This window comes from Tenacibaculum agarivorans, assembly GCF_001936575.1.
GTDB classification, from domain to species: domain Bacteria; phylum Bacteroidota; class Bacteroidia; order Flavobacteriales; family Flavobacteriaceae; genus Polaribacter; species Polaribacter agarivorans.
Genome location: NZ_MSMP01000031.1, coordinates 1 through 57671, shown reverse-complemented (window position 1 = coordinate 57671; position 57671 = coordinate 1). Strand labels below are relative to the sequence as shown.

The 57671-nt window shown below is 31.4% G+C and carries 32 protein-coding genes (1 of these 32 running past the window's edge); 16 read left to right on the top strand and 16 right to left on the bottom strand.

All coding sequences use genetic code 11. The annotated features are described in order from the left end of the window. On the top strand, positions 1 to 375 hold part of the coding region annotated (locus BVC87_RS18480) for a T9SS type A sorting domain-containing protein (protein WP_143569835.1) (this coding region is incomplete at its 5' end). The annotated region extends 775 nt beyond the left edge of the window; 375 of 1150 annotated nt are visible. A gap of 386 nt (positions 376 to 761) precedes the next feature. Here the strand turns inward: BVC87_RS18480 and BVC87_RS18475 are convergent. Continuing rightward, positions 762 to 1994 (bottom strand): nuclear transport factor 2 family protein, encoded by a 1233-nt coding sequence (locus BVC87_RS18475; RefSeq protein ID WP_159439387.1) that lies wholly within the window; start codon positions 1992 to 1994, stop codon positions 762 to 764. A gap of 880 nt (positions 1995 to 2874) precedes the next feature. After that, positions 2875 to 4536, bottom strand: coding sequence for a tetratricopeptide repeat protein (locus BVC87_RS18470; RefSeq protein ID WP_075343891.1), 1662 nt, complete (start codon positions 4534 to 4536; stop codon positions 2875 to 2877). 208 nt (positions 4537 to 4744) lie between these two features. Between BVC87_RS18470 and BVC87_RS18465 the strand changes: the two genes are divergently transcribed. The 4 genes from BVC87_RS18465 to BVC87_RS18450 all read left to right on the top strand — a co-directional run bounded on the left by BVC87_RS18465 (position 4745) and on the right by BVC87_RS18450 (position 17170). Further along, the gene (locus BVC87_RS18465) at positions 4745 to 11293 is read left to right on the top strand and encodes a LamG-like jellyroll fold domain-containing protein (RefSeq protein ID WP_075343890.1); all 6549 of its coding nucleotides are present in this window, start codon (positions 4745 to 4747) and stop codon (positions 11291 to 11293) included. Positions 11294 to 11300: 7 nt separating this feature from the next. Continuing rightward, a complete protein-coding gene (locus BVC87_RS18460; protein ID WP_075343889.1) occupies positions 11301 to 11480 on the top strand; it encodes a hypothetical protein in 180 nt (59 codons plus the stop codon). Between the two features lie 392 nt (positions 11481 to 11872). Continuing rightward, positions 11873 to 13504 (top strand): tetratricopeptide repeat protein, encoded by a 1632-nt coding sequence (locus BVC87_RS18455; protein WP_075343888.1) that lies wholly within the window; start codon positions 11873 to 11875, stop codon positions 13502 to 13504. 84 nt (positions 13505 to 13588) lie between these two features. Continuing rightward, complete coding sequence (locus BVC87_RS18450; protein WP_075343887.1) at positions 13589 to 17170, top strand: T9SS type A sorting domain-containing protein; 3582 nt, start codon at positions 13589 to 13591, stop codon at positions 17168 to 17170. A 14-nt stretch (positions 17171 to 17184) separates the two neighbouring features. Here BVC87_RS18450 and BVC87_RS18445 read toward each other — a convergent pair whose 3' ends face one another. The 11 genes from BVC87_RS18445 to BVC87_RS18395 all read right to left on the bottom strand — a co-directional run bounded on the left by BVC87_RS18445 (position 17185) and on the right by BVC87_RS18395 (position 26804). Continuing rightward, on the bottom strand, positions 17185 to 17553 hold the full coding sequence (locus tag BVC87_RS18445; RefSeq protein ID WP_075343886.1) for a DUF2200 domain-containing protein: 369 nt from the start codon (positions 17551 to 17553) through the stop codon (positions 17185 to 17187). A 34-nt stretch (positions 17554 to 17587) separates the two neighbouring features. After that, positions 17588 to 17977: a VOC family protein gene (locus tag BVC87_RS18440; protein WP_075343885.1), complete on the bottom strand. Its 390-nt coding sequence runs from the start codon at positions 17975 to 17977 to the stop codon at positions 17588 to 17590. 449 nt (positions 17978 to 18426) lie between these two features. Next, positions 18427 to 19188 (bottom strand): DUF4272 domain-containing protein, encoded by a 762-nt coding sequence (locus BVC87_RS18435; protein WP_075343884.1) that lies wholly within the window; start codon positions 19186 to 19188, stop codon positions 18427 to 18429. Positions 19189 to 19214: 26 nt separating this feature from the next. Then, positions 19215 to 22358, bottom strand: coding sequence for a VPS10 domain-containing protein (locus BVC87_RS18430; RefSeq protein ID WP_075343883.1), 3144 nt, complete (start codon positions 22356 to 22358; stop codon positions 19215 to 19217). 376 nt (positions 22359 to 22734) lie between these two features. Then, positions 22735 to 23229 (bottom strand): hypothetical protein, encoded by a 495-nt coding sequence (locus tag BVC87_RS18425; RefSeq protein ID WP_075343882.1) that lies wholly within the window; start codon positions 23227 to 23229, stop codon positions 22735 to 22737. A 42-nt stretch (positions 23230 to 23271) separates the two neighbouring features. After that, entirely contained in the window at positions 23272 to 23985 is a 714-nt protein-coding gene (locus BVC87_RS18420) for a hypothetical protein (RefSeq protein ID WP_075343881.1), read from the bottom strand. 193 nt (positions 23986 to 24178) lie between these two features. Continuing rightward, positions 24179 to 24784 carry a GNAT family N-acetyltransferase gene (locus tag BVC87_RS18415; protein ID WP_075343880.1) on the bottom strand — a complete coding sequence of 202 codons (606 nt, stop codon included), beginning with the start codon at positions 24782 to 24784 and terminating at the stop codon, positions 24179 to 24181. A 6-nt stretch (positions 24785 to 24790) separates the two neighbouring features. Further along, complete coding sequence (locus tag BVC87_RS18410) at positions 24791 to 25078, bottom strand: YciI family protein (protein ID WP_075343879.1); 288 nt, start codon at positions 25076 to 25078, stop codon at positions 24791 to 24793. 159 nt (positions 25079 to 25237) lie between these two features. Next, positions 25238 to 25624 (bottom strand): hypothetical protein, encoded by a 387-nt coding sequence (locus tag BVC87_RS18405; RefSeq protein ID WP_075343878.1) that lies wholly within the window; start codon positions 25622 to 25624, stop codon positions 25238 to 25240. Positions 25625 to 25716: 92 nt separating this feature from the next. After that, positions 25717 to 26127 (bottom strand): hypothetical protein, encoded by a 411-nt coding sequence (locus BVC87_RS18400; RefSeq protein ID WP_075343877.1) that lies wholly within the window; start codon positions 26125 to 26127, stop codon positions 25717 to 25719. Positions 26128 to 26198: 71 nt separating this feature from the next. Next, positions 26199 to 26804, bottom strand: coding sequence for a hypothetical protein (locus BVC87_RS18395; RefSeq protein ID WP_075343876.1), 606 nt, complete (start codon positions 26802 to 26804; stop codon positions 26199 to 26201). Positions 26805 to 27111: 307 nt separating this feature from the next. Here BVC87_RS18395 and BVC87_RS18390 point away from each other — a divergent pair, with 307 nt between their 5' ends. The 6 genes from BVC87_RS18390 to BVC87_RS18365 all read left to right on the top strand — a co-directional run bounded on the left by BVC87_RS18390 (position 27112) and on the right by BVC87_RS18365 (position 34713). Next, on the top strand, positions 27112 to 27462 hold the full coding sequence (locus tag BVC87_RS18390; RefSeq protein WP_075343875.1) for a hypothetical protein: 351 nt from the start codon (positions 27112 to 27114) through the stop codon (positions 27460 to 27462). A gap of 167 nt (positions 27463 to 27629) precedes the next feature. Further along, positions 27630 to 28322 carry an ABC transporter ATP-binding protein gene (locus tag BVC87_RS18385; protein ID WP_075343874.1) on the top strand — a complete coding sequence of 231 codons (693 nt, stop codon included), beginning with the start codon at positions 27630 to 27632 and terminating at the stop codon, positions 28320 to 28322. Between the two features lie 26 nt (positions 28323 to 28348). Continuing rightward, the gene (locus BVC87_RS18380) at positions 28349 to 30844 is read left to right on the top strand and encodes a TonB-dependent receptor (protein WP_075343873.1); all 2496 of its coding nucleotides are present in this window, start codon (positions 28349 to 28351) and stop codon (positions 30842 to 30844) included. A gap of 6 nt (positions 30845 to 30850) precedes the next feature. Further along, positions 30851 to 32296 (top strand): DUF3526 domain-containing protein, encoded by a 1446-nt coding sequence (locus BVC87_RS18375; RefSeq protein WP_075343872.1) that lies wholly within the window; start codon positions 30851 to 30853, stop codon positions 32294 to 32296. 1 nt (position 32297) lies between these two features. Continuing rightward, positions 32298 to 33644 carry a DUF3526 domain-containing protein gene (locus tag BVC87_RS18370; RefSeq protein ID WP_075343871.1) on the top strand — a complete coding sequence of 449 codons (1347 nt, stop codon included), beginning with the start codon at positions 32298 to 32300 and terminating at the stop codon, positions 33642 to 33644. 1 nt (position 33645) lies between these two features. Beyond that, the gene (locus tag BVC87_RS18365) at positions 33646 to 34713 is read left to right on the top strand and encodes a M14 family metallopeptidase (RefSeq protein ID WP_075343870.1); all 1068 of its coding nucleotides are present in this window, start codon (positions 33646 to 33648) and stop codon (positions 34711 to 34713) included. 434 nt (positions 34714 to 35147) lie between these two features. Here BVC87_RS18365 and BVC87_RS18360 read toward each other — a convergent pair whose 3' ends face one another. The 3 genes from BVC87_RS18360 to BVC87_RS18350 all read right to left on the bottom strand — a co-directional run bounded on the left by BVC87_RS18360 (position 35148) and on the right by BVC87_RS18350 (position 39385). Further along, a complete protein-coding gene (locus BVC87_RS18360) occupies positions 35148 to 37826 on the bottom strand; it encodes a TonB-dependent receptor (RefSeq protein ID WP_075343869.1) in 2679 nt (892 codons plus the stop codon). A gap of 33 nt (positions 37827 to 37859) precedes the next feature. Further along, the gene (locus BVC87_RS18355; RefSeq protein ID WP_075343868.1) at positions 37860 to 38780 is read right to left on the bottom strand and encodes a FecR family protein; all 921 of its coding nucleotides are present in this window, start codon (positions 38778 to 38780) and stop codon (positions 37860 to 37862) included. 80 nt (positions 38781 to 38860) lie between these two features. Then, the gene (locus tag BVC87_RS18350) at positions 38861 to 39385 is read right to left on the bottom strand and encodes an RNA polymerase sigma factor (RefSeq protein WP_075343867.1); all 525 of its coding nucleotides are present in this window, start codon (positions 39383 to 39385) and stop codon (positions 38861 to 38863) included. A 172-nt stretch (positions 39386 to 39557) separates the two neighbouring features. Between BVC87_RS18350 and BVC87_RS23515 the strand changes: the two genes are divergently transcribed. The 5 genes from BVC87_RS23515 to BVC87_RS18330 all read left to right on the top strand — a co-directional run. Next, a complete protein-coding gene (locus BVC87_RS23515) occupies positions 39558 to 39728 on the top strand; it encodes a hypothetical protein (RefSeq protein WP_159439386.1) in 171 nt (56 codons plus the stop codon). A 38-nt stretch (positions 39729 to 39766) separates the two neighbouring features. Beyond that, the gene (locus tag BVC87_RS18345) at positions 39767 to 41623 is read left to right on the top strand and encodes a tetratricopeptide repeat protein (RefSeq protein ID WP_075343866.1); all 1857 of its coding nucleotides are present in this window, start codon (positions 39767 to 39769) and stop codon (positions 41621 to 41623) included. Between the two features lie 100 nt (positions 41624 to 41723). After that, on the top strand, positions 41724 to 42335 hold the full coding sequence (locus BVC87_RS18340) for a helix-turn-helix transcriptional regulator (protein ID WP_075343865.1): 612 nt from the start codon (positions 41724 to 41726) through the stop codon (positions 42333 to 42335). Between the two features lie 176 nt (positions 42336 to 42511). After that, on the top strand, positions 42512 to 50677 hold the full coding sequence (locus BVC87_RS18335) for an MBG domain-containing protein (protein WP_083629605.1): 8166 nt from the start codon (positions 42512 to 42514) through the stop codon (positions 50675 to 50677). A 478-nt stretch (positions 50678 to 51155) separates the two neighbouring features. Further along, the coding region (locus tag BVC87_RS18330) for an MBG domain-containing protein (RefSeq protein ID WP_234974695.1) at positions 51156 to 57671 on the top strand (6516 nt) is incomplete at its 3' end.

Sequence of the window (57671 nt, the reverse complement as noted above, 5' to 3'; positions counted from 1 at the left end):
CCGATTTTGTCTGCTCAACAAACTCAAATAAATAATCTATTATCTAGAGTAGCACAAATAGAAGAATGTGCTTGTAGTGGGACATTAAGTACAGGAGAAGTATTTTCAAAAAACAAGCAACCTATTTTATATCAGAATATACCAAACCCATTTAATAATACAACATCAATCAAATATTTTGTGCCTTATAATAATGATAAAGCTGCAATAGTATTTAGTAATACTTCTGGTCAGGTTATAGATACTGTTTTTTTACAAGAGAGAGGAGAGCAAGAAATATTCTTTAATAGCTCATCTTTACCTAGCGGAGTTTACTATTATACATTATATGTAGATAGCCATAAAATAGATACTAAGAAAATGATTATAGAGTGAAAGTATACAGCATTAACAGCATTAACAGCGTTAGGTACCTATAATATTAAGTCCCAAGAAAGTTCAGGCAGCTTCGCCAGAGCCACCAGGTGGAGGATTTGATGGGTTCTAATAATCGTGAGGGGATTGTTTTAACCTAAAGAGGCTAGCTGAAAAGTTGTCATTCCGAATACAATGAAGGAATCTTTTAAAATTTAAGTTACTAATAATAAGATTACTTCAAAATTAAAATTTTTCGTAATGACCTTTAAAAAATACTTTTTAGACAGCCTCTTTTTTATGTCAAAAATTACTCATTTACAATTTATAACTACCATTGGACATATGCTCAAGATGAAAAACTTATCCACGATTCAGGTTAATTTGTTTTATTCAATTAAAAATATTTAGTCTCCATATCTTTTTACATCTCTATATTGCCAAATTAAATTCATAATTTCCCATTTTCCATCAAGTTTTATAAGTTGAAGATACTCTACCCAATTGTCAGAAATTAACTTTACAGAAGCAATACGATTATAAATATCAAGAATCTTGATTTGATTTTTAGGATTAAAAGGAAATCTAGAACCCGACTTATTCCAATTTTTAGCAAAGGAAATCATTTGTTTTTTTGTGGTAGCTCTTCCATATTGTTTTCGTTCAAAACGATCGTATCCAATAGTAATTTTGTTTAGACTATCATTCAAAACTTCGTTCATCAATTCAGGTTTTAACTTTTGTAAAGCTTCTAAATAGCCTAAAGCTTTTTGTGTGATCTCAAGAGAATCTTTTTTAGAAGCTATGTTATTTACTTTTACCGTAGCATTTGAATAGATTCTACGTGAACTTATAATGTTATTATCGGCATCATATAAATCAAGCTTAATGGTATTACCAATGCTATCATATATTTTGTTACCAATAGCATAATTCCATTGATTCAATACGAGGTTGTCATCTTTATCATGATATGTATATTTGATATGATTTCCCATTGTATCATATGAATCTTGATATGAGGCAACTCCATCATCATTATTAATAGGTTGAAGATTTTCATCCAAGTTATAGTGTCCTTTAGGAAATCCTTGTTTATTAATTTGAATTCCAGTAATACCAAATTCAAAATAAGGAGATAAATCAGTTAACTCACTATTTAAATTATATCTTTTTTCAACGATATATTCTTTTGTTTTTAGCCATTGATATTCTGTAATATTCCAATTAGATTCCATAGGAATATCATCTAAGTCATAAAAATTTAGTCTTTTTTTTGTATTGTCTTGATCAAGAGAAAACACTTCTTTATAAACACCTCTATCATTGGAAACTCTTTTGTTATTAGGATCATAAAAGGTTCTAATTTCTTTTCCTTCTTTATATTCGAAAATTACTTTATAAACCCCTAAAGAAGCTAAAGGATGTACTTTTTCAGTATGATAGTGATTGTTGATTATTTCAGAGATTTTGTTTGATGAATTATACTTGAAAACATAATGTGAAGTCTTACTAGCAGTGATTTGGTCTATGGGATGAATTCCTTTGATTTCAATAAAAGGAGAAACATGGTTATACATTAATTGCCTAAAGTATTTCTTGTTTTGCGCAATGCAAGAAATACTAATTAAACTAAACATAAAACAGTTTATCTTTTTGCTTTTTATTATTGAAAGAGACATTTTATTAGTTTTTTGTTGAACATTTTGTGTTAGTAAGGAGCTAAAAGTTTATAAATATAACTAATTTTTTAGTTTAAACTAAAAAATTAGTTTAAATAAAAAGATATATATGCATAGTAAGATAGTGGAGTAATAAACGAATTAACTTGAGTTCGATTTTTATTATTTAAAGCAAATAAGAAATATTTAAAACACTAATTGTCAGTTCGAGACTCTCGACGAAAATTTTGTGAAACGACTATAATGACATATTACTAAAAAAACGGTCTATTGACACGAATTTTAAATAACAGAATATATTATAAAGCGATTAAAAGCAGCGCTTTTGAATCTTCTTCGCAGAATAAAATTTCATTTCGTTAAGAAATCTCGAAGCCTTGGAGAGATTTTAGAAGTGAAATTTGGTTTTTAGCATCGGCTAAAAAATTCATTGAAGAAGTGTCCTTTTTTTGGTTCGTTTTTTGGGACAAGCAAAAAAATGAACAATAAGCTTATAAAAAGTACGAATCTTTATAACTTAGTCATATGATAGGCAGAGGAGAGGAAATAAAGGTTATTTGCATACTAATATAAACATTTATTTTTCAGTTCTTAACAAAAAGATGTCAATGATAGTGCAGACTGTAAGAAGGTATATCGAGAACAGTTTGTATTACTAAAACTCGATAGCCCCACTAAGCAATAGACGAAATACAAAATTATTCTTCATCAAAATGCAGTTAATTTCACTCGAAGAGATATTTTAAAATTCTAAAAATCTGATTTTTAAAGCGCTATTAATTTAACTTAGGCTGTTAGATGTATTTTAAGTTCTTAGGTGAACTTGGATAGGACATACCTATACCAATTCTAGTATTGCCTGTTCTAATTCTTGACCACGATCTAATCCCATTTTTTTACGAATACGGTGACGAGAAGCCTTAATAGATCCCATAGTAACATTACGAATTACCATAATTTCTTTAAGACTTAAATTCATTCGCATTAAAGCACAAATTTCTCTTTCTGATTTGGTAAGGTCAGGATATAGGGCTCTCAGTTTTTTTGTAAATTCTTCATCCAATTGCTCAATATTATCACCAATAGAATCGAATTTACTCTCTGTCTGTATTTGTGAAGAAAGATCAGTAATTAAAGACTGAAAATCGGAAGCATCAACCACATCAGCATATTGCTTTACCTTTTTTAATTTAGTTAAAAACTCTTGCTTAAATTTCAAACGCATTTTATTATCTGCTACCAATTGTTTAGCCTGATATGTGGTGTGCTTTAATTGCTCATCTAGTAGTTGTTTTTCAAATTGCTCTTTTTTCAAACGTTCTTGATGTAACTTTCTTCTATTATTTACAATAACTAATAATGTTAATACGGTAACAGAAATTAGCAGTAATAGAATAATATAAAATCGATTACTGGCTTCTTTTACTTTAGTTTTTAGTTGAAGTTCTCTTTTTTCATTCGCAAACCTAAGACTGTCCGCCTGTTTTTCTTTTTGAAACTTATAATTGAGTTCTAGTTCAGTTATTTTTTTGGCATTTCTAACATTAAAAATAGAATCATAGTAATATTTATGAGATTTAAAATATCCCAAAGCATATTTATAATTTCCCATTTTTTCGAAAATATGACTTCTTAACTGATATAGTAGAGGTAATTTCGAAGTATTTCCATATTTTTTCGCAGTAGCAAAGGTTTTATCTATATAATGAATTGCTTGTTGATGTTTGCCCAAATCAGAATAAATTTTGGCCAAATGCATTTGACTGTTAACAATAAATTTAGTGTAGTTTTCAGACTTGTAAAGCGCTATGTTTTTCTTATATACTTCAATAGCATTGTCATAGTTCCCTGTAGTGTAATGGATTGTCGCAATATTTTCACTAGCTCTTGCTTTTCCAAAAGGAGTAGGATAATAATTTCTCGATAATTCATAATAATACATTGCAGAATCATTCTGCTTATTATAATAATAACTAACTCCTAACATATTGTATGTACGAGCTAAATGTGTACTATCTAAATATTTTTGTCGTATTGGTATTGCTTTAAAAAAATAGGATTTAGATTTTTCATACTCTTTTTGATACCTGAATAGCATGGCTATATTATGATAACTCTGAGATATTCCTACAGAATCTTTTAAGGTTTCTCTAATTTTTAAAGCTTCTAATTGTAAGTTAAGAGATTTTTCATAATTTCTTTGAATGGATTCATATTTACCCATAGCATCTATTATTAAAGCTTTCTTCTTTAAAAAATAATTTGAGTTATATGAATTATCTTTTATTATTTGCAAAGCGTCCTTCATTAAACTTCTTCCTTCACCTACATTTTGCTTTTCAACTTTTCTAGTAAGCTCTATGAGATAATGAATTTTTAAAGAATCATTTGGAGCGTTTGCTACTTTTTCCCTTAAATCTATTGCTAAAGAATCTTGTTTTGACTGAGAAAAAACAGGAAAAAAACAAGAGAAAAAAATAATAATAGCTAAGATTCTCATATTAAAATTAAGTTAGATCTAAAAGTGCAAATATAATTACATAAAGATAAAACATTCAATATTCACTTCCAAGTAAGAATTACTGTAACCCTTGAAAACAAAGGGATGAAACTTTTTGTAACCACTAAATTATCAAACGGGCATTAACTATTTTGTACCATTGTTGAGCGAATAGTTAATAAGGTTAAATTCTACAAATTTCCCTCACATGAAAAAAATAGTACTTCTATTTTGGGCATTACTGTATAGTGTAATTGTACTATCAGGAAATGTACATGCAACAAAAAGTAAATTAGCAAAAAATAGTTTTGCTGGTCAAATTCAAGTAAGAGGTATGGATCCAATGGGAGCTCCTTTTACTAATGGTCAAACCAATGTATCAGAACCGGATGGTACACTTTTTTTTGATACAGCAACAGGAGCTGAATCCTTCACATCTTTTACAATTGAAAATATAAGTTTTACTGATGATTTAAATATCTCCAGCGTTACTATTACAGGTGCTGATGCTAGTGATTTTCAAGTAGACGCGATGTTACCTGTTACCGTGAATCTCGGTATGATGGAACAAATCATGATAAAATTTAATCCTCAATCGGCAGGTACGAAAAATGCAACGGTCACAATTGTAAGCGATGATGCTACTAATGGTACGTTTACATTTGCCATACAAGGAACTGCTTTCGAAAGTGGTACAGGATTAGATTTTGATGGAGTAGATGACAATATTACATTTGATAATGGAAACTATAGTTTAAATGGAAATTTCTCTCTTGAACTTTGGATAAAACCTGATATTTCAGGAACTGGAGAGCATACTATATTAGATAATCAAAGTTCAAATTCAGGTTATAGTTTACGTATCGACACTTCAATGCAACTTAATTTTAGCTTTTTTACGGCTAGTGGAATTAATACGTTAACGAGCGCTCCAATTATAAATGATCAATGGCAGCATTTGGTAATTGTTTGTAATGGTACTCGTTACATCATGTATATTGATGGAGTGTTAGATACTTCTTTAGAGCTTTCGGATACGATTGTGGATACTAGTAGTAATAACTTAGCTATTGGAGTTACAAGTGGAGGAGGAGCATATTATAAAGGAATTATAGATGAGTTAAGAGTATGGGAAACAGAGATTTCTAGTTGTAGAATTACAAATCAATTTAGTTGTGAATTAGTTGGAGATGAAGATAATTTACTTGCCTATTATAATTTTAATAATGGAGAAGTGAATGGGAATAATTTCCCAATGTTTGATGTTTTAAGATACAATCATACGATTTCTTCAGGCATACCACCTGAAGGAAGACTAAACAATTTTGGTTTAACAGGTACAGCATCAAATTGGATAGATGCTACAGCAAATGGCGTTACAGGAACTTGTGCTACGTACACAGAACCTCTTATTGGAATTACTTCTAATAGCAATACAATTACGAATGGAAGTACTGATACAGTCACACCAAATAATACTTCTTTTGGAAACGTAGTATTAGGACAGGCTGAACCTGAAGATTATACAATTAGTAATACGGGAAACGGGGTTTTAAATATCTCTAATATTGTTATTGATGGTTCTACAGATTTTACAATTATTGAATCACCAGCAACGGTAGCAGCTGGAGGATCGGGAAACTTACGAATATTGTTTACGCCAAGTTCAAATGCAACAAAAAATGCTACAGTTGGAATTACTAATGATGATTGTGATGACGCTACTTTCGAATTTGATATAGAAGGAACTGGATTTACACCAGCTACAGGACTTGATTTCGATGGAGTGGATGATCATATTAGTGTTAATCATAATAGTTCATTCAATACAAATACATTTACAATAGAAACATACTTTAAAACATCATCTACTACAGCAGGACAATCAATTCTGGCTAAGTATGATGCTACAGGAATTAATGGGTTCTCTATGTATTTAAGTAGTTCTGGAGTGTTACGATTCGAGTACGCGGTACCAAATAGTGAAACAACTAGTTTATCTAATGCTTCTGGATTGAATGATGGGAACTGGCACCATGTTGCTTTAGCATTTGGAAATGGTAAGTTAACATTTTATATAGATGGTGTATTAGATAATGAAATTACGTTTAGTAATGTTCCAGAAACTCCAACAAATACAGAATCACTTTCCATAGGGTACTCTGAATTTAATACCGTTTATTTTAATGGAGAAATAGATGAAGTGCGTTATTGGTCTAGAGTACTATGTTTAGATGAAATTAATGCACAGCGTGGTTGTGAATTAGCAGGAAATGAATCAGGATTAGTAGCGTATTACAATTTAAATCAAGGTAAAATTAATACTAGTAATTCAACTGAAACTACTGCTAATGATGAGACATCAAATAATTTAGATGGTACATTAACCAATTTTGATTTAACAGGTAGTACTTCTAACTGGATAGATACTTCTGCAAATAGTATTTCGGGAACATGTTCTGTTGCAATTCCAGAAATAAGCGTTCAAGGAGAATTAATAGATATACCTTCAGGAGACGATACTCCTAATACAAGTGATAATACAGATGCTGGGACTGTAGTTGTTGGAAACTCAAAAGATATGACCTTTTTTGTGGTGAATACCGATGGTACAGGAAATTTACTAGTAGATAGTGTGACTTTATCTGGAGATACAAGTGATTTTACATTAACACAAAACCCTAGTAATAATCCTATTTTACCTGGGCAAGGAGCAACTTTAAGGTTCTCTTTTAATCCTACATCTGGTGGAACAAAAACAGCAATTGTTACGGTGAATAGTAATGATTGTGATGAACCAGTTTATACCTTTACCATTCAAGGTTATGGAGCTGGACAAGGTACTGGACTTGATTTTGACGGAACAGATGATTTCATTACCGTTCCACATAACGTATCACAGAACAACTTAAACTTTTCTGTAGATTTTTGGATTAAAACCACAGATGGTAATGGTGCTATAATTAATAAGTTTACACCAGATGGCAACAACGGTTGGCGAATTAATCTGGATGGTGGAAGAATTGAATTTTACTATTATGCCAGTGCATCAAATTATACAACAAGACTGTTAAATGGAGCAACGTATGTTGCTGATGGAAATTGGCACCATGTGGCTATAACTTTAGATTCAGGACGAGCAAGATGTTATATAGATGGAGCAAGTGCCCATTCAACAGGGTGGAATGGTACGGCAACGGTTGCATCAAGTTCAGAAGACATACAAATAGGATATGCTGCTTCAGATACACCTACTGGAGATGCAGCTGGATATTTTCAAGGACAACTTGATGAACTTCGTGTTTGGACAAAAACATTGACAGCATTTGAAGTAGGAGCCCGCAACAGCTGTAGTGCAGATATGGCACAGGCTGATTTACTGTTAAGCTATAATTTTAATCAAGGAATTACGGAACAAAATAATAGCTCTGAAACAACTTTAAATGATAGCTCTGGAAATAATACTAATGGTACACTATCAAACTTTGAACTTGATGGAAGTACAAGTAACTGGATTGATACTACGGCTAATGGAATATCTGGTTCTTGTGACTGTGTAGTTGTTGGAGACGTTACGTTAACAAGTCAAACAGAAGTAGATAATTATGTAACCAATACTTTGGGTTCTTGTGGAATTATAGAAGGAGATCTTACTATTAACGGTACGATAACTGATTTATCAGGCTTTTCAAATGTGCATATTATTTCTGGAGATTTTTATATGGAAGGAAATATTGTGGATGACCTTTCAGGATTTAGTGCATTGACAACTGTTGGAGGAAACTTCACGTTAAAAAACATGGCGAATACTAGTTCTATAGCTTCTTTTTCGAATGTTACAAGTATAGGGGGGAGTTTTGAAGTTAATAATTTAGATCAAATAACAGATATATCTATTCTAAGTCAGATTTCTTCAATTTCAAGCATAACGATTACGGGGAATTCGATGTTATCAACAATTGCTTTTGACGAATTGCAAACAATGGGTTCAAAAATTTCTATAACATTTAATAGCTCATTAAGTTCTTTCTCAGTTCCAAAATTGACTCAAGTAAATGGTGAATTTGCAATAAATAATAATGGAGGAGGAATAACTAGTCTTAGTTTAGCGCTTTTAGAAAGTACTGGGAATTTTCTAATAGCTGATATGAATGGTTTACAATCTATCTCTGTTCCGGAGCTACACACGCTTACAGGTCGTCTTTCTGTTGCTGGTTGCAATGCTTTAACTACATTAAGTATTCCAAAACTAACAAGTGTTAGTAATAACTTTTCAATTGATAGTTGTACTCAACTTGCTACAATAGATATAATGGCTTTATCAACAGTTAGCGGTAATTTTAGTATTGATGATTTAGCGATAAGTAGTTTGAGTTTTCTACAAAATGTAACAAGTATTGGAGGTCAACTTTTAATAAGAGATATGGTTAATTTGACTAACCTACAAGGAGTAGATGAATTAACGAGTTTAGGAAGTTTCAGTTTAAATGATTGTGATTTAGTTACTAACCTAGAAGGATTCCCTAAACTAGCCATTACTTCTATAAATTCATTAACCATTTCTGAAAATGAATTAATCACATCATTCAATAATTCTTTCCTTGAATCCTTAACTTCTATAGGAAGATTAAGTATTAGTTTTAATGGAAGTCTTGCAGATATAAGTGCATTACAAAATGTTACACAATTAACAAGCTCAGATTCTACCATTAGAAATAATAATGAGTTGTTAACTATTGATTTGTTTGGTTTGCAAAATGTAGCAAATAATTTAGTTATCCAAAATCAAGCGAATACTACAGGATTATGTGGCTTATTTAATTATGTACATAATGGTAATGGGAGTTCAACACTGACTTTCACAGGTACAAACCCTACAGATTGGGATAGCGTTCAAGATATCATTGATGGTTGTGGTACCCCTGTGATTACCTTAATTGGAGATAATCCACAAGAAATTGAATTAGGAAGTGGTTATTCGGAATTAGGAGCAACAGTAAATGATGGTTCTACAGTTATTATAAATACAAGTGCATTTGTAGATGCTATTGGAAGTTATGATATTACCTATAATGCAACTGGTGTTTCTGGAAATAATGCGGTAGAAGTAATTAGAACAGTTAATGTAGTACATCCAGCAGAAATAACTTGGAACGGAAATACTGATACTAACTGGACTGTAAATGGAAACTGGTCTACAAGTTTTACTCCTTTAGTAACACAAAATGTTATTGTTCCAGATGTAACAAACCAGCCAATTATAGGTTCTGGAGTTGTTGCAGAAATGAATAATTTAACTGTTGAAAGTTTAGCAAGTTTTGATATTTCAGATGGAGGAGTTGTACTAGTAAATGGAAATTTAACAGCAAATGAAACCATAAATATAGGCTCTTCTGTAAATACCAGCGGGACCTTTATCGTTAAAGGTACAGCTACAGGAAATGTTTCTTATGAACGATCAGGATTAACCGCTAATGCATGGAGTTTAATCACAGCACCAGTTTCTGGACAAAGCATTAAAGAATTTATTGAAAATTCAGCAAATGATATTCGAGTGAATACCACAGTTACACCAAATCGTTATGCCGTTGCTTATTATAATGATAGTAATGCAGCTGGGTCAAAATGGGTATATTATACAGCCGATGATATTGTAACCAATACACTTACTTTCGAAAAAGGTAAAAGTTATATCGTTTCCAGAGCAACCAATGGTTCGGTAACATTTACAGGAACATTAGAAACAAATGACGTTTCAGTTTCAGTAAATGAAGACCAATGGAACGCGGTTGGAAGTCCGTATACAGCGTATTTACCAGTGAATAATAATGCTAATGCGAATTTTATTCAAGAGAACTTAAGTAAATTCGATCCTGTAAATGTGGGTGTATATGTTTGGGATAATTCACAAAACAAATATGTAGCAAAAACATTATTGGATTCTGATATTTCATTAACAGTAGGACAAGGATTTTTTATAAAAACAGCATCTGGAGTTACTTCAATTGATTTTAAAGAGAATCAGCGTTTGCACAATGCTACTGGAGTACAAGTATTCTCTAGAGGTACAACTACAGCTATACCAAGTATTCAGGTACTAGCAGAGCAAGATGGAGTAGTGGTAGATACTAATATTAAGTATCTAGCAAATGCAACTAAAGAATTAGATTCAGGTTATGATGTAGGGAATTTTAAAGGAGCTTCTTTCGATATATTTACACGTTTAGTCGGTAATTCAGAAGAGAGTAACTTTACAATACAAGCATTACCAAATACTGGTTATGAAGAAATGGTTATTCCTCTAGGTATTCAATCAGAAGCAAATAAAACGATACAATTATCAGTAGCTTCTGAAGCTTTACCATCAGGAACTAAAATTTATTTAGAAGATACAACAACAGGTAATTTTATTGAGTTAAGAAAAAATAAAGCATATACTTTCCAAACATCTGAAGTATTGTCCGGTATAGGAAGATTTTATATACATACTAAATTTAATCCTATTGAAAAAGAAGATTTTTACAATGTAGATATTTTCAAATCAAACAAACAAGAAATTACAATTACAGGAATTCAGAGTCAAGGAGAAGTAGAAATTCAGCTATACTCAGTATTAGGAAGTAAAGTATATAGCCAATCTGTAAAAGGAAGTAATACGATTATAATTCAACCAGTATCTTCCTTTGGGGCAGGTATATATATCGTTCGATTAGAACTAGAAGGAAAAACAATTCATAAGAAAGTAATATTTGAATAAGAGCATCATGAAGACAAATACAACAGAACATAAAAAAGACATTACAAGAAAGGAAGCATTACAAAAGATAGGAAATTATGGAAAGTATACAGCGCTAACAGCATTAGGAACCTATTTAATTTTAAATCCCCAAAAAGCGCAAGCTACTAGTCCTGAACCACCAGGAGGAGGTTTTGATAGTTTTTAATGTATTCATGTAAAGGTTGCTTTTTATAAAAGCATAAGATTTAACTTATAAAGGAAAAGACCTCACAGATTTCAAAAATCTGTGAGGTCTAAATATTTAAGGAAAATTAATAAATAGAAAATAAAAAGTTTAAAAATACATTTTTGTTGTCAGATCTAGCGTAGTTGAAAATCTTGTTATTGTTAGTAATTTATATAATTATTTTTTTCTTACGCCCTGTGAAAACTGTCTTTGTGAAAGAAACATAGGGTAGTAAATCAATCTGTTTATTGTGCATTGAAAATAAAAGTATAACATCAAAATAGACGGATTATTTAATATATCAAAAAGAGGCTTTTTTCACGAAGTTGTATCAATAAAAAGGTATTGATCAGTATTTATATCTTTACCCTATGATTAAAAAAGTATTTTTTTCTTTCTTTTTAATAATAACTTTAAATACAAAATCACAAGAAAATGACACACTTCTTGTTAAATACAAAACTGCATACGACGATGCGAAAAGGGATACTATCCGTTTGCAAAAGATTTTAGATTTAGGAGAATATCTAATCAATAGAGATTTTAAAAAAGCGAAAAAATATTTTAATGAAGGTTTAGACATCATTTCAAAAGATGAGAAAAGATTAGAAAAATATAAAATCGCTATCTATGTACAATTGGGTGTGATAAATAGACGTGAAGCAAATTATGATAAAGCTATCGATTATTACCTTAAATCACTTTCATATTATGAAAAGAAAGAAGATGAATCAAAAATAGCGGATGTTTATCATAACATGGCTTTGGTATATAGATATCAAAGAAATCATAAAAAAGCTATTGAAAATTATAAAACAGCAATTACATTAAAAGAAAAAGTAAAAGATACTTTTGGTTTAGGAGCAGGTTATAATATGTTAGGAGTTTCTTATAGACAAAATAAACAGTTAGATTCTGCTTTATTCTGTTATGAAAAAGCAATGTATTTTTTCAATGCTATAAAAAGTAAAGAAGATATACATGGAGTCTATGGTAACTTAGCAGCATTATATGCCTATCAAAAAAAGTTCGATTTATCCCTACCTTTAAAGTATAAAAATTTAAAATATTATAAGTCGATAGGTAAAAAGTTATCGGTTTGCGTAGAGTATTTTAATTTATCTAATGACTTCAAAAGAATGAAGAAATGGAAAGAATCATTACTGTATGCAGATTCTTCATTACAGGTTGCTTTAGAACAAGGATTCAAAGAAAGAATTTCCAAAGCCTATTTAAGAAAGAGTTTTGCAAGTAAAAAGTTGGGCGAATTTGAGAATGCATATGAAAATTATAGAATGTTTAATCGATATTCAGATTCTATTTTTAATATTCAAAGTGCTAAGAAAATTCAAGCGCTAGAACTCAATTACAAATTTGAGAAAGAAAAAGCGGAATTGGAATTAAAGAATAAATCAGAAGCATCAAAGAAGAAATTATATTTATTATTATTCATTTTGTCATTAATTAGTGCGGCATTAATAGGTGTGCTATTAAGAAGAAACTACCTGCAAAAATTGAAGTTAGATAACTTAAAATTTGAAAATGAAAAGAAAGAATTAAGTACAGAAATAGCATCAAGAGAAAAAGAAATGAAACAGTTGATTGCAGATAATACAATGCGTGTAGCTTTTAAAGAAGAATTAATTCATAAAATTAAAGAAGAAGTGGTGAGTAAGAAACCAGAACAAATGAAAACTACATTGAACTCTTTAATAATGCAATTACAATTACAAGTTACTACAGAGAAAAAATTAGATGGTTTACAAGAAAAAATAACAGAAGTTAATAAAGAATTTGATTCAGTTTTAAGAGAAAAATTCCCAGAATTGACCAAAGGAGAAAGAGAAGTTTGTGCTTTGTTACGTTTAAACTTATCTATTAAAGAGATTATGACAATAAGAGATGTTTCTGTAGATTCTGTAAAATCAATGCGAAAAAGAATACGAAAAAAGATGAACGTTTCTTCTGAAATTGATTTAGTAGAATTTATACAAAACCTATAGTGACACCATTTGACACCGTGTAAATGAGGTTTTAAAAAGTAGTCACTCATACATTTGCCGCATTAGTATTTAAGAGCAAATTTTATGAGAAAACGACTATTGTTATCATTATATATTTTTCTTTTTTTATTTCTAAAAGGATATGCACAAACTAATAATCAAATTAGTGGAGCAACAGTAACACCCAATCAAAGTGCAGATACAGGAACATCATTCCCTTATGATGGGAGCTTAACATTTAATCCAGGTTCATTAATAAGTACAGGAGATTGGAATTTAATTCTAGGTCCCGGAGCAGGAAGTGCTTTAACTAACGGATCAAGGAATATTTTTTTAGGAGGAATGGCAGGCGCTAAATTTACTAGTCGTGATAATATTATAATTGGAGTATTTACTGCGGATCAAACCGCTGGAAATATGGAAAATGTATACATAGGAAACTATGTAGCACGTTATGCCACTGGAAATGATAATGTAGTTATTGGGCACAGAGCAGGTCAACAATTGACTACGGGATTTGATAATACGCTAATTGGAGAAGAAGCAGGTAGATCTTTAACTGAAGGAAAAGATAATGTTTTTATAGGTGAAGATGCTGGACGAGATGCTACAACAGCTACACACAATGTATTCTTAGGTAGCGCTACCGGTACAGCTAATACTACAGGAAGTGGTAATACATTTATTGGAGCAAGTAGTACTGGAACTGTAGAGAATGCTATTGAAGGTTTTAGTAATGTATATGCTTTAATTAGTACCAATAATGCTGCTGGTAGAGATAATAGAACAGGACAAGGAAATACTTTTGTAGGAGGTGGTGCAGGTCAAGATAATACAGATGGTTACGCCAATACGTTTCTAGGGTTTGATGCAGGTGCAAATAGTAATCATGCCGATGGAAATACATTTATAGGCTATGGTGCAGGTTGGGATAATAATCGATTAAATAATTTTAATGATGCGAATAGAAACACCTATGTAGGTGCAATGGCAGGGGGAACAAATAGAACAGGTTCTGATAATGTTGGTATGGGTTGGAATGCTGATTTTACAGATTTAGGAGTAACTGGTCCTGGTGCTGGAAAAAATAACCGTAATACGTTTTTAGGAAATAGAACTGATGTATTTGGAGATGATCAAGTGATTCTTGGTTTTGATGCCAAAGCATTAGGGAATAAAGGATCAATTACTATTGGTTCACATAGTAGTACCACACAATCATACGCCGCAGCTATAGGATATAATGTTGATGTAACTAAAGCAAATACAATGGCGTTAGGTGGAAATACAGTAACTAATAGATTTAGTGTGGGTATTGGTACAGTAGCCGCAAACCAAAACGCTTCCTTAGAATTGGCAGATGTAGATAAAGGTTTTTTAATAAATAGGCTAACAACAGCACAACGTACAGCTATGGAAACATCTGCAGCTAGTGGCAATGCATTAACTACTACTGATGCTGGTTTAATGGTGTATGATATTGATTTATCAACCCTTTTTGTGTGGAATGGTACTTCATGGATCAGTACGACATCAGTGAATACAGACAATCAAAAGATTGATACTTTTCAATTGGTAGATAATAAAATTCAGCTTTCTATTGAGGCTGATGGAGAAGCTATAAAGGAGTTAGATTTATCAAGTTATTTAGACAATACCGATGCACAAACCATTTCTTTATCAGGAACAGATTTGAGTATTTTGAATGGTAATACTATTGATTTATCGCCTTTGCAAGATGGAATAGGAACGGACAATCAAGATTTAACCTTAACAGGTAATACGTTGAGTTTAACCAATGATGCTACTATAGTTGATCTTTCAGGATATTTAGACAATACTGATACCCAGACCATTTCTTTATCAGGAACAGATTTGAGTATTTTGAATGGTAATACTATTGATTTATCATCATTGCAAGATGGAGTAGGAACGGATAATCAGGATTTAACATTATCAGGAAATGTTTTAAGTTTAACTAACGATATTACTACAGTTGATCTTTCAGGGTATTTAGACAATACTGATGGACAAACCATTTCTTTATCAGGAACAGATTTGAGTATTTTGAATGGTAATACTATTGATTTATCGCCTTTGCAAGATGGTGTAGGAACGGATAATCAAGATTTAACCTTATCAGGTAACACGTTGAGTTTAACCAATGATGGTACTACAGTTGATCTTTCAGGATATTTAGACAATACTGATGCCCAAACGATTTCTTTATCCGGAACAGATTTGAGTATTTCCAATGGTAATTCTGTTGATTTATCGTCTTTACAAGATGGGGTAGGAACGGATAATCAAGACTTAACCTTAACAGGTAATACATTGAGTTTAACCAATGATGCTACTTTCGTTGATTTAGGAAAGTATTTAGATAATACAGATAGTCAAGAATTAGGTTTTTCGTCTAATGAATTGAGTATTTCAGGAAGTACAAATACTATTGATTTATCAGGATATTTGGATAATACAGACAATCAAGATTTAACCTTATCAGGTAATACGTTGAGTTTAACCAATGATGCTACTTCGGTTGATTTAGGAAAATATTTAGATAATACAGATAGTCAAGAATTAGGTTTTTCGTCTAATGAATTGAGTATTTCAGGAACTACAAATACTATTGATTTATCAGGATATTTGGATAATACAGACAATCAAGATTTAACCTTATCAGGTAATACATTGAGTTTAACTAATGATGGTACTACAATTGATCTTTCAGGATATTTAGACAATACCGATGCCCAAACGATTTCTTTATCTGGAACAGACTTGAGTATTTCTAATGGTAATTCTGTTGATTTATCGCCTTTGCAAGATGGTGTAGGAACGGATAATCAAGATTTAACCTTATCAGGTAATACGTTGAGTTTAACTAATGATGGTACTACAGTTGATCTTTCAAGATATTTAGATAATACCGATGGGCAAACGATTTCTTTATCAGGAACAGATTTGAGTATTTTGAATGGTAATACTATTGATTTATCATCATTGCAAGATGGTGTAGGAACGGATAACCAAGATTTAACCTTATCAGGTAATATCTTGAGTTTATCAAACGATGCTACTACAGTTGATCTTTCAGGTTATTTAGATAATACTGATGAGCAAACTATTTCTTTATCTGGAACAGATTTGAGTATTTCCAATGGTAATTCTGTTGATTTGTCGTCTTTTGTAAATTCTGATAGTCAAAATTTACAATCTGCTACACTTTCTGGAAATACATTAACTATTGCTATAGAAAATGGAGCTTCTGTTGATGTTGATTTATCACCAATTCTATCCGCTCAACAAACTCAGATTAATGATTTAATTTCTAGAGTAATAGAAATAGAAAAATGTGCTTGTAGCGGTACGTTAAGTACAGAACAGGTGTTTTCTAAAAATAAAGAACCTATTTTACATCAAAATATCCCCAATCCATTTAATGGAACAACATCTATTAAATATTATGTAGATCATAGTTTTGAAAAAGCAGCAATAGTATTTAGTAATACGTCAGGACAAATTATAGATACCATTTTTTTAAAAGAAAGGGGAGAAAAGGAACTATATTTTAATAGTTCTTCCTTACCTGCTGGAATATATTTTTATACACTTTATGTGAATAGTCATAAAATAGATACTAAAAAAATGATTATAGAATAATTAATATCCCCAATTTATTTTTGTTGACGTAGAATTTTCTCCATTTTTCTACCCTTAGCTAGCTCATCAATCAATTTATCTAAATATCTTGCTTCTTTGGTGAGCTTTGTTTCTATTTCTTCTATTCTATAACCACAAATCACTCCTTTGATTAAATGTGCATTTGGATGTAATTTAGCATTGGCGAAGAAAGTTTCGAAAGTTACTTGCTCATCAATTAACTCTTGAACTTTTTTTTCATCATACCCAGTCAACCATTCAATTACCTGATGTAACTCCTCTTTTGTTCTTCCTTTTTTCTCAACTTTATTGACATAGTGAGGATACACAGATGAAAATTTCATGTTTGCAATTCTAGCATCATGTTCTGGTGTTGTTTTCATTTGATATTCATTTTAATAATTATATAATTTTTATCTAAAATTCAAAACCTTTAATGGGTGAAGAAATATCGACTAAAGTACCACTAGGATCTTTAAGTAATAATCGTCTTTGACCATAAAATGTATCTATAGGTTCGCTAATAATTTCAAACGTTTCCAATTTAGCAATTTTAAATATTTCATCTGCATTATCAACAACAAATGTTATATAAAACCCTTGAGGACTATTCTGATAAGCTTTAGGGACTAAATCATTTGTTCGATCTATGATTCCCAATTCTAGTTTTTTATCCTTCGATATTAAATGAACAAACCAATCACTATCAAAAGCTACTTCAAGGTTAAAAAGTTTGGTATAAAAGTCCCGACTTTCTGTTAAATTATCGGAACAAATATTGGTCATTATTCTACTGACTGTTTCCATCTTTTATTGGTTTTGGTAATGGTTATAACTATGTGTTTTTATTGCATTTGACTTTCAGTCCATGTAAACAAGTAAGTCTTTGCGAACGGACCCTGAGTTTATCGAAGGGGAAGTGAAGCAATCTTTGTCTTAACAACGAGATTTTTGTTATTAAATTAATAGATTACTTCTTCATTTCACTATGTTTCATTCATCGTAAAGACATAATTGACTGATTTACATGTTTGAAAACTCGTTGTGCTTTTAGAAATCAAAACAATTCTAAACTGTCAGTTCGAGTGCTTTTGAGGTACGAAAAAGTATATCGAGAACTATTTCGAAGTTAAAATTCTTATTCTCGATACAATTTTTTTCATTTCATTCCAAAAAATCACTCGAATTGACAGAATTTTGTTCTAAATGCACAACGGGTATTTAAAAATATATTCTTAAATCGAACTCACGTTATTTTAGGTACTTAAATCCGTTTCTTCCCAAATTGTATCTTTAGATAACATCCAAGTTAATGAATGTCTTCGTTCATGAATTACCCCACCATTTCCCATAGGATTAAAACCATTAGGGACGGTTTCTCTACCTAATTGAGCACTTCTTACAGCATTGTGTAAACAATAAAATAAATCTTCCTTTTGGATTAATTGATGTTCAGAAATTGTTTCTTTATCGATAATCCATTCCTCCATTTTTTCATCTAAAGGACAAGTAAAAGTAGCTAAGATTTCTTGTATTTGTTCTCCTGACATCATTTCACCTGTAATTTCAGGTTCTTTATATCCAAAATACCAAGCTAGAGGCCAAGCATTTTCGAATTTCCATCCAATGGCATTTCTTGCTTCTTCATCATCTCTGGGTGTATTGAGAATTTCTTTTTCTTGCTCATCCATAAAGTCTCTAAGCTCATTATTGTCAATGAATGTTAGTAATATAGTACTCTCCAAATTTTCTTCAGGAATCATTAACCAAAGTACAAGTGCCTTGATGGCATTTAATCGTTGAGCAATTTCAATTTTAGGGCGTAATTCTCTTTCAAATTCTGTAGGTAATGAACTAGCTGGTATGAATCCTGCATTTAAACAAACAGATATATTATCAAGCCTTAGATCTGTCATCCATGGCACTTTTTTATAAGCTTCTAGGTTGTTTTCATTTTTATGTTCCTTTTTTTCTTCTTTAGTATTTTTTGAACCAAATATCTTTTTTAAAAAACTCATAGTAATGTAATTATTTATGTGTTAGCTTAATTTTTATCAATAATTAATGCTGGAAGATTTAATGATGTATACAAAGTATTATACTGATCCATTTCAGTAGAAATAATAGCGTCTCTTTCCTTTTTATATACAAGCCAATCGTTCATAAGATCATTAAAACGTTCTTTAGCACCTTTGGTTACTTTTGGATCTGCCTGGTTTATATAACTTAAAAGTTGAATGAGTTGTGAGTTCAATTTATTATTAAAATTAATCACATCTTGAAAAGTCTTCTGCTTTTCTTGTATTAAATTCTCTTCCCAAGTATTGATTCGCTTTTGAAGTGCTTTACCTTTTTCAATCAATGCTTTTGCTTTATCATTATTCTTTAAAAGTTTAGCATACTGAGTGAGTTGTGTTTTTGCTGAACGCATTTGAATAACAGAGGTATGTATGTCTTTTAATGTATTTTCGATACGCACAAGAATACTTTGTTGCTCAGAAAAATCTTCAGGAGTTGACTGAATTGATGGATTAGGTAAAATAATAGCTTCAGTAGCTACAGTTTTTCCTTCTAAAGATAATTGTAGGGTATATTTTCCTGGAGCAACGCTAGAACCAGAAAGTCCACCAAAAACAAATACTTCGTTAATTGCTGGAATAGCTTCACGTTTAAAATCCCACGTAAATCGATTGAATCCTTTTTTGGACGATAAAATTTGTGGTTTTGCGGGTCCACCTGGCCGAGTTTTGAATTTTTTTGGTTTTTTATTAGTATATGATCGTATTATTTCTCCGTTTTGTAAAACATCTAATTTTAGAGCTAGTGTATCTGCATTTTTATGCAAATAATAATCAAAAGTTACTCCACTTTTAGGGTTTTGACCTTGTCCAACAGCTTTTGAAGTACCACCAAAAATGCGATAACTTGGTTTAGGTTGAAAAATTTGAAGTGTTTCCTTTTCTGGAGTCATATTTTGGAGTACACCTAGATCGTCTAAAATCCAGAATCCACGTCCAGATGTTGCAGCAACTAAATCATTGTCTTGAATAGTAAGATCGTTAATAGCCACTACAGGTAAATTTAATTTAAGACGTTGCCAATATGCACCATCATCATTAGAAACATATAATCCTGTTTCAGTACCGGCATATAGCAATCCTTTACGTTTTTTGTCTGCTCTAACTACTCTGGTAAATCCGTTAGGATCATCGAGTCCATTCACAATTTTTTTCCATGATTTTCCATAATCATTTGTCTTAAAAACATAAGAATTTAAATCCAAAGATTTATATCTCATGATTACTAGATAAGCAGTAGCAGGATCATGGGCAGAGATGTCAATGCTATTTATAATACCATCAGAAATTCCTTTAGGCGTTATGTTTTCCCAGTTTTTACCTCCATTTTTTGTGATATGTAGTAAACCATCATCACTTCCTGCATATAATACACCTTCTTGATGTTGAGATTCTACTAAAGCAGTTATTGTATTGTAATTTTCTCCACCTGCAGCTTCATTGGTAAAAGGACCTCCACCTGGACCGTGTTTATCTTTTTCGTTTTTAGTCAAATCTGGACTAATAATTGTCCAATTCATCCCTCCGTCAGTTGTTTTAAATACTACATTTCCTGCATGATAAATAGTTTTTCTATTGTGAGGAGATGAAATAATAGGAGCATTCCAATTGTATCGATATTTAGCATCTTTTGGAGCTATACTTAATCCTAATTCAGGGTATTCTTTAATAGCTTTTTGTGTCCTAGAAGATTTAGTCCATTTACTAATATTTCCCTGATACGTTCCACCATAAATTGTTTCAGGATTATCTGGATCAAAAGCAATAAAGGCGCTTTCACCACCAGCAACAGAATACCAATCTTTCCAATCAATTCCTTGATCATTAGTACGACTAGCTATAGCAATAGCTGAATTGTCTTGTTGGCCTCCATATACATTATAAGGAACCAAATTATCGGTAATAACACGATAAAATTGTGATGTAGATTGATTTTGCTGTGTACTCCAGCTTTTTCCACCATTAAAAGAAATATTAGCACCACCATCATTTGAGTTAATAAGGTTGTTGTTATCGTATGGATTAATCCATAAATGATGATTATCCCCGTGAGGAACCGGAATATTTGAAAATGTTTTTCCTCCATCAATAGATTTCATTACAGGTGCATTTAACACATATACGACATTTTCATTTTGTGGATCGGCAAAAATTTCCATATAATACCAAGAACGAGCAATATTTACACGGTTACCGTTTACTTGTTTCCATTTTTTTCCAGCATCATCGGAACTATAAACACCTCCTTTTTTTCCTTCTGCTTCTAATACAGCAAATATACGTTCTGGATTAGCCCTCGAAACTGAAATACCAGATTTACCAAACGCTTTTGGTAAACCTATTTTCATTTTAGTCCAAGTATCACCACCATCTATAGATTTATACAAGCCTGAGTGTTCTCCACCAGACTCAATAATCCAAGGATATCTGCGATGTTGCCACATAGAAGCATATAAGATTCTTGGATTAGTCATATCCATAGTTAGTGAAGAAGCTCCTGTTACTGTATTTACAAACAGCACTTTTTTCCACGTTTTTCCACCATCAATACTTCTATATATTCCCCTTTCTTCAGTTGCGTCGTATTGTGCTCCTTGAGCTGCAACATAAATAATATCTGGATTTTTAGGGTGTATAATTACATCAGAAATATGACGAGTTTTCTCAAGTCCTAGATGAGTCCAAGTTTTTCCAGCATCCATAGATTTATACACACCATTTCCCATAGAAGTCATTACACCTCGAGCAGCATGTTCTCCCATTCCAACAACTACAATGTTAGTATCACTTTCAGATACAGCTATGGCACCTACAGATCCTGTTGTAAAAAACTTATCTGAAATATTATTCCAGGTAATACCACCATCCGTAGTTTTATAAACACCACCACCAGTAGATCCCATATAATAGGTTAGGGGTTTACCAATTACTCCAGTTGAGGTAACACTTCTACCTCCTCTATAAGGACCTATATTTCTCCATTGTAATCCATGGAATAGAGAATCCGTAAGTTTAAAAATAGGCTCTTTAGTTTTGTTTTTTCTTCGCTGTGCATTATGTGTTAATGGAAGTAAGAAAATACAGATGAATAGAAGTTTTAATATTTTCATTTGGTTGTTTTAGTTTTTGATTTGGGTAAGAAGTATAGAAAATTACCATTTTTAGAATGTATAATAATCTTATAGTAACTTTTTTTCTTAATCAAATATATTTGTTTTTTTATAATTATAGAACCTATTTCCTTATAGAATCAATGGGTATGAAAATAACGATTTTGAATCTCTTTTTGAAACTATTTTAAAAGGAGTTTGTATGAGAAGAAGTACATCCCGTGTATGATTAATTATAAAAAAAGGAATCTGAAGGGTGATTCGATTAATAGCTAAAGTTAATTTTCTTTTTCTTAAACTTTTACTTTTCTATCTAGATAGCTCTGGTATTACAAATGAGTAATTTTATGTTACCAGAGCTATTTGAGATAGTATTTTAGTTTAGATTAATTTCAAAATCTAATAAATTGTGTCTAATATGATTAAAATCCTGAGTTTTACTATTAAAAATTAGAATCTTTATTGTTAAATAATGTATATGCCAATTCTCTAATTTCAGTTGAAGATCTTTAGATCTATTCACTAGATGATTTGAAAGAATAGTATTATTAAAAGTTTTCTTTTTCCATAGGTGAGTAGAATATATTTTTTCAGATGTGATTTCATCATAAAATTTATCTAGCCCACTTATATAAGAAAACTTTTGTTTACCATTAGCATCTTGAATAATTCTATTATCATCCGCTAAGATGAAATTAACTTCTTTAATGTCTTTTGTAATTATCAAACTACTTATTTGATCAACTTGATTAGCATCTAAACCAGTAGAGTTACCTAAAGAAGTCACAAAATAATTATCACCTTCAAAATTATTATTAATTACAGTTTCTAAAAAATCTGTAGGACAAATAAAAAAAAGACGATTAGTCATTTTATTTTAAGAGTAATTGTAAGATTAACTAATACTCAAATTTTACAGACTTTTTAAATCAATTACTTCAAAATTTCTAGCATCAAAATAATCGTCTAAACCATAATCTGTATTGATGATTATACCTCCAAGCAGTGTTACTTTATCAACATGAAATTCATCTTTACATGTTTTTAAATACTCATGCACCTTTTGATCTATTATTTTATAGGTAGCCTCGGTAATTGCTTTTGATTGATTTTCACTAGCCATTATATCATCTCTATAAGGTAGTAAGCTCTCTTCTAATTTCATTTGTTGGTAATCATCATCATTCATAATAGGTGCATATGTATTATCTTGTAAACGACTTAAAGCAAGCATTAAAGCACCACATGAGTTACCCGTTTCTTCCATTCTTGGTCTATACATCTTACCTAATTCGCCTTCTAGTGTAATTCCAATATGAGGTCCGTAAAATATAAATGCACTTCCATTATCTGGTATATGATGAGCAAAAGCTGTCATTCCTGTTTGTCCAACAAAAGGGATACCTCCAAGTCCACCCATTACAAACGGACCAAATAAAACATTAAAGAAAGTTGTAGAGGGCACATTAATATCATCAGAACAAACAGATGTAGCCATTAATACTTTTGAAATGTCAAGTTTATGCTCAATTTGCATTTTCCCTAAATAATGAATTGAAGTGTCTTTAGCATCTTTTGCATTAGGAAATTCTTTTTTTACTACTTCGTCAAATTTTCTTTGTAACATAATTTGATTGATTTTTTTATAATATCATTGTTGTTTATATCTCATAAAGGTAAACTAATTTTTACAAATGCAACAATGTTGCATTTAAAAGAAGATAGCATTAATCATTTTAAAGTAGTACAGGAGTTGTAATCAATATAAAATATTGGTAGAGAACTATTTTTTAGAAGATAAAATCAAGGCGAAGTGAATTTTAAGAATAACGCTTCAGTTTTTGTTGTAATTCATTTTTGGTTTTTGTCAACCATTCATTTTTGAGAATACTCAGTAAAACAATATCTAGTCTTTCAGATGATTTTGAAAGTGGAGGAAGAAAACTTCTTAGTTTACCTTCTTGAATACAACCGACACTTTCCATAGCTTTTATACTTTTAATGTTTTTAGAACTTGCTCCAAAACCTATTCTTTCCATATGCATTTTTTCGAATAAAAATTCAAAAAGAAGAAATTTACAATTTTTATTAAGTCCTGTTCCCTGAAAGTTTTTACCTATCCAAGTATGACCAATTTTTACATTTTTTAAATTATTATCGATTGCATAAATTCTAGTCATTCCTGCAATTTTATTTATTCTTAGATCTTTTATGATAAACGGATATTCAAGATGCTTCTTTCGATTGTTAATGGCATTAGATATATATGTTGTAAAATTTTCCTTTCCAAATCCGTTTTCAGTAAAATGTTCCCATATTTCTTTAGTATTTGAAATCTTAAATAATTCTGATTCATGAAATTTCTCTAATGGAGTAATTTCAACCATTTTATTTTTTAGAATATATTTTTCTTCAAATTGAAACATTTGGATTTATTTCATTAAAAATTTCATCTCATCACAAGTTTTACTTGGTATAAATTCAGTTAGCTCATAATTAGCTAACTCATTTTTCTTGAAAGGATCTTTTTCAATTATTTTTTCCAATTCTGTTTTTGATGTTACATTGGATAAAATTATTCCACCTGTTCTAGGAACTTTTCGTCCAGAAGCTAGAAAATTTCCTAATTCATATTGTTCGTTAAGAAATTTAATATGCGCGCCAATAAATTGATCTACCTTTTCTAAAGCTACTTTATAAGTCAAGTTTACTATAAACATTTTAAATTTAGTTAGTTTTTAATTCTTCAATTTTTTGGATAAAAAACGTCATCATTGAGAGAAGTTTTATAATTTATTTTCGAATTACAATATACTTTAATTAAATGAAAAAGCGATTTGAATAGAATAGCAAACCGCTTTTCATTCTGGTAAAATATATTATTTTTTGATGTGATTAAATAGTTCAAAATGTTGAAATATCATATCATTTTCTTCCATGATATTAAATATTGTTGTAGTCATTTCATTTTGCATCGCCTTTTCAGAAGCTGATTTTGCAGCTTCTAAGTCGCTCCAGAGAATAACATCAAGGAATTTTCCATCTTCAGTTAATGCTGTTTTTCTTGAAATAAAACCTGGCTGCTTACTGACAAATTCATTGAGTTTTAGCACTGATTTTTTCCCATTGTCAATATCAACTCCATTTTTAAATTTCCATACGACTAATTCAATAATTTTAGCTTGTTTCATACGATCTTCTGTTTCCGTTGACTGATTACATCCAAATACAGTCAAAATAATTAAACCTATTACTAATTTTTTCATGTTTCAAAAATAGATTAGGGTAGAGACAACAGTATGTCAAGGGTACTAGGAAATTTTTAATAGATTTTTATAAATGAAAAAATATCACTTAGTTAAAAACTATATAAAAACCAATTACCGTGTCGATTAATTAAATGCATAGTTTCTTTACTTCGACTTTTTCCCAGAGGATGATTAAAAATAAAAGGAACATAAGCGAGTTGATTTTTTAGATATTTTCCATAAGTTACTTCGTCAACTATTTTACCAGATCCGAATATTGTTACAAATTGATCTAATACTTTTTTTGCATTTTCATTATCATCAGTTTGTAGTGCAAGTTTAGAAATAGCACATAATTCTTTTACATCTCCATCTCCTTCGCCATAAGGATCACAAAGACATTGCATGATAGAAAAATCTTTTGTTTTTGCCGCATAAAAAATAGCTTCAACTACACTTTTAGGATTTGTGTAATCAATTTGGAAAGCTTGTTTTTGTCCGATTACTGTAAAATTATTCAAAATGCATAGAGTAAAAATTAATATTAAGTGTTTCAATTTTTTTAATTTATATAGTTATTAATCTGTTTATTTTATTTCAATTTTACTTCGTAATCCAAATTATATCCTTCGTTAATCTCTCTATTTGTTATTTTAAATATTTCTATCTGATTTTTCGATTCGAGTTTATAAATCCAATTATTTTTCAATTGAATTTTATCTTTTAAAACAGGAAATAATCGTTTTGTTATTGAATCAATTACAGATTGTTCCATATCATTTTCTTGTAAATCAAAATACCAATTTGCAGAGACATTAAAAATTCGTTTTGATTTTTTATCAACAGAAAAGAATCCAATTCCATTAAGAGAAGAATGCTTCCCAATATCGATGGTAAAATAATCATCGAGTGTTAAGTAATCAGTAATTATATTTCCATAATTTTGGTAGTCCATATTAGGATCAATTCGATATGAAAGTGTAGTATCTATTTTAGTTATCTTTTCCCCAATTTTAAATAAAGCTTTTCCTTTATATTGTAAACTCAAAGGTCGATACTCTTTTGTAGTATCTAATTTTTCTACACGATATATTGAATCCAAAACGATTTGATTTTGATGGATACTACTGGCATTCCTATTAATAAAGTTACAAGAAATACCAAAAACTAGGATTATCAAATATACTAATGCTCTCATTTATTTTTATCATTTAAATATAAGTAAACTTTAAGTTTTTAAAATACTTTTATAAGTAAACAAGCTCTTTCTATTAATAATTGTTCTTTTATTCTAGTTAATGTTTACATATACAGATCGCTAAAATTTCTCTAAATTATTCTGAGTAATAAAACAATTTTTCGAGGGTAAATTTAAGTTTACCATAAGGTTAAAATAATTAACATACTATAATTTAGATTTAATAAAAACTAAGTTGTAATAAGGAACAAGATCTTTATATTTGCAACGGTGTTGCGTTATAAGATTTTCAATTCCTAGTACTACAATGAAGAGTCATCATAAAATAGTAAGTTTTCTGTTATCGTTAGTCATTATCTTGATTCACGTAACACTACTTATTCATACTATTGAACACCATCATCATGTACATCATGAAACGAAATTTTCGAATTTTTCAACATTAGAAAATAAGATAGAAGTATCTGAAAAATGTAAACTATTTGATATTTATTTAGATATAAAACTCTTATCAGTATCTAATTCCATATTATCATTATTTATCGCGGATTATGATATAGTAGATCAAGTAGCTAAAAAAGAAGATCAGCTTATTACTGTTTTTCTACGCTACAAAAAATCGAGATCACCACCAAAATTTTTAACTAAAACTAGCTAATAACAATAGGTGTTCTAAAAAAACGAGTATGCTTAGTCATGTACATAGTTTTATAGCTTAATAAGTTGTTAGTTTATTCATATATCGATAGAAATAGATATTTAAAACCCTTATTCAAATTCTTGTACTCAAGAATTTAAAACCAAACTTTTCTAAATACACTCATTATGTTACAAGCAAAAGAGCTTACGAAGCGCTATAACGATACCTTAGCGTTAAATAAATTAAGTTTCTCTGTAGCTCCTGGAGAAATATTTTGTCTTTTAGGACAAAATGGCGCAGGAAAAACAACAACAATTAATATTTTTTTAGGCTTATTAGCCCCAACTTCAGGAGAAGCATTACTAGATGATACTGCTATTGCTAATAATTCAACTTTAAGAAAATCTATAGCTTATATTCCAGAAGTGGTTCAGCTGTACAGTAAATTATCTGGATTAGAAAATCTAGACTTTTTTAGTCGTTTAGCAGGCTTTACTTATAGCAGGCAGGAATTAACTAGTTTTTTAGAGCAAGCCAATTTAGCAGGAGAATTTCATAGGAAAAAGCTATCTAAATATTCTAAAGGAATGCGACAGAAAGTTGGTATAGCTATTGCCTTAGCTAAGAACGCATCATATATTCTTATGGATGAACCTACTTCAGGTTTAGACCCAAAAACATCTGTAGAGTTTGCTAATACTTGTAAGCAACTTTCAGCACAGGGAGTAGGAATCTTAATGGCTACCCACGATATTTTTAATGCAGTAAATGTATGTGCTAGAATAGGTATTATGAAAGAAGGTACCTTAGTACACATTGCCGAAACAGAAGATATTACTGCTCAAGAATTACAAGAATTATATATAAAAACAATTTAAACAACCAATAAATATAACAACTAGTTATGAACGTCAAACATTTAGTGTTTGTAGTACTTATATTAGTACTACAAACAGGATTTTCACAATCTAAAATTACCGGTAAAATTTTAGATATTGATAGTAATCCAATTCCTGGTGCTACTATTTTGGTAGCTAATGAAGATTTGGGAGAACAAAAAGGAGATACTTCTGATATGGATGGAGATTTCAGTATTCAAGTTTCTAATGCAGGCATATATAAAATACAAATTACGTTTATAGGCTTTAAATCTTATACTAAACAAATAACAGTAGTAGAAAATCAAGAGGTTAATTTAGGTACAATAGTATTAAAAGAAGCTGCTGAGTTATTACAATCAGTAGAAATAATAGGTAGAAAACGTAAAGATTATAATAGTGATTATTCTTTCTCAGCTACCAAAATAGCAATCAAGAATAAAGAACTGCCACAAGCCATCTCAGCTGTAACAAAAGAATTATTACAAGATCGCCAGGCATTTCAACTTACTGAAGCTGTAAAAACAGTAAGTAATGTTGCTCCTACGGGTTTATATAATCACTATAATATTCGTGGTATTACACAAGGTGATGATGGACAGGTAGTTAACGGAATGCGTACACGTCAATTTTATTTTTTACAACCTATAACCTCTCATTTAGAGCGTGTAGAGGTTATTAAAGGACCTTCTTCTGTTACTTTTTCTAGTGCAGATCCAGGTGGTACTGTAAACATAGTAACTAAAAAACCCTTAAAAGAAAAACGTAGTGAAGTATCTATAGCTGCAGGTAGTTTTTCTACGTTAAGAGCAACTGCAGATTTTACAGGGCCTTTAAATGAAGAAAAAACGTTATTATATCGTTTTAATGGAGCATATCAAGAAGCAGATTCATTTAGAGATATAGTGAATAATAACGCTATTTTATTTGCGCCTTCTTTAAGTTATATTCCTAACGAAACAACAGCACTTAATGTAGAGATGATTTACAATAATGCAGAAGGAAATTTAGATAGAGGACAACCGATCTTTGATGCTCCTGGGGTAGATTACAATCCGAATAGTACTTCTATTAATTTGAATCCTGGGGCACTTAATGATTTTTACAAGACTAAAGAAATCATATTTATGGCGAGTTTTAGTAAAAAGTTTACAAACAACTTTGGCTTTAACGCGCAGTATATGAAACAAACTTGGGATGAAGATTTACAAGAACATAGGATTGATGCTTTTAATGCAGCCTACGACGCAACAGGAGCAGCGGTATCTACTTTAGCACCTTTAAGATATGCGGAAAGACAACAAGCTTGGAATACTAATAATTTTAGTACGTTTTTTAATTATGATATTGTAAGTGATAATATTACTAATAAAATTTTAGTAGGTTATGATGCTACGCGTTGGGAAAGAACAATAGGAGGTCAAAATACTGCAAGAAGGCAATATTTAAAAACTGATGGTACTTATGCAAGATTTAGACCAGGTACAAGTGATTTAACCGAATTTCAGGTAGCTGACGGATTACTAATTCCTGGGATACCTCATTTAGATTTAACAAACCCTTTTAATGGCATTAGAAATACCAGTGATTATATATTAACGCAAACTGAAATACCAGCAAATTTAACCACATCTGATGGTATTTACATCCAAAACCAATTTAAGGTAGGCAAATTCACCGCTTTAGTGAATTTAAGATATGAATGGTTTAACGATATATTTGATTACGAAGGACAAGGAGAGGAAGGATTTAGACAACAATCGTTTATTCCAAGGTTCGGTGTAACTTATGAAATTACAGATGATATTAGTCTATATGGAACGTATTTGGAAGGTTTTCAGCCACATACGAATACAGTGTCCTTATCACCAAGTGCAGAAGGGTTCTTTAATAGAGCTTCTCCAGGAAGATTTGATCCTCTAGAAAGTAGTTTAAAAGAACTTGGTGCTAAAGGAGAGTTTTTAAATGGTAAGCTATTTGCCAATTTCGCATTATTTGATATTACTCAGAAAAACCTTTTAATAGGAGATTCTTATGGTGATCCAGCAGACTTAACAACACGAGGAGAGCAACGTAGTAAAGGTTTTGAAATGGATGTTTCTGGTTATGTAAACCCTAATCTACAATTTGTGTTTTCTTACGGATATACAGACGCTAAAATTATAGAAGATACAGTAGAAGAGCTGAATGGGGAACGTATTGGTGGAGCACCAAAACACAATGCAAATTTATGGGGGCGTTATGATTTTAGTAATAAAATCTTAAAAGGAATTGGAGTTGGTTTTGGTATGCAATATGTAGATGAAAGATATACATGGTACTCTTCTCCTAGAGTATTATTACCAGATTATACTGTATTTGATGGAGCTATATATTACAAACCTGCGAATACAGGGATACAGTTAACACTTAAAGTCAATAATTTATTTGATAAAACGTATTGGTTAGGTGGGCTTTTCCCGTCAAGATTAGCTCCAGGTGCTCCAAGAAATGTTTTATTAAATGCTACGTACAAATTTTAGTAAGCGATGAAAGCTCAAATAGTAATTTTAATCGCAAAACAGTTCTTTAAAAAGACCTTTAATAGTAAAGGTCTTTTAGTACTATGGTGTGTGTTTTTAATGGCACTTGCTTATGTCACTATAACTGGTTGGCAGGCGTTTGAAGAACAACATCACATTATTGGACATCATCAAGAAGAATCACGTGCAAGTTGGGATAATAATCCAGATAAACACCCACATCGAATGGCACACTTTGGTTCTTTTGCATTTCGAGAGCAGCATCCGCTACGTATTTTTGATTCAGGAATAGAAAACTATACAGGGAATGCTGTCTTTTTAGAAGCGCATCAACAAAATACAGCTAATTTTTCTCAAGTAAGTTTATCCACAGGTTTAATTCGATTTGGAGATTTAAACATAGCAATGTTATTACAGATCATATTACCGTTAATTATCTTTTTTGTAGGGTATGCTTCAATAACTTCTGAACGAATGAACGGAACTTTAAAGATCATTTATTTGCAAGGAGCTAATATGAAAGCTATTTTATTAGGTAAAACGTTAGGCTTATTTTTAATTACTTGTTTGTTCTTTATACCAGCTTTGGTTGCATTATGGAGTATCTCGTTTTTAGAACATGATATTATAAATAGTCAGATAGCTACTAGGTCAACATATATTACTATAGCGTATACCTTATTTTTTATGTTATTGTGTTGTATAACGGTTATTATTTCTGCTACAAGTGAAAATTCAAATAAAGCTTTGTTAAGCGTATTAGGTTTATGGTTGCTTTTATTTATTATTATACCTAAAACGGCACAAGTATTAGGAAATTATTTATACCCAAATCCATCAAAAATTGAATTTAGAACGGCTATAGAAGAAGAAGTTTCTAAAACAGGAGATAGCCATAATCCTGATGATCCATATTTTAATAAACTTCGTGATTCTGTTTTATCTGTACATAAAGTAACAGATGTAAAAGAACTCCCATTTAATTATAGTGGTTTTATTATGAGTAAAGGAGAGAAGCAGACGGCTTTAATTTATAATAGAGAACATAAATTATTGATCGATAAATATAGAGATCAGAATAGTATAGCAAAGAATTTAGTATGGTTAAATCCTTATTTGGCGGTTAAAGAGATTTCAATGGGATTATCTAGTACTGATTTCGATACTTATGTTAACTTTTTATCACAGACAGAAGCCTACAGATACAAACAATCACAGTATATGAATGAGTTACAAATGAAATACATAAGTAATAAGGCGAAAGGTAGTGAAGGAAAAGTACACGTCATTGACAGTAGTCTTTGGAAATCATTTCCAGATTTTAAATACGAGTATATTTCTATTTCTGATACTTTATCTAATAAATTGATGGCAATAGTTGTATTAATAATCTGGTTATTACTAGTTGTAGGAGGAATGTTATTGTTTTCTAACCGTTTTAAAATAAGTTAAAATGTACGCATTATTAATCACACAATTTCTAAGATCTAAAACGGTAATATTAGCTTTTGGAATAGTATTAGTATTAGGAGTTTTAAGTATCAGTACAGGAAAACAGTTCTTGAATCAGAAACAAGTTGCTGTAGAAAAAACAATAGCACATCAAAAGAAACATTTAGAAACTCAATTAAGTTTTCATAAAGATGATATTGGTTTACTATCTTATTATATAAAGTTCTCTTTTATCAACCCTGTACGGCCTTTAGCTGGAATATCGATAGGACAAAGTGATGTAAATTCACATATACAAAGCGTTGGTATTGTAGCTTTAGAAGGGCAAAAACACAATACAGATTTAGTAAATCCAATGCGATTACAAGTAGGAAATCTTGATTTTAGTTTTCTCATTATTTTTCTTTTTCCATTAGTGATTATTGCACTAACTTTTAATCTTTTATCAGAAGAAGAAGAAATAGGCACATGGAAAATGATTACTATACATGCTAAATCAACATTCAGATTTTTATTACTAAAACTTTCTATGCGTTTATTGTTTGTTTTTGGCGTGATGATTCTATTGTTTCTGGCAGCTAAAATTATATTAGATATTCCTTTTACAGGTGACTTTATGGCTATGTGTATTCTAAGTAGTTGTTATATACTATTTTGGTTTGCATTGTGCTTGTTTGTAGTATTTTTACGTAAGTCTTCCAATACAAATGCTATAGTATTGTTAGCAAGTTGGTTGGTATTAGTAGTATTTTTACCTGTTTTGGTGAATAACTATATAACCAATAGTTATCCAATAGGAGAAGCCTATACTATGGCAATAAAACAAAGAGATGCCTATCATGAAAAATGGGATACAGATAAAATAGCAACTTATGAGAAATTCTATGCACATTATCCTCATTTACGAAAATATGGAATGGAAACAGAAGGTTTTAATTGGGTATGGTATTATGCAATGCAACAATTAGGAGATGATGATTCAAAAGAAGAAAGAGAAGCAATGTATGCTAAAATTAAAAAGAGAGAGTTGTTAAGTAGAAAGATAGCTCGGTTCTTTCCTCCATTAAAAGTACAATTAAGTATGAATGATATTGCTAAAACAAGTTTAACACAGCATGTTGACTTTTTAGATGCCACCACTAAATTTCATGAGAAAATTCGTTTAGATTTATATCCAAAAGTTTTTGAAAAGCAAGATCCAAGTTCAATAGCATGGGAAAAATACCAACCTGAATTTTTCAAACCAACAAATGAATTCAGTTTAGGAAAAAGTATTGTACCTATGTTATTAATTGTAGTGCTTTTAGTTGGTTTTTCAGTATTTCGCAACCTAAAATATTTTAGCTAATATGAAATTACAATATATATTCACTTTACTGATGTTATTTTCATCAGTAAAGTGTTTGTTTAGTCAATCATCTTTTCCATTTTATGGAGCGTCTATTGAACCGGGAACAAAACAACATTTCACGATTCCAATTCAAGAAGGAACTACTACAACATCAATTCCAATTACTGTTTTTCATGGTATAGAAAAAGGACCAGTTTTAGGTATCACAGCTGGAGTACATGGATATGAATATCCACCAATTTTGGCAGGGCAACGATTGATAAAAAGTATAAATCCTAAGTTATTAAAAGGGACAGTTATTTTAGTTCAGATTGCTAGTCTAGGAAGTTTTACTAAACGTTCACCATTTACGAATCCATTGGATAATAAAAATTTGAATAGAGTATTCCCAGGTGATGCTAAAGGAACTATAAGTGAAAAAATAGCAGATTTTATTACAACAAATGTAATTGCTAAATCAGATTTCTTCTTAGATGCTCATGCAGGTGACGCACCTGAAGATTTAACATCATATGCTGCCTATTATTCAAATACATCAATGCCAGAAGTATCTGAAAAAGGAAGAGCTATGGCAGCATCTTTACTATTCGATCATATTATTGTTTTCAAAACGGATGGTAAAAATTATGTAAAAAAAGATGAATCAAGTTTATATTGTTCGGCTGAAGCTTTCAAAAGAGGAATTCCATCTGTAGATATTGAATGTGGAAAGCTTGGAGGAGTAGAGGAGAGCTTGGTGAATAAAATTGAAAAAGGTGTATTAAATATGTTATTATATTTAAATATGACTACTATTTCATTAACTAAGGCTGAACAAAAGGATGCATTTTTATATATAGATCAACGATATTCTGAAGAAAGTAAACATAATGGTATTTTCTATCCTAATAAAAAGTCAGGTGATTATGTAAAGAAAGGAATGAAAATAGGGGAGATAACAGATTATTTTGGGAGAACATTAGAAACTATTTATGCGAAGCATAGTGGCTTAATTCTATTAATATTAGGTACACCTCCAATAAATAAAGGCGATACAATAGTTGTTATTGGAGATGTAAGTAAATAATATTAACGTGAATCTTGGATAAGAAATCCTTGTTAGTTCGAGTGATTTTACAGAATGATAATGAGGTGAAATTGTATCGAGAACAACGCTTTTACTTCTCGATATAAAATTCATTTCCGTTTTACTCTAATGAATTTCACTCGAAGTGACACCTTTATTCTTAAACGAGACTCACGTAATACTAACATGAGCTCGATTTAAGAATACATTTTTAAACAGGTAAATCAATTGATTACATCGTTACAATGAATGAAACATAGTAAAGTGAAGAAGTAATTTGTTAATTTAATAACGAAACTCTCGTTTTTAAGAGAAAGATTGCTTTATTTCCTCTTCTTTTTCCTTCGAGAGCCTCAGGAAACAATTCAGGGACGCTCGCAAAGACTTCCTTTATAAGAAAGTCAAGGTAAAATTATATCGAAGTCATTTAAATATTAAAACTGTACTCTAAGTACTGCGTTTGGAGTAAAACCAAGAGAGAATCGTTGAATTACTTGTTCTAGTATTACCTCTAACTCTTCAGGAGTTGCCCCAGTAGTTCCAGGAATAGCAATTCCTCCGTCATCTAAAGGTTTACGTTCAGCCTTGTAAATTAAATTCAACGGTTTTACTCTATCATAAATATTCAATACAGATACTCCAAATTGAGCATTTAGTTTTTTCTTACCTAAATTCAATTTAAAATCATGTAAAATAGAAGCATCAAGTCTATGGAATGTTGGTAAACGATCACTATTGATAGCACCAAAATCAACTACACCAGCATTTTCACCATCAGCATCAATATTAATCACATAACTATTTACAGGAGTAACAGGTCTACCGCTTCGAATTTGCCATCCTAAAGAAAATTGCCATTTATTAAGTGTTAATGTATTAGAAATTCTAAATTGATGTGTGATATCATTATTACCTGGAAAACGAGATTGTGTATTTTTTAGATTAGGAAACTGAAATACAATATCATTAAATGTATATCCAGCCCATATTTTATAATTTTCCCATTTATATTTTAATAATAAATCAAGCCCTTTTATAGTACTATTTCCTTGTTCTAAATTTTCTAAAGGATTACTAAAACCATTAGTAAATGTGGTTAATCCTTCTAATTCCTTATAATACAAGTCAACATCTATATTCAATTTGTTATGGTGATATAATAAACCTCCAGAAACCTGGTTGCTACTCAATAAAGGAAATTGTTCTCCATCAGATAAACGCCACAAATTATTTTCTAAACGAAGCTCGGTATTATTAAACTCTACCAATTGAGATATGGGTTGGTTGCGTCTTTCAACAGCAGTCTTAAATCGAAGTTGATTAGTGATCGGATATTCAAAATTAATACGAGGTTCTACTAAAAATTTATCAAGAGAACTATAATGTACAAAACGAAGTCCACCATTTAAAAAACCTTTATTTTTAAAAGCATAAGTATATTCTCCAAATACAGCATTTTTCAAATTATTAATATCTTGTAAATCGTCTTCATTTTCACTCGTCTCAAAAGGTTTTATTTTACGAATATCTACCATTAAATCCGTATTAGATAATTGGTATCCTAGCTGTATTTTATGGCGCTCATTAAATTGTTGTTTGAATTTAAAGTCTAGCCCAACATCAGTAATAATATTTTCCCGAATATTAATTTCAGTAATATCTAAATTACCATCACCAGTTTCATCTTCTAATTCATCATTTTGATAGAAAGAATCATATTCAGAAAAATAAGCAGTTAGTGATAGTTGTTTATCGTCATTTGCAATATGTGTCCATTTAAAACTTAATCCTTTATTTTCAGTACTTAAGTCGTCTACAGATTTTTCCTCACCACCACCATCAAAATCAAAATCTAACGAATTTTGTGTGTATAATCCGCTAATTGAAATAGCATTTCTATCGTTAGGTTTTATGATAAGTTTGGCATTAAAATCAGCGAAAGAAAACTCATTATTACTTGTTTCTCTGCTAAAATCATCATCCGTTTCAAGATCTAAAATATTCCCATTAATATCTCTGACCACTCCAAAATTGGTGAAGATTTTATCAGCATAACTATGATACGTTGGTGTTTCAATGATATCTGAATATGATCTTCTAGCAAATGCATATAAAGATACTTTCTCAGATAAAGGTGTTTTAACAAAACCATTTAGAGAAAGTCCATCTATTTCAAATCCTCCTTCTGTTTTTTGCGGAATAATATCTCCACTAGAAATATCAATAATACCAGAAACACGATCTCCGTAACTAGCACTAGTTCCTGATCGGAAAATAGAAGCCTTCTGTGTAGCAAAAGGATTAAATAAAGAGAACATTCCGTAGAAATATCCAGTGTTAAACAATTTAATATTGTCGTATAATATTAAGTTCTGATCTGGAGATCCTCCTCTAATTTGTATACCTGTTGCAGATTCATCCAAAGTTGAAATACCAGGAATTAACTGTATACTTTGTGAAATATCAGGACTAACTAATCCAGGTAAGATTCCTAAACGTTTTGTATCCACAGAAATAGATCCATCTTTATTCCTATCAATTCCTGAAGTAACATAGCCAGACACAACAACTTCACTTAGTTCATCTAATTCAGATACCAATTCAATTGTAAAACATTCTTTTTGAAAAGTTATAGGAAATTTAAGTGCTTTATAACCAAGAATATTAATATCTAATGCCATACTTGCATTAGTGTAGGGTAAGTCTCTAAACTCGAAATAACCTTTATCATCTGTAGTAGTATAATTTTTTTCATCTAAAACAATATCCACATAAGGAATTGGTTTTTTAGTAAAATTATCTATTACATAACCACAAAGATTTGTGTTTTTTGTAATAATCACTTGTTTTGGAGATACCTTTTCAAAGTGTAAATCTGTTTGACGTTCAATTTTAGTAAAAAGTAAATCAACGTCGATATTTTTTTGAATTACAGTGATTTTTTTTCCTACCACAATTTCTTGCGCATAAGAAAATAAAATACCAGTCTTTGTTTCGATATTTTTTAAAGCTTCAGTAAGTGATGTATTTTTATACTTTACAGTAAGTGTTTCTTGTGCATTAGAGAATACACTAATACATAAAACGAATAGAGTTAATAAACGTAGTCGCATTTGAGGGATGATAAAATAAAAACGTAATTTTAATTAGGGTAAATATACAGTCTTTTTGTCCTTAGACAAAGTAAAAGAGATACCCATTGGTGTTAATGTTGTTTTTAAAGCGATGTCTAAATTGTTATGAACAAAACTTCCAGAAAATAATCGTGTTACATCTGTTGTTTTGGTTTCAAAACTTACATTGTATTGGACACTTAATTCTTCTAATACAGTTTGTAAAGGTTGCTCCTTAAATATACTGATTTGTTGCATCCAATTCGGAACATTTTTAGTAGTTTTTTCCTCTTTAATGGTAGTGTTGTTGGTGATAGAAATAGCATCATCTTTATATAATACTTTCGAAGCACCAGTATCTTTTTGATCAAAACGTACAGCACCTTCAAAACAATGCAAGTCAAAGTTGTTTTTTCTAGCTTTAACATTAAATTTTGTACCTAAAACAGATACATTACCAAAGTCAGTTTCAACAGTAAAAGTTTGTCCTTTTTCTACTTCAAAATATCCTTCACCTTTTAAATGTAAAGTCCTATTATTCTTCCAGAAAAAACGTTTATGAGTTAATTCAGAACCTGCATTAAGTTGCACTTTAGAACCATCGGGTAATACTATAGCTAAATGTTCTCCACCATTGGGAATGGTGTAGCTTGTTGTAGCATTAAATAAAGAAAAAAGGCCTAACAATACTACAACAGAGGCTGCAGCGGCATACCAATACGGTTTAAACGATATCACTTTTTTCTTAAAATGAATCTTTTCTTTTATTTTTTGTAAAGCAGCAGCTTTATCCACAGGTGGCGCTTTTAATTCTAGTGCAGTTTGATCTATACGAAGAAACTCTTGGTAAGCCTCTGTCTTTTCAAAAGCTTGAACTTCCTCCGCTGTCAGCTTATTTTCAGCCCATCGAGCTAAAAAAGAAGGATCAGACTCATATATATTTTTATTACTCATTTGTGTGTAAATACTAAATTAGAGAGCGTCAATACAAAGAGCTCTTTATTACTGTACAGGTAAATTTACATTTACCCTACTTAAAATTTTAAATGATCGCCTAAAGCATCTCTTAAATTAATAAAAGCATTGCTCATTCTACGCTCTACAGCCTTCACAGAAATATTAGTAATTTCTGCAATTTCTTTATAACTTTTCTTGTCAATTCTACTTAAAAGAAAAACTTCACGTTCTTTGTCTGATAAGTTAGCAATAGCGGTTTCTAACTTTTTTCTAAAATCTTCCACTTCCAAAATAAAATCAGGGCTTTCGTCATCTCGATCATCTTTAACTAATGTAGCTTCGTGTTTTAAAACTACTTTTTGATGATCGAACTCATTACGCAAAGCATTATTACAAATGGTATACAAAAATGATCTGGCTTTTTCATAAATTACATCGGCACAGCGTTTCCAAACTTTTATAAATGCATCTTGCACAATATCTTCAGCCTGTTGCAAATTACCGCACTTATAGTATATATAATTCCTAGCTGTTTCATAGTAGGTATTAAATAAAGCATCAAAATTATGCTCCTCACAAAGAGACTTTTTTTGTTTAGACATCTAGTAAAGAATTATACATCGCAAAGCTATTAAAAATAAATCTTTTAAAACTTTTATAGAAAAATAAACTAGGGAAATATAAAAGTTACCTGTACAAAGTTTAGAAGGGTATTGTTGATTTGAAATAAAAATCAACAATGTTTTAAGAATTATTAATTTAAACTAAACGAGTATGCTATTTAACATTAGACCACGAAAAAACTTTAAAGTAAGAGAAACAATCAATACATTTTTGTTTTTACCAATCATGTATAAAGGTAGATTTCATTGGTTATATCAGGCGAAGTTAGAACGTGCTTTTAATGGGTATAAAATGATGATTATAGATGTGCAAAAGGCATAAGGCATAAGGATTTTTATTAAAAAACGAAATTTAGAAAAATGAGGAATGTTGACTTTGTAAAATGCTTGCTATTATGTTTACTATGTAGTACTACATATAAAACCAATGCTCAAACCAAAGTAGATTCATTACAAGTTGTATTAGATAAGACGGCTGAGAAATCTAAAAGGTTGCAAGTATTAGATCTGTTAACAAGAGAAATGATTCGAAAAAATCATCAGGACTTAATCCCTAGTCTTAAAAAATATATGTCTTTGGCAAAAGAACTCAAAGAATATGATTTTATGGCATCTAAATCTCGTTTTTTAATACAACAGCATATTATTAAGGGAGAGCATACCAAAGGGCTACAGTTATGTGACTCTATGCTCTCTTTTAAATCTAATTTTAACAAGGAAAGTTCTGAAGCACATATCTTACTAAAAAAAGGTGGTATTTATTTCTCTGAATTAGCGTATAAAAAGGCTATTGAAAATTATTTAAAATCAGCTGAATTATTCGAAAAATCGGGAGATATTATTTTTGCTGCTGATGCTTATTTCTTTACAGGGCAATCGTATTCAAATACAGGCGATTTTATCAAAGCCATAAAGCATTATGAATTAGCAAATAATTTATATGAAAAAGCTAAGGATTATGAATATATGTTTTTAGTATCTAAAGAACTAGATTTAATCTATAAGAGAAACGGATTGAAAAGCCTCGCTAATGAGAACATTAAAAAGCTTATTAGAAAAAGTAAGAAGTATAAATTATATGATAATTTAAGATATTTCTATTTATCATTAACATTGGAGGCTACACAAGATAATAAGTTTCATTTAGCAGAAAAGTTTTTAGATTCATCTCAATACTATAAACGAGCTATAAAGGATATTTCATTGAATCTTTACAATGAAATAAGAGCTAAAAAAGTAGCACTTTTCTTAAAAATAAAGCAAGGAAATGTGATAGCTGCCGATTCAATCTACAAAAGCTTTTTACAATTAGAAAAACAAATAAGCCATAAAAAAATGGTGTACGCTGCTAATCTGTATAAAGGGCATTATTTAGTTGAAAAAGGAGAATCAGAAAAAGCTTTAGCTTTATTATTAGAAACCAAAGAATTCGTAGAGAAAAAATCATCTAGAAATAATGATTTGCAAGAAGTTGAAAGATTGTTAGCCATGGTGTATGAGCAGTTAGGTAGATATAAAGAAGCATTAATACACAAAAATAATTATATAAATTTAAAAGATTCTGTACATAAATCTTCATTGACAAATGCATTAGCATTTCATCAAACACGATTTGAAACAACTCAAAAAGAAAAAGAAATTTTACAGCAAGAAAGTGAAATACAAGAGCTAGAATTAGAAAAGAAAATAGCAAAAAGTAAAAGAAATATGTTAATTGCAATTTTATTCTCTTTAGTACTCATTGGATCGTGGATTTGGTGGAGGGGAAAACAAAAGCGAAAACAGTTGCAAGAAAAAATACTAAGAAATAAAAAAGAATTGACCAACTTTACCAATCAATTATTGCAAAAAAGTAAAGAACAAGAACTCTTGCAGTTTCAATTGGAAGAGTTGAAAGAAAAAGTAACAGAGAAAGAAGAAGTAACTACAATTCAGGATTTAGTAGCAACAAAAATCTTGACTAAAGAAGATTGGTACACTTTTAAAGAAAAATTTACTAATGTGTACCCTAATTTCTTTCTAGATATTAAGAATAAGGGCTATAAATTAACTAAGGCAGAAGAAAGACTAGTTTCATTGGAAAAGTTAGGTTTAGATAATTCCGAAATAGCCAATATGCTTGGAGTATCTGTAGATACTATCTTTATGAGCAGGTATAGACTACGTAGAAAAATTCAAGCACCGACTGATATTTCATTAATAGAGTATTTTAGTTAATGTTTTGTTTATTAGTGTTCTATGTTTTGTATAGTGAATTGTATAGTGCTATTTTAACAATGTAAGATCATCAGCATGTAGTTTTACTTAAAAACTATACATGCACATAGAATTTATTTTCTTACAACTATTTCGACCCTATTTTTATGTAGTAAAACCTGAATTCTTACTCTTATCCAACTTATATACACTTGTAGTACTATTTCTTTTGATTTCTATTACAGGAGTAGTAAGTTATATCTTAAAGATTAGATATGAGAGAAAAAAAGATAGAGATAAAATCAATTTTTTAGAAAAAGAGAAAGAATTTGAAGTTTTAATCCATGAGCTTTCTACAAAGATTAATAAACAAGAGATTTTACTTAGGAGACAAGAAAAAGAGCTTATAGTCCATAAACGAATTAAAAAATTACACGATAAAATTGCTGAAAAAATACTCACTCAAGACGATTGGTACAATTTTAAAGAAACCTTCAATCAAGTATATCCATTATTTTTTAAGAAAATAAAAGAAAAAAACATTCATCTAACTAAGTCAGAAGAACGATTAGTTGCTCTTGAAAAATTAGGATTAGATAATACTCAAATAGCAAAAGTTTTAGGAATCTCTGTAGACAGTGTTTTTGTAAATCGTTATCGACTACGGAAGAAAATTAAAGCTCCAAATACAATTTCTATTGTTGAATTTTTGGAATCTAAATTAACTATCTGATATTTAGTTGTTTATATTAAGTGTGTGGTTGTTTTGTATAGTGTTTTGTATAGTTGAAAATCAGTGATTTAGCTTGTTTTTACGATAGTTTTGAAGCATAGGAAATCGGGTGATTTAAAAACTACCTGTACAACTTATGGAACCCTATTTAATAATGATAATTTAAGTAATCCATTATGAAAAATAATTACAAAATCCCAATGAATAAGAAAGTACATTACATATTGCTTTTTTTTCTTATGATTGTGAGTGCAGTCTTTGCACAAACCGAAACAGAACCCAATAATACAGCTACGGCATCAGGAACACAACGTATTTGGGATGGTCCAACAACTATTACAGGAAATGTTTCAAGTACAGATCCTGATTATTGGAATGTGTCTAAACTTCCTGGTTTTGATCCACAAAGAATTACACATTTATTCTTTAGTGGTGGTTACGACCCAAGTACTATCAAAATTCAGTATGAGGTAAGACGAGGAAGTTATAATGGTACAGTAGTATCAGCATTTAGAGATGTTATTTTGCTAACAGCTCCATTTCCAGAATATCCTTCTGCACAAGTTGGATGGTATTATTTAAATAATTTTGGACTAGATTTAGAAGATAATTATGTAGTATTTAGAATTACAACAACTTCTGCTTCACCTGTAAATTATTCGTTAACGTTACAAAGCGAGGATTTTCCGACTTGTTCAACTCCAGCTGATGTTGCAGGGTTAAATGTAACTACAACAGGTGGGGATAATTTACAATTAGACGCATTTTCAGCAGTAAATGGAATTACAGGTGGATATGTAGTAGAGATAAGTGATAGCCCAACATTTTCTGCTTTGCCAAATCCACAGTTTGACACATTAACAGATACTACACCTTCAACGGTATATAATGGTTCGGGGCAACAAGTTATTTATGCTTCGTCAGCACCTAATAGATTATTATCAGGTTTTGAAGTGCCAACAGTGCCTGGAAATATATCGATTACTGGATTAGATCCTAATGTGACATATTATTTTAGAGTAACTACAGCTAATGAATGTAATGGATACTTTAATTTTAGTAATGGAGTGACGACTAGTGGAGCAACATTTGCTTGCGACGCAGCTTTAATTACGCCTAGTCAGGTTACTAATATTGTTACTGCAAACAATACTATAGATAGTTTTAATATTTCATCTTTTATTGCACCAACAGGAGGTGCAAATGGCTATGTTATTAAAATCAATACAACCAATAGTTTCACAGCTCCAACAGATTCAGATTTAACAAGTAGCAATACTATTTATAATTTAGGAGCAGGAGAACAAGTGGTATATGCAGGAACTTTGATAAATCCTAATATCACTGTAAATGGTACGGGAGTTATTGCTGGTACAAACTTTTTTGTGAAAGTATATGCATACAATGTTTGTTTAGGAGGAAATTTTTTCGAGAGTATTGGAGCTACCAGTACGCAAGTTATTTGTAATGGTGTACCAACAGTAGTACCTTCTGCTTTAGCTATAGATCAGATAAGTCATAGTTCTATGCGTATAAATTCTACTTCTGGTGCAGGAGGAGCTATAGGACAAGTAATTTTAATAAATACAATAAATTCTTTTACACCACCAGTGCCTGGAGCATTACCGGTAGCTAATACTGTATATTCAGAAACTGGGCAGCAAGTGATTTATGTAGGAAGTGATGTAAATCCTGAGGTAACAGTTACAAATTTGACAAATCTAAATGGAGGAACTCAATATTATTTCAAATCGTATGCATACAATCCTTGTGGAACAAACTTTTATTTTGAATCAACAGGGGTAGATACTAATGCAACTACTTGTGGAGCTGTGCAATCAGTAGCCAATACTGCTGTGTTTTTTGAAGTTGGAGATTCTTTCATGGATTTTAAATCTTTTTCTCCTGCAGCTGGTGTAGATGGATATGTAGTAAAAATGAATACCGTTAATACATTCTCCCCTCCATCAGATGGTAGTAGTTCATTACCAGCACAAAGTACTAGCTATTCAGGAGGAGAACAAGTGATATATGCGGGTACATCAACTACACCAGATATTCGTATTACAGGATTAAGTGCCAACACAACTTATTATTTTACGATGTATTCTTACACGGATTGTGGTGGCGCATTATTTTATGAGCAAACAGGATATAATTTCTCAAAACAAAATGTAAATACACCTTCTAATCTTACATTTAATGATTTTAGTATTGCTTTTGGAAGTGCTGCATTTGATTTAAATAATCTTACCTCATCACTTTCTCCTGGAGTAAAAACATATACAATTATATCTGGTGGAACGTCTACAGGAGGTAGTTCATTATCAGGGATTGGAAATAATATTATGACACCTGGTAATGTTGGAACAGTATTGGTACAAGTAAATCAGGAAGCTGCTCCAAATTTTAATTCGGGAATAGCACAAGCTACGATAATAATAAATAAGGCAGAACCTACAATTACTTTTAACAATCAAACAATTCCTTTTGGCAGTTCAGCTGTTACACTAGCAGCAACTTCAAATTCAACAGGAACCATCTCTTATAGTTTCGTTGGTGATAACAATGGAAATGTACTTTCAGGAACGAATAATGAAAACTTAACACCAGGAAATGCAGGAACAGTTACTGTTCGTGCTACGGTGGCCGAAGATGCTAATTATAGTACAGCCACAAAAGATATTTTCTTTTCTGTGTCTGCACCTTCGGAGATTATAGGAATCAATGCGAATGGAGTTTTTAAGGTGGTTAATGAAACGACTGTATCAACATTAGTAGATTTTACGATAAATTCTACAGCAACAGGTTCAGACGGAAAAGGAGAATTATTGCAAGTAGGTGGAAAACTATGGGGGGTAACCAATGCAGGTGGAGTTAATGATAAAGGAACCATTTTTAATGTGAATACGAATGGTACTGGTTTTATGAAAGTTCATGATTTTAATGCTACTACAGAAGGTAGTAATCCAACAGGTTTTTTAACGTTTAGTAATGGGAAAATTTGGGGAGTTCTATCAGCAGAAGGACCAGGTTCTGGATCAGGAGCAGGCAGTGGATCACAGGCAGGAAGTATCTTTTCTATTGATACAGACGGTACTAATTTTACAATAGTACGTGGTTTTTCTTTTACCGGTTTTACACTTTCAGAATTAGCAGCACCAATTGGAGGACTTACAGAAGCAAACGGAAAACTTTGGGGAATGACGTCATTTGGAGGAAATGCTTTCGCTGGAGGTATTTATAGTATCAATACAGATGGGACAGAATATACTGAAGTTTATTTATTTCCAAGTAGTGGATCACCAGGACAACCTGCAAGTAAGTTGACACTTACTAATAATAAATTATGGGGAGTTGCAAGGTCTAACGGTGGAAGTGTTTTTACAATTGATCCATTGACCATCACACCATCAGGAATAGGTTTTAGTCAAGTACATCGTTTTGGTTTTACAGGTACAAAATCATTAAGTGGATTATCTATTATTGGAAATCAAGTTTTTGGTATTTGGAATGAAGGAGGAGCTAATAGTACAGGTGTTCTTTATAGAGTTAATGATGATGGCACTAACTATACTACACTATATGATTGGCCTTTTACAGGTCCTAGATTACCTTTATCTTCTTTAACTGTAGATGGCGGTACACTATTTGGAACTACTACAAATGGTGGGACTAATGATTTTGGAACGATTTATAAGATAAAAACAGATGGTACAGGGTATCAAGATATAGTTGCTAATACCGCTACACCTGGAACAGGAGCTTTTTTGATCGCTAAAGATAGACTTACACCAAGTATTAATTTTGATAATTTAACAGTTGAACATTTAAGTACAACTACCTTAGCCGCTACATCCAACTCTACAGGAGTAATTACGTATTCTTTGGTGGGAGATACTACAGGTTCTTCTATTAATGGTGATCAATTTACCGCAGGTAACGCAGGAACAGTTACTGCTAGAGCTTCATTGGCGCAAGATGCCAATTTTGATGTAGGGACTAAAGATATTACGATTACTATTGGTAAAACAAATCCGACATTTACCATAGCTGATATTGATACAACTTTTGGTAATGCAGATATTACATTAACACCTAGTGATACAAATTATACTGGTGGTTCTATCACGTATCAGTTTGTTGATCCAACAGATACGAATAACTTAAGTTTAACAGGATTCAATACTGCAAGTACCATTTCTGGAGCAACTTTAACTTTAGGAAATCAAGGAACAGAAACCATACGTGCTACGTTAGCTGAAACAGCGAATTTTAATCCTATAACTTTTGATTTTCAATTGAATATCGGAGTGGGAATGGCTGATTTATCAGGGTTTACAGATTTTACTATAGAATTATTACAATCAGATGTAACCTTAACTGTGCCTTCGGCTCCTGGAGTTACTGTAGATTATCAACTCTTAACTTCAAGTACTGGTGCTAGTTTGAGCGGAGATAACAATGAAATCTTATCAGTTGGAAATCTTACAGGGATAGAATTTTTACGAGTAACGGTAAATGAACCTAATTATGCCTCTACTACAAAAGATGTAACTCTTACCGTTGTTAAGGCAAGTCAAACGATTACTTTTAGTCCTCTAAGTAATGTAAATTTAGGGGGAGCTCCGTTTGATTTATCAGCGACTTCAGATGCAGGATTGCCAGTAACTTATACGAGTTCTGATACTTCAGTGGCTACAGTATCTGGAAACACAGTAACTATTTTAGGAAGTGGAACAACAGATATAACAGCAAGTCAAATAGGAAATGAAACGTATGCTGCAGCAACAGATGTTACACAAAGTTTAACAGTAAATACAATCATTCTACAGAATCAAGAGGTATCAGTAACACCTACTACAGGCGTTTGTAATGTAGAAGCAGCAGTTTCTTTGGTTTCTTCTCAAAGTGGTGTGAATTATTATTTGAGAGATAATATTGATAATAGTCTTATTGAAGTTCAAGAAGGTACTGGTAGTGGCATTTCATTTACAAATGAAACTTTAACGGCAAATAAAACTTATAATGTATTGGCAGTGGATGCTGAGGAAAGGTTAAATACTTTACAGTTTGATGCTGTAGATGGATATGTAGAAATACCAAATACGATTAATAGTGAATTTTCTGGGAATAGAATTACTGTAGAGACGTGGGCTTATATTCCAGCTTCAGATAATACAGATCAATATACTTCTTTAATTACCGAAGAGTTCAATAATAACAAAATCAAATACCAAATAGCTATTGTTAATGGTCAGATAGAAACTGGTTTTTATAATGGTAGTTGGACTACTACGCCTTTGGTGAATTATCCTAAAGACAGATGGATTCATATTGCATCTACTTACGATCAAAATCGTTTAAGGTTATATATAGATGGAGTAGAAGTGTCAACTAGGTTTACTTCTGCCGCATTACCTGTAGGAAACGGTTCATGGCGTTTAGGAAGACGTTGGGATCAAATACAAACATCGAATTTTATATTTGGAGGAAGATTGGCAGAAACAAGAATATGGAATGTCGCTAGAACAGCAACGGAAATTATTGAGAATAAAAATGTTCGTATTGATAATGCAACAGGTCTAGTAGCAAGTTATTTATATGATGAAACCACAGGAACAACCTTAACAGATAAAACAGGTAACGGTTTTGATGGTACATTAACTGCTTTACAAGGCGATAATACCAATTGGTTATTAGCGGCTAATCGTTTAGAAATGACAAATACACCAACTGTTACTGTAGAAGCTATTGTAGATCAGACGGTAAGCTTAACACAACCTACGAATCAATCAGCTAGAGTTGCTTTGTCAGGGTCGCAATTAGGTGTAAATTATAGTTTAAGAGATAACGCAAATGATGCTGTGATTGAAACCATTACAGGAACTGGTTCAGTAATTACTTTTGCTACAGAAACCATTACTGCAGATAAAACGTATAACGTATTTGCTGATGCAGGTACGTGTAATCTACAGTTAACGAATACACCAACTGCTACGTTTGCTAAGTTAGATCAAACTATTGATTTTTCTGGTTTATCAGATCGTAGGTATGGTGATGCTCCGTTTATGTTGACAGCAACAGCAAGTTCAGGTTTACCAGTAACATTCGAAAGTTCACGTCCGGATGTAGCTAGTATTTCAGGAAATACAGTTACAATTCATAAACATGGTACTGTTACAGTAACTGCAAGACAAGTTGGTGATGCTAATTATAATTCAGTACAAACCGGTAGAACATTGTTAATAACACGACAAGATGTATATGTAACAGCTGATGTAAAAACAAAAGTATACGGTGACTCAGATCCAGTATTAACGTATCAAATTACAAGAGGAAGTTTGATAGGAAGCGATATGTTTACGGGGAATTTAGAAAGAGAGTTAGGAGAAAATGTTGGAACGTATGCAATCAATCAAGGAACATTGATGTTGGATGATAATTATCGTTTATATTTTACAAGTGGTGATTTGAGTATTACAGCTAGACCTATTGAAGTAACAGCGGATGCAGGTACTAAAGTTGAAGGAGAGTCTGATCCAGCCTTAACCTATCAAATTACTTTAGGAAGTTTAGTAGGAAGTGATGTTTTTACAGGAACTTTAGAAAGAAATGCAGGAGAAGTAATTGGAGATTATCCAATAAATCAAGGTACATTAACACTTGGAACAAACTATCAAATTACATTTGTAGGAAACACATTTACAATTAGTAGAGATGTTATAGCAAGATGGGATGGAAATACCAATTCAACTTGGAATACAGCTACAAATTGGGAAGGAGATATCACTCCTTTAGCAACAGATAATTATATCATCCCAAATGTAGGTACTACACCAAACATTAGTTCAGGAGTTGTTGCGGAGATGAACAGTTTAACGGTAGAAGCGTCATCATCATTAGCTATTTCAGCAGACGGAGCAGCCGTTATAGAAAATAATTTCGATAACAGTGGAACCATTACCATTACTTCTACAGCAACAGAAAGTGGTGCATTAATAGTAAAAGGTACAGCTAACGGAATGGTAACCTATGAACGAGGTGGATTAACAGCCAATCAATGGAGTATAATTTCAGCGCCAGTTTCAGGTCAGAGTATTAAAGAATTTGCTGAGAATCCAGCGAATGCTATTCGAGTGAACCCTACAGTAACACCAAACAGAATTGCTATTGGGTATTACGACGATAGCAAACCAGCTGGCTCAAAATGGACCTATTATACTACAGATGATATTCAGACGAATGCTTTAACTTTCGAAAAAAGTAGAAGTTATATCGTCTCAAGAGGAACAGACGGAGCAGTTACGTTTACTGGAACATTAGAAACTGGGAATGTAGTTAAATCAGTAGCAGCTTCACAATGGAACGCAGTAGGAAACCCATATACAGCATTTATGCCTATTAATGGAAATGCAAATGAGAATTTCCTTCAAGATAACTTATTGAAGTTTGATCCTGTTAATGTAGGGGTTTATATCTGGGATAACAATCAAAACAAATATGTAGCGAATTCTTTAGTAAGTTCAGAAAATTCATTAGCTCCAGGTCAAGGATTCTTTATGAGAACCACTACAGGAGTAACAGATATTACTTTTGATCAATCGCAACGAAGTGTTCAACCGAGTTCAGGAGGAGTATTTGGAAGAAATATAGATATATCAATTCCTACCATTGAATTACAAGCAAGTGTAAACAACACCACAGTTAAAACCAAAATATCATATTCAGAAAAAGCGACAGAAGGTTTAGACGTTGGGTATGATATTGGAAACTTTGATGGATCAGCATTTGATGTATTCACTCATCTGGTTGATGGTTCATTAGAAAACAATTTTACGCATCAATCTTTACCAACAGATACTATGGAAAATGCAATAATTCCATTAGGAGTAAAGGCTAAAGAAGGTAGTGAAATAGAGTTCACATCAAAAATGATAGCACTACCATCAGGTATTGAGATTTATATTGAAGATAGATTATTGAATGAGTACGTAAAGTTAAGCGAAACAGAAACCTATACAGTTCAGTTAAAAGAAGCTGTAAATGGAGTCGGAAGATTTTACTTATACGCGAAGTCTAAGACTTTAGAAGTGCCGACCTTCAGTTTAGATGATATTAGAATTTACAATTCAAAATCTACAGTATTCGTAGAAGGAATTATCTCACAAGATTTTGAGCTTGTTGTATATGATTTATTAGGAAAAGTAGTGTATAAAAATAATCATCAAGGAACAGGAAAGAATAGTATTGTACTACCACCAATGGAACAAGCTATCTATGTAGCTCAAGTACGTACTGAAGTAGGAGTAAAAGACAAGAAAATACTAATCAAGAAATAAAAAACAATACATATAGAAGTACTTAGGACTAGATTGTAAAATTAGTTCTTAAGTTGGGTAGAATAAAAAAGTAACATTAATTTTTAATGTTGCTTTTTTTTATATCTAAATTTTAAAAATAAAATGAATTACCAAGTATTTAGGTTGGAATCTTGAAGATTAATTTTCAGTTCGAAAATTTTTAGAAATGAAGAAAAATTATATCGAAAATAGTGTAAAGCAGTTTTAATACGACTTTTTTAGTTATCAAAATATAGCTATTGATCTAAATGGGTTAATAATTGAATGACTTTGTTTTAAGTTGTTGTTAGGTAGTTGTATAAATCGTCTGTACAATAAGAAAAAATAATTCAGATAAGAGGTAAAACCATAATTGTTTTAAATAGGTGAAAAATAAAAAAATAAAAAAAACTAGGGTGATGTAAAGATTACCTGTACAACTTATGTAACCCTATTTAAAATAATTAAACAGTATTTTATGAAACAGAATTACACAATTCGAATTTTAAGAAAGATAGTTACCATTTTCTTTCTTGTTTTTATATGGAATACACAGGCGCAATTTGAAACAGAACCTAATAATACTCCAGATGAGAATGGTGTTATCACTTTTACAAGTACTATGGAGTTTTTTGGAAACGTCTCGGCTAGTGATCCAGTGGATTATTATAGAATAGCTAAATCTCCTTTAGCTGATGGAACTACAGTAAACATGTCTGTAATTTCTAGAACAGGATCTAGGCAAATTCCTGCTTTTTTAGAAGAAAGGTCAGGTAGCTACTCAGGTCCAATAGTATCTGAACGACAAATACATCCTGGTTCAGATCAATCCAACAGAGCTTTTACATTAAATTACTCAAGTAATTCATTTTATCTGATTCGTATGGGAAAGTCAGACGGAACAATTGTAGGAGGATATGCGTATAGAGTAAACTTTCCTACATGTCGTGTACCATTTGCAACAGGAGCACTAACCACAACATCTTTTGAAGACACTATTGAATTAAATGCAATTAGTGCTCATTTAGGATCATATTATGTGGTTAAAATGAATACTATCGATAATTTTACAGATCCGCCTCAAGGTTTTACAACACCTACAGTAGATGGAACCAATTATAGTGGTTCAGGAGAACAAACACTATATTTTGGTAGCGGAACTCCAAACAAAACCATCACAAATCTTATTGCAAATACAAACTATTTTTTCAAGGTGTGGACGTATGCCGATTGTAATAGTGGTGAGTTCAAAAGATCTAATGGTACTGTTTTTCAACGTAAAACATGTGGAGCAATGCCAGCAACAGCAACAGCTTTAAATTTATCAGCAAATAATGAAAGTTCTAGTTTTATAAGTTCTTTTTCAGGAACAACAGGAGCGTCAATTCGATATGTAGTAAAGGCAAATACAGTAAATAGTTTTACAGCGCCAATTAATGGAGTTACATTACCAACAGCGAACTCAGTATATGGAGGTGGAGAACAAGTAGTATATGCTGGTGATTCAGCAGCACCCAATCAATTAATTACAGGATTAACAACAGGAACTGAATATTTCTTTAAAGTATACAAAGCTGAATTTTGTGGTGGAAATTATTATTTTGAGTCTACAGGTGTAGGTTCTTCAATTACTCCAGTATGTGCACCACCAAATAGTAATGCAGGAATTTATTTGTTTGCAGAACCAACTACATCTCACAATTCGATGAGTGCGGTAAATTTTACAGGAGGAAATAATGCGGATGGTAAAATTATTTATATAAGCGATACCAATAGTTTTACATTTCCAACCTTAATAACTTCGTCTTCATTACCAGTAGTAAGTACAGATTATACAGGTAAAACGGGTCAAACAGCAATTTATACAGGTGCAGCTACGGGTTTTAGAGTAACTACTACAGGATTGTTGCCAAATACAACTTATTATTTTGCTGCAGTTAATTATAAGATATGTAATGGTTTATATTATTTCTTTCCAACAGGGATTTTCAGTCAAAATACAACGTGTGGAGTTACTTCTGAATTAGCATCAAATGCAGTAATTAATAATGTAGATACTACTTCATTTGATTTAAATGCTTTCACAGCTTCAACAGGAACTACAAATACTCCTGATGGTTATGTTATTAAAATGAATACAGTTAATGGTTTTACTCCTTTAGCAACAGGTACTACTGTTCCAACTGGAAGCACAGTATATACAGGAGGTGAACAAGTTATCTATTCAGGCGCATCAACTACGCCTAATTTAAATCTAACAGGTTTAACAGAAAATACACAGTATTATTTTACGATATATGGATATAAGGATTGTAATGGTACACCTATCTATCAACAGACAGGATATAATTTTTCACAGTCTACACTCGGTTTGAATTTTACTCCTCCTACATTGTCTTTTGGTAGTGCAGCTACAACATTTAACGGAACTACAACAAGTTCAGGAACTATAAATTATAGTTTAATTAATGATACAACAAGCTCTTCTTTAATAGGAGATGAATTTACACCTGGTAATGTAGGAAGCGTTACTGTAAGAGCTACGGTTCCAGCAAATGGTATTTATAAAGAAATTTCTAAAGATTATACGCTAACCATAACAAAAGGAACTCCAGTTATTACATGGAATTCACCTGCAACAATTGATTCTGGTGTTCCTATTGATGCTTCTTATTTAAACGCTTCAGCTAATGTAGCAGGTATTTTTGAGTATTATACTTCGTATATTCCTTCGTTAAATCTTTTACGAGGAAGAATTACAGAAGGAGTGACAACTTTGAATACAACAAGTAATATTCGTAATCTTTATGTACGATTTATTCCAACTGATGCTAATTATAATTTAATTATAGGGAGTACACCCATTACTGTAAATGCAGGATCAAATGTTTTAGAAATTACACCAAATGATTTGATAAAAGCATTAGGAACTAGTGATTCAGCATTAACCTATAAACTTACACAAGGAGGTATACGATCAGGAGAAGTAATCTGGGTACCTTTAAAAAGAGAACCAGGAGAAACAGAAGGTACTTATGTGATTTCTATTGATGAAACAGCGCAAGCCCCTACAAGCTTTGATCCAAGTAGAGTATGTCCTACAGGAGTTTGTATTGGGTATGGAAGAGGTTATATAGATACAGAAGACTTTGGAGGGTTTGGAAGTCCAATAACTAATGGAGATTATGATATTCAATTAAAAACTGGAAACTTTGTTATTACAGGTAAAGAACAGGTAACTATTAATTTAAACCCAATAAGTTTAAGAAATACGGTTTACAATGCTACTCAAAGAGATCCAATTACAATAGCTAATATTATAGTAACAAATTCGGGTGGAGCACCAGTAACAACGCCTGTAGTAAATTTTGAATATGCAGGGAATGATTTTCAAGGAAATTCATACGGACCATCAACAGTACCGCCAAAGAACGCAGGAAACTATAATGTAACAGCTACGGTGGATGCCAGTGATGCCAATTATTTTGGATCAGTAGTAGGGTATTTTAATATTTTACAACATACAATTACGCTTACTCCAGATAATCCTCAAGTAAAGTTATATGATGGGTTGCCTAAAATGTTTGATGTTGAAGCAACCGGTTTATCAGGAGAGAATATTCCATTAACTGTAAGATATCAAATAGGAAGATATTTTGGTGGAGCCCCACCTATTGAATTAGGAACATATCCAGTTTCAATTGGTTCAAATGGTTCAGTTAATTATAATGTTTTTTATAATGGTAGTTTAACAATTACTGATAAAATTGAAGTTACTATTAATATTGCTGATGTAACTCATGAGTTTGATGGTACTCAAAAATTGGCAGTAGTAAATAGCATTGAAACGAGTCCTGGGGTAGCAGCAACACCAGAACCAGCAATTATTATTACCTATGAAGGAATTAATGGAACTAACTACAATAGAACCACTACACCACCAACATCTGGAGGTGAATATAGAGTATTTGCCTATGTAGATACTACAGATGCTAATTTCTTTGGAAGCACAAATGCGACCTTAACTATTTTCGAAAAGGAAAACATAACTTTTAATGTAGACGAAAGTGGTTTAACCTATAATGGAGTACCACAAGGTCCTGTGCTTACAAATATTACAGACAGTAATGATGTTATAGTAATGCCAACATATACAGTTTCTTATAGTGGTTCAGATGTAGATGATATAGACTATGGACCTTCTACCACACCACCAACAAGAGCAGGAAGCTATACAGCCAGATATATGGTTAGTGACTCAGATCCATTGTATAAAGGTAGTGATAATGTAGGTTTTGAAATTAGCAGAGTAGAATTAGATATTACTGTAGATCCTAAAACAAAAGAATATGGTGATGCAGATCCTGAATTAACGTATCAAATCACTTCAGGAAGCTTGGTTGGATCAGATATGTTAACAGGAGATTTAACTAGGGATCCAGGCGAAAGCATCAATGATTATGTTATTGATCAGGGAACTTTAACGGCGGGACCAAACTACTTAATTAATTTCAATAGTAACGAATTAACAATTACGGAGAGAGCTATTGAAGTAACTGTAGATGCTAAAAGTAAAGTATATGGTGATTCAGATCCAGCATTAACCTATCAAATTACTTCAGGAAGTTTAGCAGGTAGTGATGCTTTTATAGGAGATTTAACTAGAGTTTCAGGAGAAAATGTAGGGGATTATACTATTAATCAGGGAACTTTAGGAATCAATTCAAATTATGCCATTTCTTTTGTGTCAGCTGATTTGAGTATCACAGCCAGAGTAATTGAAGTAACGGCAGATGTTGTTTATAAAACATATGGTGAAGTTGATCCAGTTTTGAGCTATAAGATTACAACAGGAACTGTAGTTGATGGAGACCTTTTTACAGGAAGTTTAGAAAGAGCTATTGGGGATAATGCAGGAGATTATACAGTTAATCAAGGAACATTAACATTAGGAAGTAACTATGATATGACTTTTGTATCAGGTAGGTTAAGAATTAGTAGAAAACAAGTGAATTTCTCTTTAGAAAACACGACTAAAGTGTATGGAGAAATAGACCCACTTCCTAATTTTAGTATTGTTGATGGAACAACACCAGCTTATGATGATGTCATTACGTTAAAAAATGTAAGAAGAGTGGCAGGAGAAAATGTTGGAACCTATGCTTTTGGAGGATTTATAAGTAATTTTTCAGGAAATTTTGAATTTGAAATTACTTCAAGTCATAGTACTGATGTCAACAATTATACGTTCAATTTTAGAAGTTATGGAAGCCCTAAATTAACGATTACCAAAAAAGCTATTGAAGTTACCGTAGATAATAATTTAACTAAAGTATATAATAATAGAGATCCTGAATTAACATTCAAAGTTACTAGTGGTACTTTAGTAGGTAGTGATACTTTTAATGGAAGCTTATCAAGAGTAACTGGAGAAGATGTAGGGACATATACTATAAATCAAGGTGATCTATCATTAAGTCCAAATTATGACTTAACTTTTGTAGGAAACGATTTTGAAATTACTCCTGTAGCTATTGAAATTACAGTGGATACAATTAGTAAAAGATATGGAGATTCAGATCCAGCATTAACCTATCAAATTACTTCAGGTTCCTTGTTAGGAAGTGATACATTAACTGGAAACTTATCTAGAGAAGTAGGTGAAGATGCAGGTACTTATGCTATCACCCAAGGTACGCTGAATAATACGAATTATACCATAACTTTTATTGGTAATGATTTTATTATCAATAAAAGAATGTTACTTGTTATAGGAAGAAGTGCTTCCAAAATTTATGGAGATTCAGATCCAGTATTAAGTTATATGATTTCTCCACCGTTTACATTAGTAGCTGGAGATGCTTTATCAGGAACCCCAACTAGAGTATCAGGAGAGGACGTTGGATTTTATATGATAAGTCAAGGAACAGTATCAGCAGGTCCTAATTACGACTTAACTTTCCTACCAGGTAATTTAACTATTGATAAAAAACAAATTGAAATAACTGCAAATGATAATTTAACTAAAGTATATAACAATGCAGATCCAGAATTAACGTATCAAATTACCAGTGGAGCTTTGGTAGGAACTGATACTTTTAATGGAAGTTTAGCAAGAGCTATTGGAGAAGATGTAGGAACATACGCGATCAATCAAGGTGATTTAGTGTTAAATTCGAACTATAACTTAACTTTTGTAGGAAACGATTTTGAAATTACCCCTATAGCAATAGAAGTTACAGCAGATGCCAAATCTAAAGCTTATGGAGATATAGATCCAACATTAACCTATACTATTACATCTGGAAGTTTGGCGAGTAGTGACACATTTGCTGGAACATTAGCTAGAATTTCTGGTGAGGATGCAGGTACATATGCTATCAATCAAGGTGATTTAAACTTATCAAGTAATTACAATATGACTTTTGTTACAAATGATTTCACTATCAATAAAAAAGATCTTTTATTATTTGGAGGAAACTCGAAAGTATATGGGGAAACAGATCCTGAACTGAGACCTAATTTATTCCCTGGTTCACTATTAGTTTCAGGAGATGCATTCTCAGGAAGTTTAGTTAGAGAATCAGGAGAAGATGTAGGAAATTATACTATTAGTTTAGGGACACTTTCTGCAGGTCCAAATTATAATATATCATTTATAACATCTCCTATATTTAATATTCGTGAAAGAGAAATAGAAGTTACAGCTGATATTAAAACTAAGGTAGAAGGCGAAGTAGATCCGGTGTTAACATATCAAATTACTTCAGGAAGTTTAGTAGGAAGTGATGCCTTTACTGGAAATTTAGAAAGAAATACAGGAGAAGCAATTGGAGATTATACCATTACTCAAGGAACTTTAACACTTGGCGCAAACTATCAAATTACATTTTTAGGAAATACATTCAGTATTACACGAGATGCTGTTGCTCGTTGGGATGGAAATACCAATTCAACTTGGAATACAGCTACAAATTGGGAAGGAGATATGGTT

Coding starts and splice junctions, on each gene's coding strand:
- BVC87_RS18475 (WP_159439387.1), bottom strand. CDS start 1,994: ATGTTTAGTTTAATTAGTATTTCTTGCATTGCGCAAAACAAGAAATAC.
- BVC87_RS18470 (WP_075343891.1), bottom strand. CDS start 4,536: ATGAGAATCTTAGCTATTATTATTTTTTTCTCTTGTTTTTTTCCTGTT.
- BVC87_RS18465 (WP_075343890.1), top strand. CDS start 4,745: ATGAAAAAAATAGTACTTCTATTTTGGGCATTACTGTATAGTGTAATT.
- BVC87_RS18460 (WP_075343889.1), top strand. CDS start 11,301: ATGAAGACAAATACAACAGAACATAAAAAAGACATTACAAGAAAGGAA.
- BVC87_RS18455 (WP_075343888.1), top strand. CDS start 11,873: ATGATTAAAAAAGTATTTTTTTCTTTCTTTTTAATAATAACTTTAAAT.
- BVC87_RS18450 (WP_075343887.1), top strand. CDS start 13,589: ATGAGAAAACGACTATTGTTATCATTATATATTTTTCTTTTTTTATTT.
- BVC87_RS18445 (WP_075343886.1), bottom strand. CDS start 17,553: ATGAAAACAACACCAGAACATGATGCTAGAATTGCAAACATGAAATTT.
- BVC87_RS18440 (WP_075343885.1), bottom strand. CDS start 17,977: ATGGAAACAGTCAGTAGAATAATGACCAATATTTGTTCCGATAATTTA.
- BVC87_RS18435 (WP_075343884.1), bottom strand. CDS start 19,188: ATGAGTTTTTTAAAAAAGATATTTGGTTCAAAAAATACTAAAGAAGAA.
- BVC87_RS18430 (WP_075343883.1), bottom strand. CDS start 22,358: ATGAAAATATTAAAACTTCTATTCATCTGTATTTTCTTACTTCCATTA.
- BVC87_RS18425 (WP_075343882.1), bottom strand. CDS start 23,229: ATGACTAATCGTCTTTTTTTTATTTGTCCTACAGATTTTTTAGAAACT.
- BVC87_RS18420 (WP_075343881.1), bottom strand. CDS start 23,985: ATGTTACAAAGAAAATTTGACGAAGTAGTAAAAAAAGAATTTCCTAAT.
- BVC87_RS18415 (WP_075343880.1), bottom strand. CDS start 24,784: ATGTTTCAATTTGAAGAAAAATATATTCTAAAAAATAAAATGGTTGAA.
- BVC87_RS18410 (WP_075343879.1), bottom strand. CDS start 25,078: ATGTTTATAGTAAACTTGACTTATAAAGTAGCTTTAGAAAAGGTAGAT.
- BVC87_RS18405 (WP_075343878.1), bottom strand. CDS start 25,624: ATGAAAAAATTAGTAATAGGTTTAATTATTTTGACTGTATTTGGATGT.
- BVC87_RS18395 (WP_075343876.1), bottom strand. CDS start 26,804: ATGAGAGCATTAGTATATTTGATAATCCTAGTTTTTGGTATTTCTTGT.
- BVC87_RS18390 (WP_075343875.1), top strand. CDS start 27,112: ATGAAGAGTCATCATAAAATAGTAAGTTTTCTGTTATCGTTAGTCATT.
- BVC87_RS18385 (WP_075343874.1), top strand. CDS start 27,630: ATGTTACAAGCAAAAGAGCTTACGAAGCGCTATAACGATACCTTAGCG.
- BVC87_RS18380 (WP_075343873.1), top strand. CDS start 28,349: ATGAACGTCAAACATTTAGTGTTTGTAGTACTTATATTAGTACTACAA.
- BVC87_RS18375 (WP_075343872.1), top strand. CDS start 30,851: ATGAAAGCTCAAATAGTAATTTTAATCGCAAAACAGTTCTTTAAAAAG.
- BVC87_RS18370 (WP_075343871.1), top strand. CDS start 32,298: ATGTACGCATTATTAATCACACAATTTCTAAGATCTAAAACGGTAATA.
- BVC87_RS18365 (WP_075343870.1), top strand. CDS start 33,646: ATGAAATTACAATATATATTCACTTTACTGATGTTATTTTCATCAGTA.
- BVC87_RS18360 (WP_075343869.1), bottom strand. CDS start 37,826: ATGCGACTACGTTTATTAACTCTATTCGTTTTATGTATTAGTGTATTC.
- BVC87_RS18355 (WP_075343868.1), bottom strand. CDS start 38,780: ATGAGTAATAAAAATATATATGAGTCTGATCCTTCTTTTTTAGCTCGA.
- BVC87_RS18350 (WP_075343867.1), bottom strand. CDS start 39,385: ATGTCTAAACAAAAAAAGTCTCTTTGTGAGGAGCATAATTTTGATGCT.
- BVC87_RS23515 (WP_159439386.1), top strand. CDS start 39,558: ATGCTATTTAACATTAGACCACGAAAAAACTTTAAAGTAAGAGAAACA.
- BVC87_RS18345 (WP_075343866.1), top strand. CDS start 39,767: ATGAGGAATGTTGACTTTGTAAAATGCTTGCTATTATGTTTACTATGT.
- BVC87_RS18340 (WP_075343865.1), top strand. CDS start 41,724: ATGCACATAGAATTTATTTTCTTACAACTATTTCGACCCTATTTTTAT.
- BVC87_RS18335 (WP_083629605.1), top strand. CDS start 42,512: ATGAAAAATAATTACAAAATCCCAATGAATAAGAAAGTACATTACATA.